50 protein-coding genes and 1 tRNA gene (1 of these 51 running past the window's edge) are annotated in these 57671 nt (G+C 54.7%); 20 read left to right on the top strand and 31 right to left on the bottom strand.

What is annotated here, in order from left to right:
* The 3 genes in view from ACR0AM_RS17265 to ACR0AM_RS17255 are tightly spaced (at most 12 nt apart) and all read left to right on the top strand, a layout consistent with a single transcriptional unit that may run on beyond the window.
* Positions 1-542: the 3' end of an ABC transporter ATP-binding protein gene (locus ACR0AM_RS17265; RefSeq protein WP_480605635.1), read on the top strand. It extends 571 nt beyond the left edge of the window; only the last 542 of its 1113 coding nucleotides appear in the window; its start codon lies off the left edge, out of view; the stop codon is at positions 540-542.
* 12 nt (positions 543-554) lie between these two features.
* Positions 555-1475, top strand: coding sequence for an ABC transporter permease (locus ACR0AM_RS17260; RefSeq protein WP_480554884.1), 921 nt, complete (start codon positions 555-557; stop codon positions 1473-1475).
* On the top strand, positions 1472-2740 hold the full coding sequence (locus ACR0AM_RS17255) for an ABC transporter permease (protein WP_480623575.1): 1269 nt from the start codon (positions 1472-1474) through the stop codon (positions 2738-2740). The genes ACR0AM_RS17260 and ACR0AM_RS17255 overlap by 4 nt, the downstream gene beginning before the upstream one ends.
* A gap of 43 nt (positions 2741-2783) precedes the next feature.
* On the opposite strand, the gene ACR0AM_RS17250 is transcribed toward ACR0AM_RS17255, so the two are convergent.
* From ACR0AM_RS17250 to ACR0AM_RS17205, 10 genes are all read right to left on the bottom strand, one after another.
* Positions 2784-4700, bottom strand: coding sequence for a beta-galactosidase (locus ACR0AM_RS17250; protein WP_480623574.1), 1917 nt, complete (start codon positions 4698-4700; stop codon positions 2784-2786).
* A complete protein-coding gene (locus ACR0AM_RS17245; protein ID WP_480623573.1) occupies positions 4697-5557 on the bottom strand; it encodes an SMP-30/gluconolactonase/LRE family protein in 861 nt (286 codons plus the stop codon). The genes ACR0AM_RS17250 and ACR0AM_RS17245 overlap by 4 nt, the downstream gene beginning before the upstream one ends.
* Positions 5554-6159: a 2-dehydro-3-deoxy-6-phosphogalactonate aldolase gene (locus ACR0AM_RS17240; RefSeq protein WP_209597322.1), complete on the bottom strand. Its 606-nt coding sequence runs from the start codon at positions 6157-6159 to the stop codon at positions 5554-5556. Before ACR0AM_RS17240 ends, ACR0AM_RS17245 begins: the two co-directional genes overlap by 4 nt.
* Complete coding sequence (locus tag ACR0AM_RS17235) at positions 6156-7049, bottom strand: 2-dehydro-3-deoxygalactonokinase (RefSeq protein ID WP_480623572.1); 894 nt, start codon at positions 7047-7049, stop codon at positions 6156-6158. The genes ACR0AM_RS17240 and ACR0AM_RS17235 overlap by 4 nt, the downstream gene beginning before the upstream one ends.
* Before the next feature lie 4 nt (positions 7050-7053).
* A complete protein-coding gene (locus ACR0AM_RS17230) occupies positions 7054-7818 on the bottom strand; it encodes an SDR family NAD(P)-dependent oxidoreductase (RefSeq protein WP_480623571.1) in 765 nt (254 codons plus the stop codon).
* The gene (locus ACR0AM_RS17225) at positions 7818-9524 is read right to left on the bottom strand and encodes an IlvD/Edd family dehydratase (protein ID WP_480623570.1); all 1707 of its coding nucleotides are present in this window, start codon (positions 9522-9524) and stop codon (positions 7818-7820) included. Before ACR0AM_RS17225 ends, ACR0AM_RS17230 begins: the two co-directional genes overlap by 1 nt.
* A 58-nt stretch (positions 9525-9582) precedes the next feature.
* Positions 9583-10923 (bottom strand): alpha-galactosidase, encoded by a 1341-nt coding sequence (melA, locus tag ACR0AM_RS17220; RefSeq protein ID WP_480623569.1) that lies wholly within the window; start codon positions 10921-10923, stop codon positions 9583-9585.
* Complete coding sequence (locus ACR0AM_RS17215) at positions 10920-11768, bottom strand: carbohydrate ABC transporter permease (RefSeq protein ID WP_480477108.1); 849 nt, start codon at positions 11766-11768, stop codon at positions 10920-10922. The genes melA and ACR0AM_RS17215 overlap by 4 nt, the downstream gene beginning before the upstream one ends.
* A 1-nt stretch (position 11769) precedes the next feature.
* Positions 11770-12696, bottom strand: coding sequence for a carbohydrate ABC transporter permease (locus ACR0AM_RS17210; RefSeq protein WP_480605659.1), 927 nt, complete (start codon positions 12694-12696; stop codon positions 11770-11772).
* Between the two features lie 91 nt (positions 12697-12787).
* Positions 12788-14047 (bottom strand): ABC transporter substrate-binding protein, encoded by a 1260-nt coding sequence (locus ACR0AM_RS17205; protein ID WP_480623568.1) that lies wholly within the window; start codon positions 14045-14047, stop codon positions 12788-12790.
* A gap of 140 nt (positions 14048-14187) precedes the next feature.
* On the opposite strand from ACR0AM_RS17205, the gene ACR0AM_RS17200 reads away from it, so the two are divergent.
* From ACR0AM_RS17200 to ACR0AM_RS17190, 3 genes are all read left to right on the top strand, one after another.
* Positions 14188-14994 (top strand): IclR family transcriptional regulator, encoded by an 807-nt coding sequence (locus ACR0AM_RS17200; RefSeq protein WP_480519836.1) that lies wholly within the window; start codon positions 14188-14190, stop codon positions 14992-14994.
* Positions 14991-16049, top strand: coding sequence for an ABC transporter ATP-binding protein (locus tag ACR0AM_RS17195; RefSeq protein WP_480605663.1), 1059 nt, complete (start codon positions 14991-14993; stop codon positions 16047-16049). The genes ACR0AM_RS17200 and ACR0AM_RS17195 overlap by 4 nt, the downstream gene beginning before the upstream one ends.
* 243 nt (positions 16050-16292) lie before the next feature.
* Complete coding sequence (locus tag ACR0AM_RS17190) at positions 16293-18506, top strand: NADP-dependent isocitrate dehydrogenase (RefSeq protein ID WP_480623567.1); 2214 nt, start codon at positions 16293-16295, stop codon at positions 18504-18506.
* Positions 18507-18848: 342 nt separating this feature from the next.
* Here ACR0AM_RS17190 and ACR0AM_RS17185 read toward each other — a convergent pair whose 3' ends face one another.
* From ACR0AM_RS17185 to ACR0AM_RS17125, 13 genes are all read right to left on the bottom strand, one after another.
* Positions 18849-19883, bottom strand: a complete 1035-nt coding sequence (locus tag ACR0AM_RS17185; protein ID WP_480623566.1) for a glycosyltransferase family 2 protein — start codon at positions 19881-19883, stop codon at positions 18849-18851.
* Positions 19884-20074: 191 nt separating this feature from the next.
* On the bottom strand, positions 20075-21181 hold the full coding sequence (locus ACR0AM_RS17180) for a peptidoglycan-binding protein LysM (protein WP_480494212.1): 1107 nt from the start codon (positions 21179-21181) through the stop codon (positions 20075-20077).
* A 43-nt stretch (positions 21182-21224) separates the two neighbouring features.
* Positions 21225-22487 (bottom strand): type 2 periplasmic-binding domain-containing protein, encoded by a 1263-nt coding sequence (locus ACR0AM_RS17175; protein WP_480623565.1) that lies wholly within the window; start codon positions 22485-22487, stop codon positions 21225-21227.
* A 21-nt stretch (positions 22488-22508) separates the two neighbouring features.
* Positions 22509-23291, bottom strand: coding sequence for a PP2C family protein-serine/threonine phosphatase (locus tag ACR0AM_RS17170; RefSeq protein ID WP_480477124.1), 783 nt, complete (start codon positions 23289-23291; stop codon positions 22509-22511).
* A 3-nt stretch (positions 23292-23294) separates the two neighbouring features.
* On the bottom strand, positions 23295-24311 hold the full coding sequence (locus tag ACR0AM_RS17165) for an FHA domain-containing protein (RefSeq protein WP_480623564.1): 1017 nt from the start codon (positions 24309-24311) through the stop codon (positions 23295-23297).
* A 201-nt stretch (positions 24312-24512) separates the two neighbouring features.
* Entirely contained in the window at positions 24513-26684 is a 2172-nt protein-coding gene (locus ACR0AM_RS17160; protein WP_480623563.1) for a serine/threonine-protein kinase, read from the bottom strand.
* A 331-nt stretch (positions 26685-27015) separates the two neighbouring features.
* A complete protein-coding gene (locus ACR0AM_RS17155; protein WP_480623562.1) occupies positions 27016-28302 on the bottom strand; it encodes a dynamin family protein in 1287 nt (428 codons plus the stop codon).
* Positions 28299-30341: a dynamin family protein gene (locus ACR0AM_RS17150; protein WP_480623561.1), complete on the bottom strand. Its 2043-nt coding sequence runs from the start codon at positions 30339-30341 to the stop codon at positions 28299-28301. Before ACR0AM_RS17150 ends, ACR0AM_RS17155 begins: the two co-directional genes overlap by 4 nt.
* A gap of 69 nt (positions 30342-30410) precedes the next feature.
* A complete protein-coding gene (locus ACR0AM_RS17145; RefSeq protein WP_480519854.1) occupies positions 30411-31277 on the bottom strand; it encodes a hypothetical protein in 867 nt (288 codons plus the stop codon).
* Between the two features lie 23 nt (positions 31278-31300).
* Entirely contained in the window at positions 31301-31702 is a 402-nt protein-coding gene (locus ACR0AM_RS17140; protein ID WP_480623560.1) for a hypothetical protein, read from the bottom strand.
* Between the two features lie 46 nt (positions 31703-31748).
* On the bottom strand, positions 31749-33491 hold the full coding sequence (locus ACR0AM_RS17135; protein WP_480623559.1) for a dynamin family protein: 1743 nt from the start codon (positions 33489-33491) through the stop codon (positions 31749-31751).
* Positions 33492-33499: 8 nt separating this feature from the next.
* Positions 33500-35512, bottom strand: coding sequence for a dynamin family protein (locus ACR0AM_RS17130; protein WP_480519860.1), 2013 nt, complete (start codon positions 35510-35512; stop codon positions 33500-33502).
* A 2-nt stretch (positions 35513-35514) separates the two neighbouring features.
* Complete coding sequence (locus ACR0AM_RS17125) at positions 35515-36006, bottom strand: hypothetical protein (RefSeq protein ID WP_480494206.1); 492 nt, start codon at positions 36004-36006, stop codon at positions 35515-35517.
* Between the two features lie 768 nt (positions 36007-36774).
* On the opposite strand from ACR0AM_RS17125, the gene ACR0AM_RS17120 reads away from it, so the two are divergent.
* The 3 genes from ACR0AM_RS17120 (at position 36775) to ACR0AM_RS17110 (ending at position 39246) form a co-directional block, all read left to right on the top strand.
* Positions 36775-36859: transfer RNA gene (locus ACR0AM_RS17120), tRNA-Leu, on the top strand.
* A gap of 53 nt (positions 36860-36912) precedes the next feature.
* Entirely contained in the window at positions 36913-38514 is a 1602-nt protein-coding gene (locus tag ACR0AM_RS17115) for a DUF6538 domain-containing protein (protein WP_480623558.1), read from the top strand.
* Positions 38515-38844: 330 nt separating this feature from the next.
* Entirely contained in the window at positions 38845-39246 is a 402-nt protein-coding gene (locus ACR0AM_RS17110) for a helix-turn-helix domain-containing protein (RefSeq protein ID WP_480623557.1), read from the top strand.
* A 930-nt stretch (positions 39247-40176) separates the two neighbouring features.
* Here the strand turns inward: ACR0AM_RS17110 and ACR0AM_RS17105 are convergent.
* Both ACR0AM_RS17105 and ACR0AM_RS17100 read right to left on the bottom strand, forming a co-directional pair.
* Positions 40177-41334 carry a hypothetical protein gene (locus ACR0AM_RS17105; protein WP_480623556.1) on the bottom strand — a complete coding sequence of 386 codons (1158 nt, stop codon included), beginning with the start codon at positions 41332-41334 and terminating at the stop codon, positions 40177-40179.
* A 449-nt stretch (positions 41335-41783) separates the two neighbouring features.
* On the bottom strand, positions 41784-42578 hold the full coding sequence (locus ACR0AM_RS17100) for an SDR family oxidoreductase (protein WP_480623555.1): 795 nt from the start codon (positions 42576-42578) through the stop codon (positions 41784-41786).
* A 228-nt stretch (positions 42579-42806) separates the two neighbouring features.
* Here ACR0AM_RS17100 and ACR0AM_RS17095 point away from each other — a divergent pair, with 228 nt between their 5' ends.
* Entirely contained in the window at positions 42807-43766 is a 960-nt protein-coding gene (locus ACR0AM_RS17095; RefSeq protein ID WP_480623554.1) for a TAXI family TRAP transporter solute-binding subunit, read from the top strand.
* Positions 43767-43838: 72 nt separating this feature from the next.
* Positions 43839-45632 (top strand): TRAP transporter permease, encoded by a 1794-nt coding sequence (locus ACR0AM_RS17090; protein WP_480623553.1) that lies wholly within the window; start codon positions 43839-43841, stop codon positions 45630-45632.
* 140 nt (positions 45633-45772) lie between these two features.
* On the opposite strand, the gene ACR0AM_RS17085 is transcribed toward ACR0AM_RS17090, so the two are convergent.
* The 5 genes from ACR0AM_RS17085 to ACR0AM_RS17065 form a co-directional block, all read right to left on the bottom strand.
* Entirely contained in the window at positions 45773-45970 is a 198-nt protein-coding gene (locus ACR0AM_RS17085) for a hypothetical protein (protein WP_480623552.1), read from the bottom strand.
* A gap of 173 nt (positions 45971-46143) precedes the next feature.
* Entirely contained in the window at positions 46144-46368 is a 225-nt protein-coding gene (locus tag ACR0AM_RS17080) for a hypothetical protein (RefSeq protein WP_480623551.1), read from the bottom strand.
* A 92-nt stretch (positions 46369-46460) separates the two neighbouring features.
* Positions 46461-46748 (bottom strand): thermonuclease family protein, encoded by a 288-nt coding sequence (locus ACR0AM_RS17075; protein ID WP_480623602.1) that lies wholly within the window; start codon positions 46746-46748, stop codon positions 46461-46463.
* 127 nt (positions 46749-46875) lie between these two features.
* Positions 46876-47655 (bottom strand): COG3904 family protein, encoded by a 780-nt coding sequence (locus ACR0AM_RS17070; RefSeq protein ID WP_480623550.1) that lies wholly within the window; start codon positions 47653-47655, stop codon positions 46876-46878.
* Entirely contained in the window at positions 47655-48935 is a 1281-nt protein-coding gene (locus tag ACR0AM_RS17065; protein ID WP_480623549.1) for a hypothetical protein, read from the bottom strand. The genes ACR0AM_RS17070 and ACR0AM_RS17065 overlap by 1 nt, the downstream gene beginning before the upstream one ends.
* 218 nt (positions 48936-49153) lie before the next feature.
* Here ACR0AM_RS17065 and ACR0AM_RS17060 point away from each other — a divergent pair, with 218 nt between their 5' ends.
* The 8 genes from ACR0AM_RS17060 (at position 49154) to ACR0AM_RS17025 (ending at position 55946) form a co-directional block, all read left to right on the top strand.
* Positions 49154-50023 carry a LysR family transcriptional regulator gene (locus tag ACR0AM_RS17060; RefSeq protein WP_480623601.1) on the top strand — a complete coding sequence of 290 codons (870 nt, stop codon included), beginning with the start codon at positions 49154-49156 and terminating at the stop codon, positions 50021-50023.
* Positions 50024-50130: 107 nt separating this feature from the next.
* Positions 50131-50754 (top strand): NAD(P)H:quinone oxidoreductase, encoded by a 624-nt coding sequence (gene wrbA, locus ACR0AM_RS17055; protein WP_480623548.1) that lies wholly within the window; start codon positions 50131-50133, stop codon positions 50752-50754.
* Positions 50754-51347 carry a DsbA family oxidoreductase gene (locus ACR0AM_RS17050; RefSeq protein WP_480623547.1) on the top strand — a complete coding sequence of 198 codons (594 nt, stop codon included), beginning with the start codon at positions 50754-50756 and terminating at the stop codon, positions 51345-51347. The genes wrbA and ACR0AM_RS17050 overlap by 1 nt, the downstream gene beginning before the upstream one ends.
* A gap of 220 nt (positions 51348-51567) precedes the next feature.
* On the top strand, positions 51568-52464 hold the full coding sequence (locus ACR0AM_RS17045; RefSeq protein ID WP_480623546.1) for an EamA family transporter: 897 nt from the start codon (positions 51568-51570) through the stop codon (positions 52462-52464).
* Positions 52465-53906: 1442 nt separating this feature from the next.
* Positions 53907-54113 carry a hypothetical protein gene (locus tag ACR0AM_RS17040; RefSeq protein ID WP_480623545.1) on the top strand — a complete coding sequence of 69 codons (207 nt, stop codon included), beginning with the start codon at positions 53907-53909 and terminating at the stop codon, positions 54111-54113.
* Positions 54110-54412 carry a hypothetical protein gene (locus ACR0AM_RS17035; RefSeq protein WP_480623544.1) on the top strand — a complete coding sequence of 101 codons (303 nt, stop codon included), beginning with the start codon at positions 54110-54112 and terminating at the stop codon, positions 54410-54412. The genes ACR0AM_RS17040 and ACR0AM_RS17035 overlap by 4 nt, the downstream gene beginning before the upstream one ends.
* A gap of 257 nt (positions 54413-54669) precedes the next feature.
* Positions 54670-55194 carry a hypothetical protein gene (locus tag ACR0AM_RS17030; protein WP_480623543.1) on the top strand — a complete coding sequence of 175 codons (525 nt, stop codon included), beginning with the start codon at positions 54670-54672 and terminating at the stop codon, positions 55192-55194.
* Positions 55170-55946, top strand: coding sequence for a hypothetical protein (locus tag ACR0AM_RS17025; RefSeq protein WP_480623542.1), 777 nt, complete (start codon positions 55170-55172; stop codon positions 55944-55946). The genes ACR0AM_RS17030 and ACR0AM_RS17025 overlap by 25 nt, the downstream gene beginning before the upstream one ends.
* A 127-nt stretch (positions 55947-56073) precedes the next feature.
* Here ACR0AM_RS17025 and ACR0AM_RS17020 read toward each other — a convergent pair whose 3' ends face one another.
* Positions 56074-56379 (bottom strand): hypothetical protein, encoded by a 306-nt coding sequence (locus ACR0AM_RS17020; protein WP_480623541.1) that lies wholly within the window; start codon positions 56377-56379, stop codon positions 56074-56076.
* Positions 56380-56517: 138 nt separating this feature from the next.
* On the opposite strand from ACR0AM_RS17020, the gene ACR0AM_RS17015 reads away from it, so the two are divergent.
* Complete coding sequence (locus ACR0AM_RS17015; protein ID WP_480623540.1) at positions 56518-56940, top strand: hypothetical protein; 423 nt, start codon at positions 56518-56520, stop codon at positions 56938-56940.
* Positions 56941-57671 lie beyond the last annotated feature (731 nt).

Below are 57671 nucleotides of genomic sequence, written 5' to 3'. Positions count from 1 at the left end.
TCTACATTACCCATGACCAGGGCGAGGCGCTGACCATGTCAGATAATATCGCCGTCATGCGTGCAGGTGTGATTGACCAAATTGCCGATGGGAAAACCATCTACAATGATCCCAACACGGCTTTCGCGGCCTCATTTGTCGGCGAAAACAATGTATTCCGTGGCAAGATCAAACAGGTCATGGGCAACGAGGCGCTGATCTCGACCAACCGCTCGGGCGATCTGGTTGCACGGATATCGACCGCCAATCAAGGCAAAATAAAAGAAGGCGATAGTGCAATGTTGTTCATTCGCCCCGAAGCCTTCGCCATTGCGCCCGAGGGGGCTTCGGGTGACCATTTTGTTACCGCGCGGGTCAACCACGAAGAATTTGAAGGCAACGTCTTCAACATCTTTACCGAAGGTGAAGGTGGAAAAGAGATCAAAGTGTCGATCCCGAACCATGGACAATCCTTCGAGGACCACACCGGACAGAACATCACGTTGGAATACAAGACGCATAACGCCGTCATCGTTCCTGCGGGTGAACTGGCTGCAGAATAAGGGGATTAACTCATGCCCCAGTTTCTAAAAGACTTCTTCAATCGCAACGGCACCGGCATGGGAGTAGCGATCCTGGGTCTGGTTCTGTTCTGGACCATCGGCCTGATCATCCTTCCGCAGCTGTCGATGTTGGACTTCTCGTTCCGTCCGAATCTGCCACCGCCAGAGATTGGCGGACCCAAAGACATATATACGCTCGAGAACTACAAATATCTGGTCTACGGCCCCGAAGGCGGCAGTCAGGACTACAACACTGTTGATCTGAGGGTGTTTTTCCGAACTCTTGTGGCCGCGGTTTTTGTGACGGTTTTCAACCTGATCATCTGCTATCCGATTGCCTATTACCTGGGTCAGGCCGAGGGCAGCCATATTCGTATCTTCGCGATCATGCTGATCATCCCTTACTGGATCAACGAGATCCTGCGCGCCTTTGCGCTGCGCATCATCTTTGGGGAAACAGGCGTGTTGAACACGTTGTTCACGGGGCTGGGCATCTGGGATACACCGTTCGACTTCATTCGCAATGACATCGCGCTCTATGCGGGTCTGGGATACGCCTATATCCTGCTGATGATTTTCCCGATGTATAACGTGATTGAAAGTCTGGACAAAAACCAGATCGAAGCAGCACGCGACCTTGGGGCGCCTTGGTGGCGGATACATTGGCGAGTGGTCATTCCTTATGCCAAGCCGGGGATCAGTTCGGGCTGTACTATGGTCTTCATGTTGTCCGCCGGTGCGTTGGCTGCGCCGCAAATTCTGGGCGGGCCGTCCAGTCTGTGGTTCACCCAACTGATCTATCAGCAGTTCAATGACAACAACGACTGGCCACAGGGCGCCGCCTACGCAATCGTTCTGCTGGTCACTTGTATTCTGTTCGTGCTGGCCATGATGCGCCTGTTCAAAGTGAACATGGGGGATATAGGGAAATGAACAATTCCTTCCTCCGCATAAGCATCTGGGTCTATCTGGCGATCTTCTTCCTGTATCTGCTGGGCCCGCTGGTGATCATGTCCGTCACCGCGTTCAACTCGTCCGGGTTCCCCCGAATGAGCCCATGGGAATGTCTGACATTCCAATGGTTTGGCGAGCTGTTTCAAGATCAGCGTATCCTGAACGGGATCAAGAACTCGCTGATCATCGGAATCGGCACAGTCATCCTGTCCGTGGCGATGGGTTTGGCAGGCGCGCTGATGCTGACCCAGATCTGGCCGAAGCTTCGCGCGACCTACTATACGGTCATTATCGCACCGATCCTGATCCCCGGTGTGGTTCTTGGTATCTCGACGCTGGTCTTCTGGGACCGGATCAACCGGATGCTGGGGCTGGGGGCCGACAGTTTCCTGTCAAACGGCATCTTCCTGACGGTGATCGGCCAGTCCACCTTTATTGCCAGTTACTGTATGCTGGTGCTGGTGGCGCGGTTGCAGCGTTATGATGTCGCCCTGACTGAGGCGGCACTGGACCTTGGGGCCAGCCACGCTCAGGCTTTCCGCAAAATCCTGCTGCCGTTCATGCGCCCGGCGATTGCCTCGGCGGCGGTTTTGGCATTCCTCGCTTCTTTCGAGAACTACAACACCACCACTTTCACTTTTGGCGAATACCCGACGCTGACGATTGAGCTGGCTCAGAAGGTTCGCTACGGCATCACGCCCGCGATCTCGGCGCTGGCGTTTATCATCGTTGCGCTGACGGTTTTCTTCGCTCTGCTGAACGAAGCCAAGCTGAAACGTCAGGAACTGGTAGCCGCGGCGCGTAAAAACGCAACGGTCGAGGAACTGGCTGGCAAGATCAAGCTGCCGAGTTTCTTTGCCGGTAATATGGCCGCCGTGTTGCTGGTCGCATTTGCGGTTGTAACGATCACCGTCATAGGCACAGCGGCGACCTACAGTCCGGCGCAGTGCATTGCCGACGTTCGCGAGCAAAAGCAGTTGGAAGCGGAACAACGCATTCAGGAACTGCGTCAGCAGCGTGAGGAGCGCCGCAAACAGCAAGAAGCGGAAAAAGCCGGGCAGGGTGATGCCCAAACCGCGCCAAAGCCGTCGAATAACAGCGGTTTTGGTAATGTCTTCGCTCCGAACTCGCTGGATGGCAGCGAGAATGAAAGCAACGAAGGTGCTTCCGAATCCGAGAGTGAGCCATCCAACAACAGCGGTTTCGGAGGGGTGTTTGACCCCAACAGTCTGAAAAGCGACTAATCGCTGTGCCAAGCGGCAACCAACGCATCTGCCCGGACAGGATTCAATTCTGTCCGGGCAGATTGCGCTTCAGGATTTTCACATCACAACCGCCGATGGTAGACCCGTTCCAGACCACCGGTTCAGCGTTATAGTTGATCAGGAACATGTGGTCGGCTGTCTCACGTAGTCGCAGTCCTCGCGGCATTGGCTTCAGGCTCAATCCAGTTTTTTCCGCAGCCAGGCCGATGACGCGATCCCATAATGTTTCGTTTGGGAAGCCTGCAAGATACCAGAACCCGTCCCCTGCCATAAGCGCAGGCGCTCCGTCATCAAACCTCAGAGTTTCTTCGGCTGATCCTGAAAGGCGATCAATCCAATGCTGTGCCGCGCCGCCGCCTCGGACCGTCCGGTTGACAGCGGGGGGCAGTGTTTCGACCAAATCCACGTTGCAATCCAACCCTTTCAGGCCAGGTCGACCAGCGGCGGGGATCTGGAATTCACGGGTAATTGCGCCGCTGCGCGGGCCGAGGATTGCCAGATCCGAGTTGTCCGTTAACCTACGCTCCAAATCCGGGTCAATCGTTGCCAATCCGGGGGCAAGGATCAGTGCATAATGCGCGGACAGGTCATTGGACGGAACGAAATCAATCGACAACCCCGCCCGGCGCAATGCACGATAAGCTGAGAAGACCAACCGGAAATAATCAAAGCCTGCTCCTTGCGGTAGCGATGTCCAGGCCCAGTCCGAGGGGTAATCAAACAGTATGGCAACTTTGGATTGCGCCTGATGCACCTCGCCCAATGTGGATAGCTCATCCGCTGTCTGACGGGCCTCGTGCAAGGCAGGGGCAGGGCGATTGTCCGGTGTTAGCAAACCCGCGTGCATCTGTTCCTGTGCAAAGGGGGCTTGGCGCCATCGAAAGTAGCTCACAACCTCAGCACCGTGGGCGACAGCCTCAAGCGACCACAACCGTACCATTCCGGGCAGGGGTGCCGGGTTATAGGGCGCCCAATTCACCGGACCGGGTTGTTGTTCCATCACCCACCATCGGCCACGGCCTACTGCCCGGTAAAGATCATGGTGAAACGCCTGCATGTCCGGATCGCCTTGCTGAAGAAAGGCGGTCTTGTGGGCTTCGTCATCTTCCAATCGGTCCGATAGAAATCCGATCGGATAACTGTCCCAAGTCGCAATATCCAGATCCGCGCCAACCTCGAAATGGTCGAAATCCAGAATACGGCCCATATAGTTATGCAACAGCGGCGCATCGGTCAAAGTTCGCAATACATCGACCTGAGCTTTGTTGAATGCCACAACCTGATCTGAACTGAACCGACGGAATGCCAATACATGAGCAGGGTTCGGTTCGGTCACAGTTTGATTGGGTAGGTCAATCTCATCGAAGTTGCGATACTCCATTGACCAGAACACGTTTCCCCAGGCCTTGTTCAGTTGTTCTATGGAACTGTATTGAACAGCCAGCCAGCGCCTGAATGCGTTCAGTGCCGGGGTGCTGTAGCTGACGGTTGTGTCGTGACACCCATACTCATTATCGATCTGCCATGCCGCCACGTACGGGTTATGACCATAGCGCTCTCCCAGGACCCGTGCGATGCGGACACATTCGTCGACATAGCCCTTGTGGCTAAAGCAGTAATGTCGCCGTGACCCGAATTTGCGCGTGTTTCCGTGTGCATCCACAGCCAGCATGTCCGGATGTTTGTCCAGCATCCAACGCGGTGGTGTTGCTGTTGGTGTACCAAGCACGACTTTCAATCCTGCCGCGCCAAGTGTTTCAACCGCGCGGTCCAACCATTCGAATTGCAGGGTTCCGGGGTGAGGTTCCAGCCGGCTCCACGCGAACTCTCCAATGCGTACCCACAAGATGCCGGTGTCTACCATGCGCGCGGCATCTTCCGCCCACATCGCCTCGGGCCAGTGTTCAGGGTAGTAACACACACCAAGTTCCGGCTTCATAATATGATCCTGTGTTCTGCCTGCCCTCGCCCCGCGTTTGGCATTGCAAAGGTCATGCCGTTGGTGGGTTGGGATTCAATATCCGCGTTGCTCAACCCCTGGCGCGCTGAGGTGCAGAACAGCGTGCCTAAGCTGTCGCCACCAAAGGCCGGGCAGGACGTATGTGACGCGTCGAAGGAAATGGCCTTCAGGAATTGACCTTCGGGCGTGTAGGCAGCGACACGTCCAATCCCCCATTGCGCGATCCAGATGTTGCCGTCGGCATCAACCACCGCACCGTCCGGGTTCAAGCCTTCTTTGTGAAGGTCCAAAAATACCGTGCTTTCCCCTTCGGGCCATCCGCTTTCTGCATTCAAGCTCCAGCGCCTGACCTGCCTCGTTTTCGTGTCACAGAAATAGGCCACGGATCGATCCGGGGCAAAACAGATTGCATTGGAAATCGTCACATCCGACACGAGACATCTGAGTGTACCTTTCCAGAACCGATAGATTGATCCGGCCCCGGCTTCAGCCTGTTTGCCCATCGTACCGATCCAGAAACCGCCCCAGGGATCAGCGCGACCGTCATTCGAGCGGGTGATTGGGTTGTCTGCCTCGAGCGGCGTGACCAGCGCTCGATGCCCGGACTTCAAGTTAAACTGCCAAAGACCCGTTTCCGACGCCAAAAGCAGTGTATCGCGATCCACCCAGCCTGCGGCGGAGACATGTTCATCGAAATCCCAGCTTATCTGATTTACGCCTTCGCGCGTCATCAGGCGTTTGTTGAGAATGTCGAACCAGAATAGCTGTTGCCGAGCGGGGTGCCATAGCGGACCTTCGCCCAACGCGCATGGGCGGTCGTCAAAGACCGTACTCATCCTGCCGCCTTGTCAAAGGCTGCCACGATCTGCCCCGCGCGTTCTGCGATTTCGACTGTGTCCATGCCGGGTTTGTACAGCGCTGATCCAATCCCGAATCCATCGGCACCAGCTTTGATCCATTGGTCGAAATTTTCAGGCCCGGCACCACCGACGGCAAAGACGCGTGTTTTCTTGGGCAAGACGGGTCGAAGTGCGGCCAATCCTGTAGGGCCTGCCATGACGCCAGGAAACAGCTTAAGTCCTGTGGCCCCGGCTTTGAGAGCGGCAAAAGCTTCGGTCGGCGTGTAAACACCCGGCCAGCTTTGCATCCCCAACGCCAAAGACCGTTTGATCACATCAGCATCATAGTTGGGTGACACGATCAGCCTGCCTCCGGCATTCCGGACGGCGTCCACCTGATCAACTGTTAGTACAGTACCTGCGCCTATCAGGGCGTGATCTTCGAAGGCGCGGGCCAGGATGGAAACGCTGTCGAGCGGATCAGGCGAATTGAGTGGAACTTCGATCCGGTCGATCCCTGCATCAATGATAACTCTACCAACGGCTTCAGCTTCTTGTGGTCGCAAGCCACGCAGAATGGCGATGATGGGGCGGCTCATGCGGTTTGCCTTGTCATGTTTCGCGCCAGCGCCAGTCCGGCCAGCGTTGCTTCGGTGGCGTTTGCAGTCTCAACAAAAGCGCCCTGTTGTTTCAACGCTGCCGCATAGACCCGCGATACGGCATCTGCACCAATGATAGCCAGTTGTTGACCCAGCCAATAGGGACGGGTTGCGGCCAATTCAGCACCAATAAGCAGTCCCGACAGCCGCGCACGCGCGATGCCTTTGTCCTGATTATGCAGCAGGTCCGCAGCCCGCAAGCCGAACAGGCGCGCAGCCAATTGTTCGGGTTTGGACAACGTATCCGCCACAGCGTCGGTAAAGGTATTTTCATCCCATCCTTCGCCTATCGAATGCCGCAGCACAGATTGCGCACTTAACAAATCAAAAAGCTCTCCAGTCATGAGCGTCCGAAAGCTCACGATTTCACCTGCGCTGACCTGAACCCATTTCGTATGGGTTCCTGGAAGGCAGAGGACACCATCCCAGTTCTGGCGAGTTCCCAAAAATCCCGCGATCTGAGTTTCTTCGCCCCGCATCACATCCGGCGGGGTCAATTGCTTTAATCCGGGTATGACGAAGGCTCGGATGCGCGGGTCTGTGCTAGGAACACGGACCGGTACTTGCGGCAAGGGCTGCGACGGAACGGTAGAATAAGGTGCTTCGACCCAGCCTTGGCGTGCACCGACCATACCGCAGGCGATCACATCGATGGGGCTATCCTTCAGCCAGTTTTCAACAAGGTCCAACAGGGTGGTCTGGAACCCGTCGGCTCCGATGCGCGCCATACCCTTGTCGGACTGCGCGCAGTCCAGAACCGTTGCCCCCTGCATGGCCCAGACCCGCAGGTGAGATGTGCCCCAATCAACGGCGATCCAGTCAGTATTCATTGTGTCACCCTGAAACCACGACGCCGCCATCAACCGCCATACACTGACCGGTCATCGCCCGGCTGGCGTTGGATGCCAGGAACAATGTCGGTGCAACCATGTCTTCGGGCGTCAAATGTTCTTTCAGGCATTGTCGATCCAAATGCGCGGCCAAATCTTCGGGCGTCGCCCACATATCCAGTTGTTTTTGCGTCAAGACCCAACCGGGAGCCAGCGCATTCACACGTATGTTCTTTGGTCCCAGTTCGCGGGCCAAAGACCGAGTCATCCCTGTAATGCCCGCATTTGACGTCGTATAGATCGGATAGCCTGCATTGCCCATCATGTAACTGATCGAACTGAAGTTGATGATAACGCCGCCTTCTTTCATTTGCCGGGCCGCTTCCTGACAGGCGAAATAATAGGCTTTCAAGTTTACCTCGATCATCCAGTCCCAGAACTCGGTCGTGGTTTCCTCAAGTGTATGGCGTTGGTCATTGGCCGCGTTGTTGACCAAAACGTTCAGGGGGCCGTGGGCTTCGGCGGCTTTGGCCATTGTTGTGTGAAGAAGCTGGGTGTCAGTCATATCGCCCTGCATGAACAGAGGTGTGCGGCCGTGTTTGTCGCGCATCTCTTCGACAAAACCGCTGGCATCCGATCTGCCGATAAAAGCCACATTGGCCCCCTGAGCCAGAAACCCATCCGTTAATGCCGCGCCCACGCCCGAGCCTCCGCCGGTGATATAGACGGATGAACCGTTCAAGTCATGAAATGTTGCTGGTTGGGTCATCAGTGGCTCTCTCTGGTCACAAGGCGGGTGTCTTTGCCGACAAGGAAATCCAGATCGGCACCTTGATCGGCCTGCAGCACATGATCGACATATAGTTTGGCATACCCGCGGGAATAATGCGGCTTGTCTGGTTTCCATTGGGCTCGGCGCGCGTCCAGTTCTTTTTCGTCCACCAACAGCTCAAGCTTTCCAGCGCTGGCAGATACGCGGATGCGGTCGCCGGTTTTCACCAGCGCCAGTGTGCCGCCCGCCTGTGCCTCGGGGCTGACATGTAGGATGACGGTGCCATAGGCAGTGCCGGACATACGGGCATCCGAGATACGGATCATGTCGCGAACACCTTCCTTAACCAATCTGGCCGGAATCGGCATGTTTCCTACCTCGGGCATCCCGGGATAACCCTTGGGTCCACATCCCTTGAGCACCAGAATGCTCTTGGATGTGACCGGCAGATCAACCCGGTCGATATTGGCTTTCAGGTCTTCGATATTTTCGAAAACGAACGCCTCACCCTCGGTTTCAAGAAGGGCATCTGTTGCGGCAGAAGGTTTGACGATGGCCCCGTTGGGCGCAAGATTGCCGCGTAAAACACGAAGGCCAGCAGCGGGCTTCACCGGATCGTTGAAAGGGCGAATGACGTCGCGGTTGAAACATTCAGCACCTTCGTAGTGGGCCGAGATGTCCTTGTTCAGAACCGTTCTGGCCGGGCGCAGGAAAGGTTTGAGTTCGCTCAGCACAGCCGGCACACCGCCCGCGTAACAGAAATCTTCCATCAGGTATTTGCCTGAGGGCATGCAGTTCACCAGAAGGGGAATCTCTGATCCGATTTCAAAGTCCTTGAGCGTCAGGTCAACGCCCACGCGACCTGCGAGCGCAAGTAGATGCACAACGGCATTGGTCGATCCACCAACGGCCGCATTGGCGAGGATTGCATTCTCGAAGGCTTCCTTAATCAAAATGTCCGATGGTTTCAGGTCTTCGTCGACCATTTCGACAATCCGCTTGCCGGTCAAATGGGCGAGGGCCATGCGGCGGGCGTCAACGGCGGGCAGGGCGGCATTGGTGGGCAGGCTCATGCCCATCGCTTCGACCAGAGACGCCATGGTGCTGGCGGTTCCCATGGTCATGCAGACCCCGGCACTGCGAGACATCCCGGATTCGGCGCTCATGAACTGTTGAAGGGTCATCTCTCCGGCGCGCACAGCTTCGGAAAACTTCCAAACATCGGTTCCTGAGCCAATATCCTGACCGCGATATTTTCCATTCAGCATAGGGCCGGAGCTGACAACGATCGACGGCAGATCGACCGATGCCGCGCCCATCAGCTGGCCTGGCGTGGTCTTGTCGCACCCGCCCAGCAGAACCACACCATCAATGCCATATGCGCGGATCGACTCTTCGACATCCATGGCCAGAAGATTGCGAAACAGCATGGCTGTGGGTTTCATCTGGGTCTCGCCCAACGACATGACCGGGAATTCGACGGGAAAGCCCCCGGCCTCCCACACACCACGCTTTACCCCTTCGGCCAGATCGCGCAGGCCGGAATTGCAAGGGGTTAGCTCCGACCATGTGTTGCAGATTCCGATGATCGGCCGCCCATCGAAGGCGTGATCAGGAAAACCCTGATTTTTCATCCAGGATCGATGGATGAACCCATCCTTGTCGAGTTTCCCGTACCAGTGCTGTGAGCGGCGTTTTGACATTGTTCTGTGATGCTTTTTTAGGTCTGGGTGGATTTGAGTATTTGTAAAAAGGTGAAATTCAAGCGGCGCGAGATGGGCGGCACCAATCTGGCAGCCAGTCGGCATGGGCAGACAGAAGGTCGTTCACCAGATTTCGAATTTGGCGCAGGTCCAGCTCGGCGGCGGTGTGCGGGTCCATCATGGCTGCATGAAAGACATGCTCGGGGTTCTGGTCGACCAATGCCCTGACTGTGAGTTCCTGAACGTTGATCTGGCTACGCATCAGGGCGATCAGCTGCGGTGGGATGTCTGCGATGACAGAAGGTTGAATGCCATTTGCATCAACCAGACACGGTGTTTCGACAGCAGCCCCCATCGGCAGCTGAGGTATCTGGCCGGTGTTTGGCAGATTGCCATATGCCACGTAGGGGGTGTCAGAGATGATTGCGTTCATTATGTCTGCCGCAAACTCATGGCTGCGAGTGACGGCAATGTCGCGCCCGTCGGTCAGGGTTTTGGCCTGCTCTTTCCAGTTGCTCATCTGTTCCACACAGCGGGTCGGGTATTCATCGAGTGGGATTGAGAACTTCTCGATCAGGTCCGCCCGCCCGTCTTTGATGAACCATGGCACGTATTCTGCCAAATGCTCAGAACTTTCGGTGCAGAAATAGCCAAGGTGGTCCATCACTTCGTAGCGCACCTTGTTGGGGCAACGCGGCATCAGCAGCGGGGCCTTGGGCATTCTGCCGCTGACATAACCTTGCCTAAGGGCGGGGTAAAGATCATGGCCCTGATGCTCAAGCCGCAGGAAGAAGGCGACGTGATTGACGCCCGCGACTTTGTAGCGAATGTCGTCTTTTGGCAGGTCCAGATCATGTGCCAGTTCCGCAACCGTGTTCTGAACCGAGTGACACAGACCGACCTGCTTCAATGATGGGTATTTCTCGGCCAGTGCCCAGGTGTTGATGGCCATTGGATTGACGTATTGTAGCAGTGTCGCATCAGGGCATAGCTGCATCATGTCATGCGCCACGCCCCACAAGACTGGCACAGTGCGCAGCCCACGCATGATGCCGCCGACGCCCAGCGTATCCGCGATGGTCTGGCGCAGCCCGTATTGCTTGGGGATTTCAAAATCTGTGACGGTACAGGGCTGGTACCCGCCAATCTGAAAGGCGGTAATAACGAAATCGGCACCATCGAGTGCGGCGCGTCGGTCTGTATGTGTGGATACTGTCGCGTTTGACCGGACCGAACGGATCATGGCGCGGGCTACAGCTTCGCTTTCTGTCAGGCGTACGGGGTCGATATCCATCAGCGCAAAGTGACTGTCCGCCAAAGCGGGGGTCAGCAGAGCATCCCCCACGATGTTCTTCATGAAAATTGTCGAACCTGCTCCGATGAAAGTTATCTTTGTCATTTTACAGCTCCGAGGGTCAGGCCCGCGATAAAGTGCTTTTGCATCAGGAAGAACATGGCAACCGGCGGCAGCGCTGCTACGATCGAGCCCGCGCTCATCAGTTGGTAGGCGGCGCGGAACTGGGCGTTGAAACTGGTTATGCCTGCTGTGACAGGCTGGCTTTCCGCGCCCTGAGTCAGGACGACCGCCCAGAAATAGTCGTTCCAGATGAAAGTGAAGATCAGCACGCTGAGTGCGGCAATTGCGGGTTTCATCAACGGCAAGACCACATACCAGAAGATGCGCCATTCGCTGATACCCTCGACCCGCGCGGCCTCGATTAATTCAAAGGGCAGGGCCCGGATAAAGTTGCGCATGAACAATGTGCAAAAGCCGGTCTGGAAGGCGATGTGGAACAAGACGAGGCCGGTTTTTGTGTTGTAGAGGCCCATATCAAGTGTCAGGTCGCGCACAGGCACCATCAGGATCTGGAATGGCACGAAGTTGCCGGCAACGAACATGAAGAAGATCCACAGGTTCGATTTGAATTTGTAGATGCCCAAAGCAAAGCCGGTCATGGAACTGAGAGCAACGGCACCGATCACCGTAGGAATGGTGATCATGAAAGAGTTCAGCAAGTATCGCGGCATGTCAGAGTTGAAGAATACCAGCCCGTAGTTGACGGCGCCCTCGAAACTGGAAGGCAGGCCCCAATAGTTGGCGTTGGTGAAATCCGCCGCTGGTTTGACCGAAAACAGAGCCACCGCGAGTAGGGGGCCCAGCCACAGCAACAAGGCAAGTGGCAGCATCGCCTGATAGGTGATCTGCGCGGCGCGAGATTGTTTTTCGATGGGTTTGGGAAACATCTCAGTGCCCCCGTTCTTCGCGATACATCGACCAGAGGAAATAAGCGATGAAGCCGAGCATGATCAGGAACAGTACCACAGCGATAGCCGCGCCATACCCCATGCGGAAACCGTACTCAGACAGTGCGACCTCGAACATGTAATAGGCCAGCACTCGGGATGATCCGAATGGCCCGCCCTGTGTCATGATCGAAATCAGGTCGAAACTGCGGAGCGCCCCGATGATTGTCACGACGAATGCTATGAAAGTGGCCGGGCGCAACTGTGGCAGAATGATGTGCCACAGCATTCTCAAGCCTTTGGCACCGTCCAGGCGTCCGGCTTCGATCTGTTCGGGGTCGACGGCATTCAGACCGGTGAGGTAGAGGATCATGCAATAGGCGGTTTGCGGCCAAAGGCCCGCGACGATGATGCCGTAGGTAACCAAACGCTCGTCGCCCAGCACGTTCAATGGACCCATTCCGAGAAAGCCGAGAAACTCATTCAGAAGACCAAATGTCGGGTCATAAAACCACGTGAATACAAGGCCAACAACAACCTGAGAGATGACAAATGGAAAGAAAAACAGCGATTTGTAAAGGCGGATACCCCAGACCGTCTGGTTCAGAAACAAAGCGATGAAAAGGCCCGCCGGAATGGCCAGAAGATACAGGATCAGCCAGATCAGGTTGTTCTTGAGCGAGATATAGAATGCGTCCCGGTCAACCCATTCCCAATACAAATCTTCATAGTTACGCATGCCGACATATTCGGCGGCACCCAACCCATCCCACTCGTACAGTGACAGGTTGAAGGACTGGAAGACCGGAATGATCACATAGACCATGAAGAACAGCAGGCCCGGAGCAAGGAATAGCCACGGGGCGATGCGTTGTTGGTTTCTGTGGAACCAGTTCTCCTGATCAGGGGCGTCAGCGGCAGTGGTCATGGGTGTCCTGGGTTTGTTTGGGTAAGGCGGGTTGAAACCACCTTACATTCTGTGGCGAGGTAGGCCGGGCCCGAGCCCGGCCCAAGCCTGATTAGTTGTCGTAGATACGCTCTCGCGCGCGTTCCAGCTTGGCCAGAATACGGTCAGCATTGTCTGGTTTAACCATGAATTCCTGGAAACCTTCCATTGACACTTTGGCCATTTCAGCCGGTGCGTCGCGGTCCCAGAACTGAGCCACTCCGCCGGGGCTGTTGGTCGAGAGCATCGAAAAGCCCTGCTGCAGGAATTTGTCATCGTCTACTGAGGATTGCGCGTTCACCGGCAACTGACCGAGGTTCGATCCGTTGTTGATCTCGGTCTGTTCATCCGACGAGACAACAAAGCGCAGGAACTCTCGTGCGGCTTCTTTGTTCGAGGCGTTCGCCGGGATGTGGAACGTATCGGTCGGCGCGTCTTCAGCCAATTCGACATCAGGGTTGATTGACACGAATTGGTAGAAATCCAGCTGATCATCTGTCAGCCCTGCTTCACGCAAAGGTGCGACTGCAAAATTTCCCATCAGATACGCTGCGGCTTCTCCATTGACCATGAACGGCAAAGCCTCCTGCCAGCTGTAGGTCTGATGGTTGTCAATGAAAGCCCCCATGTCGATCAACTGCTTCCAGTTTGCAAAGGTCTGCTTGACCCGGTCATCTTCCCAGCTGATTTCGCCGTTGGCCAGTTGATTGTGGAACTCGAACCCGTTGGTGCGCATGTTCAGGTAGTCAAACCAACCGCCAGCGGTCCAAAGAAATTTGGTGCCAATGGTATAGCAAGCACGGCCTGAATCGACGATCTTCTGGCAATTTGCCAGCTCTTCTTCCCAAGTGGTCGGTTCGCTGAGGCCTAATTCGTCAAAGATATCTTTACGATAGTAAACGCCCCACTGGTAGTAAGTGTAGGGGACGCCCCATTGTTTGCCATCGATGGTCATCGCGCCTTTGGTTGATGCCAGGTTTTCAGCAATTTCAGGTTCCGCCCAAAGATCCGAGACGTCTTCGAACAGACCGGCCTCAACATATGGTTTCATACGGTTGGCGGCGTACCAAGTGGCCACGTCAGGTGTGTCAGCCGTCAGAAAGTTGCGGATCTGGGTCTTATACGCTTCGCGGTCGATAACCGTGGTTTCGATCTCTAGGCCGGGGTGCTGCGCTGCAAACCGCTCGATCATCGCTTCCATCGTTGCGCGCGGGGCCGGGTTAGACGTGTCCAGGAATATCCGAAGCTCTCCATTTAGGTCAGCAGCCACCGGTGCCGCCATAGCAACGCCAAGTGCCAGCGCAGCGGTTGTGCGCTTGAAAGTGGAATACATGGTTTCCTCCCTGTTGTTTCCACAAAAGTTCCAAATAATGAAACAATGTTTTATATATTGAAAACTACACATCGACTCGGTTAGTCTTGTCAAGACCCTCGTGCGAACTGCGATGGGCAAGCGGAGGAGAACGGACGCCCGTGTCAGGTGACGGAACTATTGGCAAAGCATGTGACGTGCTGGATCAGGTCGCCGCATTTCAGCGCCCTGTGCGATTTTCGGAGTTGCTGGACGGCAGCGATTTTCCGAAAGCAACATTGTATCGGTTTTTGCAATCATTAACCAATCAGGGAATGCTATGTTACGACCCCGAGCGCCAAACCTACGCGCCGGGTATGCGTTTGGTACGGCTTGCGCATGCAGCCTGGACCCAAAGCTCACTGGCCCCTATCGCACGTCCGTTCCTCGATATTCTAAGCCAGGAAACTGGAGAGACTGTGCATTTGGCGCAGCTCGATGCTGGTCAGGTTCTATACGTAGACAAACGCAACGCAGCGCAACCGATTGAGATGTATTCTCAGGCGGGTAAGGTGGGCCCTGCCTACTGCACGGGTGTCGGCAAGGCGATGCTTGCCTTTCTGAATGAAAGTGACCTTAACCGGGCAATTTCGCAGCAGAGTTTTCATCGCTTTACCGACAAGACCCTGACGTCCGACAATGACCTGCGCACGGATCTTGATCGAATTCGCAGCAAGGGTTTTGCCGTTGATGACGAAGAACATGAACCCGGAATTATTTGCGTCGCCTGCCCTGTTCTTACAACAAACGGCCGTGTCCTGGGCGCAATCTCAGTAACCGGCTCGACCCAGCGAATGGATTTTGAACAACTCGAGGCATGGGTGCCTCGTGTGCGGCGGGTGGCTGAACAAATCAGCACCGAGGCGCAGGCATGGCGTTTCCCTGAAACGCGACCAGACCTCGGCAATGACAGGATGCAAGCGACATGACAGGTGTAACCCTGAACCAAGCAATAAAGCGGTACGGCCAGACGCAAGTCATTCACGGAATCGACTTGCAGATCGAAGATGGTGAGTTCTGTGTTTTCGTTGGCCCTTCGGGATGTGGCAAATCCACTTTGCTACGGATGATCGCAGGTTTGGAAGAAACGTCGGAAGGCAAGATCCACATTGGAGCGCGGGACGTTACCCATATGGACCCGGCCAAACGCGGTGTGGCGATGGTCTTCCAGACCTATGCGCTTTATCCGCATATGACCGTGGCGGAAAATATGGGCTTTGGGTTGCGCATGAACGGTGTCCCAAAGGCCGAGATCACCAGAAAAGTGCAGGAAGCCTCGAACATTCTGAAGCTAGACCAATATCTCAAACGCAAACCCAAGGCTCTGTCTGGTGGGCAACGGCAGCGGGTTGCGATTGGCCGTGCCATCGTTCGGGGCCCCGACGTTTTCCTGTTTGACGAACCCTTGTCCAATCTGGACGCCGAGTTGCGCGTGGAAATGCGTGTTGAGATCGCGCGCCTTCATCAGGAAATCGGCGCGACAATGATTTACGTGACCCATGATCAGGTCGAAGCCATGACCATGGCCGACAAGATCGTCGTGCTGCGAGATGGTCGTATTGAACAGGTCGGGGCTCCGATGGATTTGTACCGTGATCCCGACAACCGGTTTGTCGCAGGCTTCATCGGTTCGCCTGCAATGAACTTTCTGGAATGTGATTATGGGGATGGCCATGTCTCCCATCCCGCGCTAGGCAAGCCGTTGCCCGTTTCTGCGACTATCCCCTCCGGTCGGACCAAGGTGACATTGGGCATGCGGCCCGAACATATTCAGATTGACCGTTCGGCCGATGCCTGCACCGTGGACCTGACCGAAGCCTTGGGTGGTGTTTCCTATTCCTATTTACGGACACCAAATGATGACAAACTTATTGTTGAGGAACGGGACGATCAGAGAAGCAGAACCGGAGATCGGATCGGCATCGCCATACAGCCAGAGCGTGTGATGTTTTTTGATCCAGAGACCGGGCAACGGTATCGTTAATCAAGGCTTTCCAGCCCATGGACAGTCTTCCCCGCCCCAAGAGTTACACGACACTTTATCTGACCCGTGGCAAAACGCGCGGGCAGATGCGATTGATTCCAAGTCAAACGTGATTTAAGGGAAGCCCTGTCAAAACAGAGTCACCCAGGGGCTGTATCGTGGTTTAGCCCCTCTCACGCCACGCAATTGTGGTTGCAACTCTTGGATCGCACGCCCCGAAAGGCTTAAAAAAGGTAAAAGAATATGGCAGATAAATCGAACTTCGACATATTGTATACCATTGTAGACGAAGCGCCAGAGCTGGCCAGCGCCTCGTTCCTGCCCATCATCCGCAAGTTCGCATCTGCTGCGGGCGTCCGCGTTGGCACCAAAGATATTTCTCTGGCGGGACGTATTCTGGCAGCATTCCCCGAAAACCTTACCGACGATCAGCGTGTAAGCGACGATCTGGCTGATTTGGGCGAGCTGGTGAAGACACCTGATGCCAATGTCATCAAGCTGCCGAATATCTCTGCCTCGGTTCCACAGTTGGTTGCGGCCGTCGAAGAACTGCAATCGCAGGGTTACGACATTCCGACCTACCCCGCAGAACCTGCAACGGATGAGGAAAAGGCGATCCGCGCCCGTTATGACGCGATCAAAGGTTCTGCTGTTAACCCGGTTCTGCGCGAAGGGAACAGCGACCGCCGTGCGGCGCGTGCGGTGAAAAACTATGCTCAGAACAACCCGCATTCGATGGGCGAATGGGCGTCGGACAGCAAGACCAAAGTGTCGTCAATGTCGGCCAATGATTTCTATGCAAACGAGATTTCGGCCACCATTACCGCAGCACAAGCAGGCGATGCTAAAATTGAATTTGTGGGCAAGGATGGTGACGTCACCGTTCTGAAAGACGGCTGGTCGCTGGAAGAAGGAACCATAGCCGACGCGACTTTCATGTCGGTCAAGGCACTGTCTACGTTCCTTGCAGATGCCATTGAGGACACCAAGAAAGACGGGACCATGTTCTCGCTGCATATGAAAGCCACGATGATGAAGGTTTCAGACCCGATCATCTTTGGATATGCGGTCAAAGCCTGGCTGGCCCCCGTGTTCGAAAAGTTTGGCGCGGAACTGGATGCGTTGGGTGTGAACCCAAATTCAGGTCTGGGCGCTCTGCTGGAGCGCGTACAGGGTCACGCCGACATCATGACGGCCATCGACGCGCTCAAGGCGGACCGCCCGTCCATGTATATGGTGGATTCGGACCGCGGAATCACGAACCTGCATGTCCCATCGGATGTGATCATTGATGCCTCAATGCCTGCAGTGATCCGCGCCGGGGGTAAGGGCTGGGATGAGACGGGTGCCAAAGGTGACACCAACTGTGTGATCCCTGATCGCTGCTACGCGACTGTCTATGATGAGGCCATTAAGTTCTTCAAAGCCAATGGCGCGTTGAACCCGTCCACTGCCGGAGCCGTGGCGAACGTGGGCCTGATGGCTCAGAAAGCCGAGGAATACGGTTCGCACCCGACAACTTTCGAGGCACCGGCGGATGGTACAATCCGCATCGTTCTGCCCAATGGTGAAACGTTGCACAGCCACGGTGTCGAGGCCGGCGATATCTGGCGCGCCTGCACCGTCAAAAAGGCGCCAATTGAGAACTGGATTCAGTTGGCCATGGACCGTCAGCGTCTGACCGGTTCCGAGGCGATTTTCTGGTTGGACGCAAACCGGGCCCATGACGCAGAGCTTATCAAATATGTCAAACCGGCGCTTGAGGCCGCTGGTGTGGCCGACAAGTTCCTGATCATGGCCCCACGCGAAGCGACCCGTCAGTCGTTGGAGACGATCACAGCAGGTAATGACTCGATTGCCATCACCGGCAACGTGCTGCGGGATTATCTGACTGACCTGTTTCCAATCCTGGAACTGGGTACCTCGGCCAAGATGCTCTCCATCGTCAAACTGATGAACGGTGGCGGTTTGTTCGAAACTGGAGCTGGTGGTTCGGCGCCCAAACACGTGCAGCAGTTGGTCGAGGAAAACCATCTGCGCTGGGATTCGATGGGTGAGTTCTGTGCGTTGGGTGAATCTCTGAACTTCCTTGCCGATAGCAAAGGCAACGAAAAAGCGGGCATTCTGGGTGCAGCGGCCGAAGCGGCGACGCAGGGTATTCTGGACAACAACCGCTCACCCAGCCGCAAAGTTGGTCAGCCGGACAATCGCGACAGCCACTATTGGTTTGCACGCTACTGGGCTGAGGCTTTGGCCGCCCAGTCCGAAGATACGGAACTGGCTGCCGAGTTTGCATCGCTGGCCAAGGATCTGGCCGTCAACGAAGGGCAAATCCTGTCGGAGTTGGCCGCAGCGCAAGGTCAAGCTGCGGATTTGGGCGGTTACTATCACACCGATCCGGCCAAAACGGCAGCGGTTATGCGGCCCAGCACAACGTTGAACACAATCATTGGCTAATCGCTAACGGCAAAACAGGTGATCCTTTTTTGTATTGTCGACACTGTCACGGAAAGTGGGTTGAGAAAAGTATTATGCATTTACAATGCTTTATAATGAATTTGTTTGTACTTACGGGATTCCCCTAATAGCACGGCAGCGCAGACTGCTTTAAACCTTGGATAACACAGAATTTCACTGGTGATGCCTCAGGGCCTTATCACTCACTCAGAGAATGACCAGCATTTGGGGTGCTGGTCATTTCATTTTGGTTCTCAGAATTTGCTGGGCAGCCAAGCAGTTCAACCATGGTTGAACACGAACACTATATCGAGTGCTCACAAAAATACTGGAGACTGGGTCTTAGCCAACGCGCCGGGGTTCTGGGTTGGCAATCGGCGTCTGTGTTCTTTTCGTTACGTACGCTGCAACACCTTTGTGTCGCAGATAAGACAGGCGACGCGCCTCACGCCGGGCAAGTGCCAGAGATTCCAGGATCAGCGCGCACACGATTGACAGCATGGTTCCGACAAAACCGGATACCGCGACAACCAAGGACGGAATTCGGTCAACCAAGCCAGTTTCCAAAAACTCGCGGAAAACCGATACGAATACGGACAGCGAAGGTAAGAATATCAACAATGCCAAAGACAGGAAGAACGCGATTGGCTTTTCGTCTTTGATCAAAAGGCCAATCATTTTGAGAATTCGCCACCCATCTGAATATGTGGCCAGTTTGGAGTTCGAATCCGGAAGCCGTGAGACATATTTTGTCTCTACTTCTCCAATCGGCATACGCATCTGCATCGCGTGCACTGTAAGTTCAGTTTCAATTTCGAAACCGTTGGAAACCGCTGGAAAGCTTTTGACAAAGCGTCTGCTGAAAACACGATAACCGGACAGCAGGTCGTTGATTTTGCTGTTAAAGAAGAATTTTACCAGTCCGCTGAACAAGGCGTTTCCAAACTTATGACCCCTACGATAGGCTTGAATGTCCTCGTTAACACGCGCGCCATTAACCATATCAAGGTTCTGCGAGACCAGCAGATTAATCATGTCAGGTGCTGCCATACTGTCGTAGGTCGCATCCCCGTCTGCCATAACGTAGACATCCGCATCTACGTCAGCAAACATCCTACGGACAACGTTGCCTTTACCCTGATATGTTTCAGAATAGACCAGCGCGCCAGCGTCTTGCGCCATTCTGGCTGAGCCGTCCGTGGAATTGTTGTCGAATACGTAGATTACCGCCTCCGGCAGGGCGGCGCGGAACTGCTTGACAGTTTCACCAATGGCAATCGCCTCATTGTAACACGGTAAGATAACAGCAACCTCCAGCCCCGGCCATGACGCCCGTGTCAGAGATCCGTTTCTTAATTTCAAGGCAGCCTGTATCATACGTAACTCAAGCTCGCTCGGGTGTGTCATTTGAAGGAAAATTGCACTTCATTCCCAAGATGCTGCGCGCATGAGGCATTTCTGAAGCAGATAAATGGCCGAATTTTGGCATCCGATTGAAACGCCCTGATAATTCAAAAAAAATGGGCCGGTTCAAGTACCGGCCCCAAAGTTTCAGCTGAACCGAGGGATCAGTTCGAAGCTGCGTTCAACTTTGCGTTTTGCTCACGCAGCGTATCCGAGATGATCGCGTACCATTCACCGGATTGACGCATTTCGATCAGACCCTTGTTCATCATCGCGATGTATTCGCGCGCGAACGGGTTGGTGCGATGCGCAAGGAAGCTCATCGACGACAGTGTAGACACATAGGGGTTCTCAACGATGTCAGCCGAAGTCAAACCCATGTCTTTCATTGTCGATGCGAACAGATCAACTTCGAATGCCGCAACATCTGCGGTTCCGGTCAATACAGCGTCAAGGCAATCACGGGCCGAGCTCGGCTGAACCACAGTCGTGTTCTCGCGGTTCAGTCCCTGTTCTTCCAGAACAACCATGCTCCAGCCTGCCATACGGCAAATAGTCGAACCTTCTAGGTCCTTGAAGCTGGTCGCGCTTGCGTATTCGCTTTCCGGCAGTGTGAAGAAGCCACCGACGATATCGTAAACCGGGACGGAAGCTACGAATTGAGTGCAGCGAGCTTCGGTTTCCGGGGACCATTCGTATGTACGATTGGTACAATCCGGAACGGTCCATGCAATTGAAATATCAAAGGCACCAAGCGGCAACAGTGTATCCAGATGCGAACTCCAGTCGTCGACAAAGCTGACTGAATACTCACGGCTGTTTCCGGCCCGCTGAAGGCTGGTCGTTGCCAGGCGGGTCATGATTCCCCCGCCGTTCAGAGATTCGGTTGTGAACGGTTCCCATCCGTTACCCGCCACCATCTTGATCGGCGGCGCATAGACATTCGAGCGCTTGACGCTGGCTGCGCGCTTTTCTTCAGCAGCGATGATTTCCTGCGCGCTTTGGCCGTTCGGCAGGCTGCCGTCTTCACAGGGTAGGGCCAGCACCAGCCCAGGATTAAGAGACCCCGGGTTTGTGATAGCGTTCCTGTTCGCGTTGAAGATCGGCTGGTAGTTCGAGGTGCCATAGGCGGCGATGGCGATGGTTGCCAACGTGTCGCCGTCTTGCACTGTATAGTTTGTACACGCTTCCTGTGCAGCGGCCGCACCCGCGCTCAGAGCTGTGATGGCGGTTGCCGACAGCACTAGTTTCTTAATCTTCTCGTTAAACATTTCCACTTCCTCCAGACTTTTGTTTGTCAGGCCAAACATGGCCTTATCCATTTTCCATTTGATGGCGCAGGGCGGTCGAAACGATGTCGCGCCATTCGCCAGACTGCTGCATGATTGCCAGACCCTGATTCAGCGTCTCCAAGATCGCTTCCCCATCAGGATTATCTTTATGGGTCATGACATTAAGCGACTTGATCGCCGCCAGGTTGGGGTTTTCGATAATCCGGTGTTTATAGCCAAGCCGCGCGATGGCTTCCTCGGCCAGATGCGCCTCGATTGCCACGATATCGGCGGTTCCGTTCATCACTGCGTGAAAGCAGTCGTCGGGCGAGGTGGGCCGCAGCAACTTGATGACGGGTTCGTAAAGGCTCACCGCATCCATATGAGACAGCGACCAGCCTTCCGGGCGGCAGATCGTTGTTCCGGCAAAGTCGGCATATGTCAGCGTTTGTTCGTATCCCGATCCGTCGCGAGCAAAGAATGTATCCACGACCTCGTAGAACGGGTTCGAGAAATTGTAGGTCTCACACCGATTGCGGTCGCTTTCGGACAGCGCTTCTGCATCTTCGCAATTTGGGCGCGACCAGGGGAAAGTGCCATCAAAAGCAAGTGTTGGCATCAACAGATCCAGATGCGACGACCAATCGTTCACGAACTGAATTTTATACGCTTGTTCTGGCGCGGCCCGCAGCATCGCTGTCTCAACCAGTTGCGTATAAAGCCCCCGGTTGGGCAGCGCTTCGTCTGTAAACGGAGCGTAATTGCCGCCGGTGATCAACAGCAACTGACGATCACGAATTTCAGGGCGCGTTTCAGCGTTAGCATTTCTGATCAGTGCGGCGGCTTCCGAGCGGGCTGCCTCAATCTCTTCTTTTGCTGCGGCACGTGCAGCCACGACCGCATCTTCACTCGCCTTCTTTGCTTCAGCTTCTGCCGCTGCAACGCGGGCTTCCGCTTCGGCCACGGCTTTTTCCGCGCGTTCTTCGGCAGCTTTTACCAGTTCCGAGGCCATTTCCGCTGCCAGGCGTCCTGCTTCCGTGTCGGGCAGCTCAGGTGCGCGCCCGATATCTTCCAGACATGGCAGATTTAAAACGTCACCAATACGAATGATATTGGGGTTTGTGCCGATAACATCCCGGTTCGCATCGTAGATTGGCCGAAAATCTTCGGTCGCGTAAACTCGGATTGCCAATTCCCGCAGGCTGTCGCCGCGCTGAATCTCGTAGCTTGAACATGCCTCTTGCGCTGACGCCGCGCCGGTGGCGGCGGCAAGGGCAAGGCTTGATATGATAAGGTGTTTTCTCATGGGTCCTGTTGCTTTGCCTGGTTATTTTCTGGTAAGTTTCGCGACTGCGATCGACAGATTGTCTTGATCGGGATCGTCCTTGGCCTGCACAGCCAGTTGCAAGGCTTCGGCGATTTCCTGTGCCAGATCTTGCTGGTGTTCACGCAGAATTTCCTGAATCTCAGCGTCGCTGAGATACTGAAGCCCGTCACTGCCAAGGATCAGAATATCAGCGGGTGACACGATCAGCGGGTCTTCTGGGCAATCCACTTTTGGAATGGCACCCCCCATGATCACCGACGTCAGTTGGTTTCTGTCCAATCCCCGTGCTTCAGCTTCCGAAAGCTCACCCGCGGCCAGTTTTGCGTCGATCACGGGGGCCATCGAGTGGTCTTCGTTCACCTGTGTCAACCTGCCTTCGCGGAACAGGTAAAGGGGGCTGTCTCCGATCGATATCCTGAACACACGCTGACCCAGAAAGAGGACACCCAACAAGGTGGAGCCCATGTTGAAACCCTGGCCCTGTGCCTCGTTATGGTCGGATATCGCTGCATTGGCTTGCATGGCTGCCAACGGCAGCGCGTCAATTGCGGCTCCTTCGTTTAAGGTATCGGCTTCTAGCTCGCTATCCAGCGCGTTCCGCCAGGCGGTAATCACCATTTCTGAAGCCACTTCGCCCGCCTCGTGGCCACCCATACCGTCAGCGATCGCAATATAGCCCGCGTCCGATGCATCGAACATGCGCGCAGCAATCGCGTCTTCCTGCGTTTCCCGCTGACCCTGGTTCAGGATCAGCGCAACATCATATGCCGGAGTCGCCAGCATCTATCAGGAATCCCGCCAATCAAAACCTTCATCGCAGAAGGCCATAAATCGGATTGAGGTTTCACTGATGCGGATCAGATCACCGCTGGAGAGCGCGATTGTGCTCAGAACGGGTTTACCATTCAGGCGAACAAGGTTGGCTTTTCCGCCATGCCCCAGATAGCATTTTCGATCTTCGGGGTCATAAGCAATAACGGCGTGGTTCGAACGTGAAATACCTGTGTCGCCGAAATCCAGTTGGATCGCCTGGTCATCGTTTCGACCGATTTGCATCAGGCCTTCGGTCAGGGTGACGCTGGCGCCCCGTCCGGGACCTGCCGTCACCACCAGCCAACCAACCGGGAATGTTTCCTGAGCGGCTTCGGTTTTTGAGACGGGTTCTGATGTTTCAATCAATTCCTGAACGTGCGTGTCCGCACGCTCAAACCCAAGGAACGTTGTTTTGACCCGCGAGCGACGGTCTTCGGCCGGGGCGGCAGGCGTGGGTTGAGTCTGTACGACAACCTCTTCTACCAATGCCGGTTCTTGCACGGATGGGGCTGCAACCTCAGCTTCCACCGCTTCCGGCGCGCTCATTTCCGCTACACCCAAAGTCAGTGTATCTTCATCCGGTGTTTCGGCAGGTTCGTCGGCTACATGCAAAGTGATGATATGATCGTCCGAGATTTCGTCATCGTCGGGGTCGGCCATCAAGGTCTTGGTATCTTGGTCGTCCTCGTCAATTGCATCTTCAACGAAGATGGACACTTCAACCGGTTCTTCCGCGTTTTCAGCCGCAACTTCGTCGAATTCCGGCATCTTCTCTTCAGGGATAAGCTCGTCTGTTTCTTCGTAAGAGTCAGACGTCATGTTTCCACCGGCCAGTGCGGCGCGCAGCGCGTTGAAGTCCGCGATAGGCTCCTGCTTTACCGTTTCAGGCACAGCGCTGTCTTCTGCATGAGCATTTTCAGCTACATCATCTTCTTTGGATTTGCCGGCACCTTCGAGAAGCCGGCTCAGAGGGCTTTTGTATTTGAACATGGTGTCGACACCTTCGAATTGTTGGCACGGACCTTTTGTGCCATGGGGCTGCTACCTAACCCTGCGTGGAACAACGCAGAGACACTCAATTGAAAACATGGAAACTGGTACTCTCTGCGGCGGGCCGGTTCCCGCCGGGCGGCAAACTGAACGCCGCCCTCAGTAAACACACACTGGCAGGTCAAAAATGAACCGGTCAGATTACTCCTGCGCTAGCTGCATGGTCGCAGCTACTTCAGCACCGTTGCGCAACACGGTCAGCTTTGCCTCTGGCTGACTGTCGGAAACCAGCGCAGCCAGCATGCCATCAATGCTTTCGGACTCATCCAATGTCATGCCGGTCTGGCTTTCGCTCAACAGAACATCGCCTTTTCGCAGGCTACCCGTCGCCTCGGCCGGAACCGAGCTCACTTTTGTTTGCCACCCTTCACTTCCTGAGCTGCTGATTGTGAATGAGTAACCGTTCTCCAATCCTACCGAGCGCAGCACAGGCAATGCCAGCAGGCCATTCTGCGCGCGGGTCTTTCCAAGCGGCCGGTAGCGGGCTGCAACCCGTGTAAAGCCATCTGGATCGACGCTCAGCTTGTCCAGGACTTGCGCTGCGAAAGAGATGTCCTGACGAACCGGGTTGCCGTTCAGAGTAAAGATCACAACTCCGGTTTCCACCCATTCGCCGATAACGCTCATGTCCTGATTGGCGTCCACACCGGTAACCGCAATAGTTGCACCTGTTGCGGTGCTGCGGCGGGACGTCTGGAAGGGGATTTCAACATCCCAATGGTGAAAAGATACCTGTTGTTCGGCTGGAGTGCCGGAAGCAATGTCAGCATCTGGTTCGGCAACAGCCGCCGCAATCTCTTGTTCTGCAGGCTGCTCCTGAACACCGGCCGTCTCGGTAGATTCGGACGCTATTTCTGTGGCGGTTGGTTCCGCAGGTTCAACTTGCGCCTGCTCGACAGGCACTTCTGGTTCAGGTTGTTGCTCTGAAGCGACCGCGACTTCGGGTTCAGGTGTTTCCGCCACGGGTTCTTCCACCGCGGACGGTTCTGCTTCGGCAGTTTGTGTGGTTGCTTCAGGTAGCGTCGCCGTAACCTCAACTTGTTCTTCACCTTTGTCGCCGGACATCACAAAGAAACCGCCTGCGGCCAACGCTGCCACAAGCACTGCTGCACCAGCGATCATCTTGCCGCTGCCACCGGATCCGCTCTGAACCACGGTATCAACTGCGACCGGTGTTTCCGCTTTTGCAGAAATCTTTGCCATCTCGGGTTCATTCTTTTTTTTGTTTTCGCGAACAATGTCCGAGTTCCCGGCGAGCAGAGCCGTCACAACCGCTTCGGCATTTTCGCTTTCGGCCCTGATCCGCGCCTTTTCTTCTTCCTTGTCCATGCGATCCATGCCGACAATCACAGAAACCGGGCGATAGGCGAATGTATCGAACATCACGCCAGGTCCGCGGAACATGCGCAGCCAATCCAAGGCTGTCTGCAAACGGTCCGTTGCGTGCACTTCCATTGCCTTGTCGATTGCTTCGAGGAATCCATCGGGGTATCCGTCAAAGCGGCCCGCCAAGGGTGCATAAGGGTCGTCCTGCCCGTTGTTGAACGCATTCAGGCGGCTCTGACCGTCGACCGGGCGTTCGCCACTGATCGCATGGTAAAGGGTTGCAGCCAAAACATAGAGGTCACTGCTGGGCCCTTGTTCAGCACCACGGACGTAAAACTCGTGCGGCGAATACCCGTCTTTTATGACGCGTAGGGTCAACAATGCGGCCGACTTGTTTGCGGCTTGCTCACGCGCGGCACCGAAATCGATCAGAACCGGGTTTCCGTTCTCGTCAATCAGGATGTTGTCGGGAGAAATGTCTCGGTGCAGCATCCCGCTTTGGTGGATGAACGACACCGCGGACAGCATCTTTTCCGTTACCTGCACTATAAAGTCAGGGCCGCCGACGTTTTCCGGATTTTCAACATAGTCCAGCAGGTCGCAACCGCGGATCAGATCCATCGCGATATAGGCGGTATCGTTGTCTTCGAACACTTGATGCACGTCGACAATATTCGGGTGCACCAGACGTGCATGATTGCGGGCTTCCTGAATAAACAGGTCGATAATGGCGCGCAGATCATCTTTGTAAGACGGGTCGTTCGGCTCAACCTGGTCCCCGTTGCGACGGCACAATGCACCGGGGAAGCATTCCTTGATCACGACATCGCGCTCAAGGCTGTCGCGCGCAAGATAGGTGATCCCAAATCCGCCATTGCTGAGATACCGGATAATCTCGTACTGACCGCGCAACAGCTTTGCGCCCGGTTGCAGTCCTTCAATCTTTGGTTCGTCGTGCGTTGCACCGACAGCCTGGTTGTGGCTCATTTCAATCCGCCCGTTCTACTCATTTTGCGGCTTTATTTAACAGGGCCGGCAGCCCACGAACTCACAACCAAAAAACAACCGCAGGACACTTAAGAACGGTTAGACGTTTCAAATTTGACTTTAATGGGGCCGCCTGATGGCTTCACTAAGGATCGTTTTTTTGAATATGGCATATATAGTATGACTTCTACATGCAAATACTACATATTGACTAAAGGGGTGGGGAAAACGAAAACTGATGACCCCAAACAGGTCTGTTGGTCTACGAATTCGAAACAATAAAGGGCCGATTCTTCGGCCCTTCGAATCGCTTCAATCCTGATGGAAAGTGCTAGGTCCCGGTTTTGGATTGTGCTGCGGCAACGGTACTGCCAGCCCAGGCAAGGTTATCACCAAGCTGCACAAGTATGTTGATTGCGTCTTTCAAAGGCGCATCGCCGCTTTCAAACTGAAGCAACAATAACAAGTCAGTCGCTTTTTCAAACTCGGCCGGAATCCAGTCAGCATCCGGATCGATTTCGCCACCTTGGTCCAACCGTTCCGCGAAATCTTCGACGATTTCCTGGCAGCTTTGCAAAAAGGCCGCGGGTTCGATGGCAGCGGTGTCACGCAGATCTTCATAAATGCTGGCAATAGCTGCCAGCCAGTCTTCAAGAATGGGGTTGTTCAGTGGCGGAAGGGCAGACCCCAGCGTTGACTGCATTGACGCAGCATCGTTGACGGCCGGTTCCGGCTCTGGCCCTTTCAATGTTTCCAAGAATGGCAGAAACTCGTGCTTCAGATCCTTCCGGGCAGCGTCAAGGTCACTGCGCCGCCGGTCAGACGCCGCATCAAGGACCTTTTCCGCGAGTTCCTGGCCACCACAGTTTTCCCAAAGATCGAAATCAGGCTCCGGCTCTTGAGCCATGGCGCGCACCGCGACGGGCGTGCCAATTGGGATCACAGCGCGAAACAGTCCCTCTTTCTCTTTGTTCAATCGGGCCAGTACCCGATCCAGAGCGGCCTGCACCGGGGGCAGATCAGCATGTGTGACCGCCAGCAGGCTGTTGGCTCTTAGCTCGGGCGGCACCTGCGCCCACAAATGCCGTTCGGTTTCGCGCCATGCGCTTGTGCCATTGGTGCACCAGATGGCACAGTCGACGAATTTCAGCAGGTCCAGTGTCTGTTTGTATGTATCATCCAATGCGCCAGAGCCGGGAAGATCGAACAGCGATATCTCTTTGAGAGCAGGTGTGTTCAATCCAACCGAAATAAAATCCGGCTCATCCGCAGCGGCCTTTTCCAGCGCGATGCCAGAGTATGTCTTGGGTTCCCTGTTCCACCAGCCGACAGTCGTCTCTGGCGTATCCGCGTAGGCAACGATGACAAGCGGCAGCTTCAGATGCTGCGGCCCGGTTGGAAGGATGTCCGCCCCTGCCAGCATATTCGCAAGGCTTGACTTGCCCGCTCCGAACTCCCCGGCGAAACCGATGTTGACCGCGTTGGACAGGCGTTCTGCGTGGGCGAGGGCCCGCGTGCGCATATCCTCCAATTTCGGGTCCGGCAACAATTTTTCTGTCGCTGTCAGAAAGCGCTCCAGCTGCCGCACTTCCTGTTCGGTTCCGGGAAACTCAATCATTCCGCAGCCTCTGCCTGTCGTTCGTCCACGTTGTTTGTTCCAAAGACACTTTCCAACTCGTCGGTAATACGGCGCGCCCGCTCGAACGCAGCTTGTGCTTTCGCCTGAGCATTCAACTCACCCGCCCCGGAACGGTGCTCAAGATGGCCTGCCAAAAGAGCCAAGTAATGATCCAGAACGGTTTTCAACCGGTCCAGCAGGTTTTCGCGTGTTGTGTCGATCAGGTCATCGCCAATCAACTCGAATTCCTGCACGATCATGCGCTCGGCCCGCGTCACAACGCTGTTGCGCGATATCAGACGCGACAACCAGTTTACACGCAGCTCAACCGTAATGCCACGGGTTAGCGCAGTGGTGTCCGGGCGGAACCAACGTACCGCACTTGTGTTCATGCGATTGTCGACCGGTTCCTGCCAACCCGGCAGTGCCCGCAAAGCGGCGTTGCATTGCATGTCGATCGCGTAAAGTTCGCTTAGCATGCGTTGGCGAACCACTTGCGAGGCGCCTTGCACCAGCTCGCGCATGTGTTCGCGCAGTGGTGAGAAATTCAACTCGGTCGCGCCACCTTTGGCAAGCAATGGGGATTGTCCTTCAGGCCCGCGCACCACAACAAAGACAGACTCGGACACCGTGTCATCCATAACCCCACGCAGGTTTGACAGAACGTCGTCCATGTCCCTGACAATGTCCTGCGTTTTGTCCGCAATCAGTTTGCGCAGATTGCCCAGCGTCTTGTCGCTGTCCTCAGCGCTGTGCGCACCCGCGCTGCCTTCATCTTGCAGAGCACGAAGATGTACCTGGGATCGCTCCAGTTCGCCACGCGCGAAGCTGTCGAGATGCTGCCACGCCATCCGCAACTGTTCGTTTATCGGCCCCTCCGTCAACGCCTGAGTGACATGGCGTCGTAAGTCGGGCAAGCCTGACGCGATCATAGCGGCAAACCGCAAGACAGCCTCACGGCTGATGGGCCCCGGCCCTTGTTTGATCTCTGCCACACCGTTCAGGTATTGTTGCATCTGTTCCGGGTGCGCCCGCAACCACGCCAGAATATGATCGTGATTCACACCGTTTTCATCGCCGGTCAGCGCATAATGCGCCCATTGTGCGCTGCCCATCAGGACATCGATATTCGAAGTACCCAAAGCTTTTTCCAGCCCGTCTACAACATCCAGACGCACCTTTGCCGCATCTTCGGCCCCGCCGCCCAATTCATCGACACGGTTGATGAAGACAACGATCTGTCCAAGTTCCAGTGCCTGCATCAGCCGGAACAGTTTCAGGTCCGCACGCGACAACGCCTGATGCGCTGACAGAACCACCACAAAGAAATCGGATTCTTTGAGATACTGGCGGGAAATCTCCTCACGGATAAGCAGGGGGTCATTTACTCCGGGCGTATCGGTGACGGTCAGAGGGAATGGGAAATGTCCGATGTCAAAATAGACCTCGGCCTTGCGCGTGATGTCGCTGTAAAGTCCGCGATCACTGCCGGGGTCAACTGTCCCATCTTCTGCGGGGTCGTCCCCAGCGCACACGTAACGCGCCAGATCATCGGATGTCAGTTGATCCAGATCGTGATGTTGACCCAACAGCTGTTCATAACTGTCCCCCAGTCGCCGACGCGCCCGGGTCTTCATGGCTTCGACCTGCTCTTCGATCATCTCGCGCTTGTAGCTGTCCTCGTCATCCGGGAACATGTTGCGCAACTCTTCGCCTTCGGCGATCAGTGATTGCCACTGATAGTTGTCGAAGAAATGGAACTCGGCTCCTTCGGTTCGACCGTTCGGGTGCCCGAAATGCATGTCGGTGATCACGGTCGTCCAGGGGTTCACGTCCGACGGCAGGTATTCTGCCTGACCGGTGAAGCCGTTGATCAAGCGCGACTTTCCTGCTTTGATTTGTCCTACAAAGGCAACTGACGGTTTCAGTTTCCCCAGATCACCAATGATGCGCGATATGAACTGACGTGTTTCGTCATTGCTCGTCCCGTTCATGTCTTCTGCGATGCGAATAAGCTCGCGACGATGTGTTTCACTCATTACTCTTTACCCTGACTACAAAAAAACAACGCATTGAATTAGTCGAAAATTTGAATGCTTTGGGGGTAGTCATTCCTCAACCTCCCCCAAAGATGTCCACAGATTAATGACCGCACCAAGTTTGCGGGCATCGTGGATGGCCACAGCAATCTGCTCGTTATCGCTCAGAACTGCCATGCCCGCACCCTTACCACCCGATGGCCGTATGACGATCAGATGTGGGCCTTCGAATTCGTCCCGGGTGTCGTTGTTCCAACCAGCAAGATCCGAAACAAAACGTGTCAAAATCTCTTGATTGGGGTGCATTCCCTCGGAAGGTTTGCAGGTTCCTTCGAAAGCCAGCGCAGTGTTTTCCATACTATCCACAAGGACACGACCTGTGGCAAAGCGTGCAGCCCCGTCAAAAAACTGTTGTGCCAAGGAGTTGCCCGACTCTGCTACCGGGGCAGGGCTGTTGTCTGAAGATTTTTCAACATCGGGAACGACAGACACGATGGGCTCAGAGGAAAGCTCAATTCCGGCGCAGGCATTCTCGATCTCACTCAAGGTGATACCAACATCATCAGCCTCCAGCGACGAGGCGGGCTTTCCAGACATCAGTTCCAGCGGGGCAGGGGCGGCTGAAATGTCAGAAACCAGTTGGGCCAGTTTATCGACTAGCGCGGTACGTGTTTCTGATTCGAAATCAGGAATCTGCCCTGACGGTACTTGAAACACATCCGTGATCCGGGAGCTGTTCACTTCGATCTTCAGGCAGCTTCCGTTTGCCGCGGTCAGCTCCAGTCGCCGGGGTAATATTGTTCCGCGAATGAAACGCAGTACAGCCGCGCGACGGGCTGTTGCAGTTTCACCGGGGACAATCACCGTCGGAGACAGGCGCGCAACCGAAGACCGCCCGATATCTTCGAGCATGTCGAGAATGTCTGTGTCCATCATACCGTGACCCCCTCTGGTCCCGTTCAGACTGCGGCCGCAACCGGCTTGAGGCTGAGATGCGATTTCGTGAGTGCCAGTCCCACATTCGCGCTGTTGCGGCAGATATAGCAGACCACATGATCAGGATATTCCTGGGTCCGCAAAAAGATGTTCAATCGGTCTTTTGAAAACACCGCGATTTCCCCGAACCCGGCGTTTTCCTCATCAGTGTTTCCGGCCTCGTGCAAGAGCGCTTCAAATGCAGCGACACCACGCCCCTGAAACAGATTGGCCACTGCGATTGCCAAAGTGTCCAGCGATTTAGCACAATCGGAATCAGAGACACTGCTGCCCAAAAGCATGCCGGTCTCCATGTCGATATACCCGGCTGCGATGCAGTCGGGTATTGTTTCAATCGCGGTGTTCAATGCATCCTGAATGGACATTTAACTCTTTATCGTCCTTTTTCTCAGCGCCTTGATTAAGGCATCCTTACAAAACATGCCACTCTGCACTGCTGTTTTCTTTTGACTTTGGAATGGCTTGCAGGGCGTGTTTGGAATGTTTCGCACTATATTCAACTGCGATCTGGTCAAATTCGGCAAGAAAGGCCTTGAATACGTTCTGAAGCCCGTCTGCGTCCTTTGGCAGCTCTTCGTTGTTTGTGATTTCCCGCCACATATCCGACGCGCTAAGGGGCGACTCGATTGCGGATTCCGGAAGATTAATGCGCGGTTCGTGACTGATATTGCGGGCTTCTTCCTCGACTGAGGCCACGACTTCTATTAAACCGTTTGTCTCAGGCTCAGGTTCGTAATCCTCGGCGTTGTTCTCTGGCTGAGCCGCCATCAGCGCCGCAATGGAGGATACCGAGACTTCGATACCCCGATCATCACGCGATTCAACTTCCGGCGTGAAAACTTCAACTTCATCCGCTTCGACCGAGGCTTCCCGCAACGTCGTGTTTAAGGAGGTCAGCACGTCATCAACGGACTTGTCGCCCGTTTCAGCATCTGGAGCTTCATCCAGCAGATCGTCCGCATCATCAGCATCGTCGAATTCACCGGACAGGTCGAACTCATCCACGTCTTCTTCCAGACCGGCGACATTCTTCAATTCAAGCGGATCGTTCGCAGTATCCTTGAAGAAGGCACGCAACTCGTCGCTGGTATCGGTTTCATCGAGCATCTGCTCGGGGTCTGATACCATTTCAGCCCGCAGCCGTTCAGCGTCTTCCGGGTTGATCCGAACCCGTTCGCCTTCGTCAAGGCGTCGCTCTACACGGGCTGGCCGGATGGGGAAACTTGTTACGACATTATGATCGTCGGCTCCAGGTCGCTGTTCGTTTTCCAAAGGATTGACCAGCCGCAGAGGAGTAGCTTCGGTGACGTCCGCCAGTGCCTCTCGGTCGTCTGGTTTGCGGGCAGGGCGCAACGGTTGAACCCTGAATGCGCCGGACTGGCTTTTGTCGATCTGATACCGTGCCAGCTGATCGGCGCGATTGTCCATGATCTGTTCTGTGATTTCCAGAAAACTGTCGATCATCTTGCCGCCACCACTGCGCGACCACATTTCGGCGTCGCCCGTCTTGTCACGGGCATTGATCGCATCGCGGGCGGAAAACAGAATGGACCGGTTGAAGAGGTGTCCGGCTTCGCGATTGACGCGGCGCAGAACCTTTTGACGATCCTTAAGGTTTAGTGCGTCGGCCCGCGTCACCAACAGCAGCGAGTTGTGTTGCAAGCGGTCCGGCAGCGAAACCCATGTCGCGCGTTCGGTTTCGCGCCAGGCTTGGGTCGCGTGGGTGCACCAAATGACCCCGTTTGCCTGTCCAACTGCCCGCTGCCAGACATCTGTCGAGATCTTGGGGTCCGAAATTCCGGGGGTGTCAATCAGATCGACGGCTTCCAGAATATCCGCCTCAAGGAAGATACGAACGAACTGCGCGTCGTTGACGCCAACAGTCTCAAGCTGATCCAGTTCGATGGGTTCGATGCTTCCGTCATGCCGCTTGATGTATGGTGTTTCACTGCCCCAGCTAAACCAGACCGGTGGTAACTGGGTCGCGGTAACCTGCGTCGGCAAGGTTTGCGTTCGCAGTAAAAAGTTCATCAGTGTGGACTTGCCAGCGCTGAATTCACCCATCAAAGCGAAAACCGGTTTGCGACGGGACCACTGCTCGATACGTTCCCATGCTTTCGGTGAAACAAAGCGTGTTTGTGAATCTTTTGCCATTTTTCTACTTATGCCGCTTCGTTGCTTAGGTCTTTCAGGATGTCACCCAGAATTTCGTCTCGCGATTTCTGAGGTTGCAGGCCCGCCATCGCTGCCGAGGCCTGGCCGGAGTTTTTGTCCGCTGATGATGAGATGCTCAGCAGCGTTTCCTTCTGTTCCCGCATGAAGTCCGCCAGAATAGCGCGGACGTTTTCCAACACTGCCGCTATCTGGTTTTCCTCGATATCCTTGGTGATCGAATTTGCCTCGGACGCGATCAGGCGTGTGTAATCGGCAGCGTATGCCTCAAAGCCTTTGCGCTTTTGCCACCAGCGTCGCCACCAGGTACTTTGCAAGTCCAGGGCAATCGTCCGGCCAATCCCCAATGGTGGTGGAACACGCGGCACGATAGGTGCTTCGATGCTGAACTCGCCCAGATGGTTGCCAAGAATTTTGTGATACAGCGCTTCGACATCTGCAGCCGCAGTTGAGTAGAGCGCCCCGGCATCCTTACGCATTGCGCGGGCAAAACTGAAATAGGCAGCTTTTTGCAGCGTCCTCAAGCCAGCCGGGTCGTATTGCCAGGTGCCTTGCTCGCCATTCATCTCAAGATGCGCGATCAGGGAATCTGTTGCGCGCTTCACAAAACTTGCCTCGGCCGAGTTCAGGCGCTCCAGTACTTTGTCGCGTAATGCGTTGGTCAGTTCGGCCGCTTTCTTTTCATATTCCGCAGAAACCTTCGCAATCGCATCTTCCGGCGAAACACCATCAAGATCACGCGCGACGCCTTCACCCTCTGACAGAGTCTTTGCCACGGCGGTGGCACGAATCTGGCTGGCAATGTTGCGGGCGCGATGGCGAACCCGGTCTATCAGTCGCGCTCCGGCACCTTCTGCAATACGCTCGTTTATCGCCAGCAGCAGGTCAGGCAATCCGGACAATGCCCAGATTTTGTCAAGCGAGGGTGCCTGATCACCGAATCCAGCAGCGAGATAAAAAGTATTGAGTGCTTCGCGGGATTCCTCGTTCAGAATCTCGGGGTTCCCGGTCAGCGCTGCCTCAGCCCACAAGGCACTGCCGAACACGACACTAGTCTTTGCGTCGATGTTGTTCTGTTTCAGAGTGTCCAGAATCCGGTCGCGGATTTCGGGGACCTGGTTAACCGGGTCTGACAACTCGTCAATCCGGTTCACAAACAGGACGATCTGACGGTTCTCAAATTGGGCGATGATCCGCATCAAGGCCATGTCCATGGTGGTCAGGGCTTGGCTAGCGGCAAGCACCACAACACAGACCTCGGACCCGCGCAGGCTGCGCAGGGTAATCTGTTCACGCACCATGAAGGTATCGTTGACACCCGGCGTATCACAGAGTTTCAGCGCAATCGGGTACTGAGGGATATCCATGTACAACTCGGCAGACTTGGTCACATCTGCAAACCGGCCGGTTTTTGGATTGATATCCGGGTCGTCCTCATCGCCCAGGCACACATATCTTTGGATCAGTTCTTCATCGAAGTGGTCGTATTGGTGGCTTTGGCCAAGTATCAGGTCAAAGTGCTTTCCAAGACGCTCTTCGGACTTTGCTTTCATCTCGCCAATCTGACGGCGAATGTCCTCCATCTCGTCATCTGCACCGGCACGGTTGGCCAACTCGCCCAACCGGCCACCCCCGACCATCAGGTTGTCCCATTCTTCCTGCTCAAAGAAGGTGAACTTGGCCTTGGTATCGCCCGGCGGGCGCGTGTTGATGTTCAGGGTTGTGACGACCGACGTCCACGGGTTCACATCCGACGGAAGCAAAGATGGGCGCCCTGCGAGAATGTTTACAATCGATGATTTGCCCGCTTTTACCTGACCGACCATGGTGATGCTGGCGGTGAAGTTTTCCATCCGGGTCTTGAGTGTTGCCAGACGTGCCGAGGAGCGCGCATCAGCCACCTCAGTCAATTGATCAATCTGCGCCGTCAGTGATGACATTGCCGAAGTCATCGGCGCCAGAGCTTCGTTGCCTACAGACAACAGGTGATCATTGCGCGCCATGCTTAACCTCCGGTTCCCGTAGCAGCGATGCGGGGTTCAAGCGAAGGACGGCCCGTTGGAATTCCTGTCAGGGTGTCGATACGTGCGATCAGGTCCAAAGCGTTGCCCAAAATGTCAGCCTCGGCGCGCGGGCTGATGGTTTCGTAAGCCTTGGCATCAGCCAGCACCTCGATCGAGCTGAAGCGATCGCCGTTTTCAAGGCACGCAACGCGGCGTCCGGTCGGGAAACCTTCGGATTTGACCGCGGGCAATGGCATACGCGCATTGGCCAGCAGGTAGTGGTCGCCGGAATGGGTTCGGAGCGAAATCCCAAAGCCCGTGTTCGGATGGTCCCGGTTCAGGATCTTGAGTTCGCCAAGAAAGCTTTCACGAGCAAAGAAGACAGCCTCTTGCTCGGCAGTAGCGGAGGAATTCAGATCGGTCACAGCAGTAAACCTTGTACTGGAGTTGAGCAGGAAACTCGTACCGGCGCCAAAGTGGCAAAAAAGACTCATTAACTCCTGCTAAACAACAAGACCCTTCAAGGCGGTCTTATTTTGACGTGAATAAGATTTTTTGGCGTTTGAAATGTGGCAGCTTTGTGGTGGAGCGCTCTTGAGAATGCCTCAACCTGCGCGGGAATGCCTATGACGCAAGCGCCACTCGGCACCTACAGTGTGAAACCGAGCGGGGACCGGCGGAACACAATTGCTTGCACTTGACGGTACAGGTCATTCGATAATCTGTGTGGCCGTGAAGGGCACCACAGCCGAGTAAGCCATTCTTGTTATTTCAGAAACCTGAAGTCTCTCTCTGAGTTGGAAAGGGTCGCAGATGCGTTTCCTGGGGTGTTGGGGTGGGTAATCCCGCGCTTCGTCCCAAGGATTCAACCATGAGCATGTGAGGGCAGTGAAGGATGATTTCTATATTCGCTATTGGTGATCTGGCAACAGGCTGTCAGCTTGTCTTTTTGGCCTTTGGTCAACGTAAACGAGATATTTCGCAGGCTAACTTGGCCGAAATCTAAACTTCGGCAGGAATGAACAGCTCTTCCAAAATTGCGTGGTCTTTGTCCCTCAGGAAATCGGGTTTCACGGCCACTGATGTTCCCATCAGTTTTCCACTGACAAGTCTCTTAGGGCTATACATTTTCATGAGGTACCGTGGTTGCTCAATATCTCATCAGAGGATCTACAAACTTGGCGATACGTGTATTTTACCTCTCGCGCTCGGAAGCAAGCTTTGTTATTGACCGCTTCATTCCAGCGCTGCGGCGCTGAGTTGCGGGTGTGGCGAAATTGGTAGACGCACCAGATTTAGGTTCTGGCGCCGCAAGGCGTGGGGGTTCAAGTCCCTCCACCCGCACCATACTATCCCTTTGAAATCAAAGAAAAGCCTTGCAAACAAGGCCGCGTGACCGTTTGAAGGTCACAACTTTGGTTACAAAAGGTGTTCCGATGGCGGGAAAGATTCGTCACTTGGTTAATCGCTCAGGGCGTTATCATGCTCGGCTCGTGGTTCCAAAGGATCTGCGTAGAATCGTTGGGAAGACCGAGCTGCGCACACCGCTGGGAGGTGACTACCGGCAGGCGCTCAAGATGTTGCCAGGCGCGGTGGCTCACCTTCAACACCAGATCGCCCAGGCCGAACTGCAAGCCGGGTTGGGGCAGGGGCACGCTGCACCGACCCGCTACCCGCTGTCTCCGGAACAGATTGCGTATAGCCACTACATGCAACGTCTGGCTTTTGATGATGAGCTTCGCAACGATCCGCGCTATGCGGAAGTGGGCATTGATGATCTTCTTGTCAGCCGCTATCGCGAGGCCGTTGCGGGAAGGACCAACGACGCGGAGCTTGATGCCTTAGTGGGTGCTCCGATCGAGCGCTTCCGGGCTGCAGGCAACCTTGATGCGGAATTAGGAAGCCCAAAGTGGCGCGAGATTGCCCGCGCAATTTGCCATGCTGAGCTAGAGGCCCTAGCGCGGGTTGTGGAGCGCGATGAAGGAGACTTTAGCGGGACACCTAGCGCTCCGGTCATCAAGGACGCCCAACCCCCGGAGAAATCTCCAGACCCGGTTAGCCTCAAGCGTCTTTGGGCCGACTATGTTAACAGTCGCGTTCAGGCCGGGTTCATGCGCGATAAGGGCAAGCGGCTGCGCCCTGTAGCCGACAATTTGCGCAAGTTCCTCAAGCACGATGATGCAAGGCGCGTTACCAAGAAGGATTTGCTGGCATGGCGCGATCATCTGATGCAGGAACTTTCTGCCAAGACTGTGAATGATATATACCTGTCAGGTGTCAGGTCTCTTTTTGCGTGGGCCGTGGAAAACGACCGGGTGCCCGAGAACGTGGCAATGAACGTGAAGCAGCCGAAGCCCAAAAAGGTGTATGGAAGAGAGCGCGGCTATACCGACGAAGAGGCTGTGAGAGTTTTGAAGGCTTCCCGGACCTACCAACCGAAGTCCGATGAATTCGGTTATGTGCGTGAATCCGAGAAAACGGCGAACATGAAGCGCTGGGTGCCGATCATTTGCGCCTTCACTGGTGCGCGCGTTTCTGAGATCACCCAGCTAAGGAAAGAGGATATTCGCAAGGTGGACGGGCATTGGGTGGCGCGGATCACACCAGATGCCGGAACTGTAAAGGCTGGGGGATATCGCGATGTGCCGCTGCATCCGCAAATTATCAACGAAGGCTTTGCGCAGTTCGTAAAGGATGCAGAACCAGGCCCCTTATTCCATAACGCCACGGAGCCGGAGAAGTTTCGTCGCGCGGCGGTCATCGTGTCGAACAAGCTGTCGGACTGGTTGCGCCTTAGCAAGCTTACGCCGGCAGGATTGCAGCCCAATCATGCATGGCGGCACCGGCTCAAAACGCAGTGTCGTGAACTCGGCGTATCGGATCGCGTAGTCGATGCCATTCAAGGCCATGCCGGTAAAACAGCAGGTGACCACTACGGTGATGTAACGCTTAAAACCAAGATCGAAGCTATAAATAGACTACCACATTGCGCGTTGAAGTAGCTCTTGCCGCACATTTGGTTGCTGTTTGCTCAATCCCAAGGCGTTCTTGATCGCGTTGCACTACTACTCGGATTGACAGGATTATCACCTTGGGTCCGGCCTCTCTTAGACTTGGGGGGATGTCATTTCGCGTTGATTGAGGTGCTGGGAAAGTGCCCAATGTTAACTAATGAACGGCCATCTAGCTAATGGTCCCCACCGCTCAAAGTGTTGGATTGCAGCGCTCAAAGATTTCGAAGCTAAAGACTAATCCCGCCACACAACCCCAATAGTGACGTCGCTATAGAGAAGACATGCAGCAAGCGCTGCGTTACTTCAGGAAGGAAAGCGATGCGCAAGAAACCGTATGATAGCTCGCGTCTGGCAAAGTTCGTTGAACGCCGGGTGCTTGAACTCAAACCGACCATGAGCCAGGCCGATATTGCATCACAGGCAGGATATACCAACGCCAACATGATCACTATGATCAAACAGGGCAGTTCAAAGGTTGCGCTTGATCGCGTGCCTGCTCTCGCCAAGGCTTTGGAGTGCGATCCCGCCTACTTGATGCGTCTTTCATTGGAGCAGGCAATCGGAGAAACCGCCGCTGCGTCTGTGGTCGAGATCTTCGGAGATCCGGTGACCGAGAACGAACGTTCCTGGCTGAAAGCGATCCGTGAGGCCTCCGACAATTCTGATCCCCGGCTGACCAGCAGGTCACAGGCCGCGATCAAGTCGATCTTTGGAAAATGAAAGACGAGAGCATACTCAACGAAGCATTGACGTCCAACGAGCAGGCTTGGTTACGCTTCCTGCGTGAGTTGAGCAATCACGGCGACCCGGAACTCACTTTGCATCGGGTCCAGCTGTTGAGACGCGTCTGTTCTCGTAGACCGAGATAAAGCCGTGAGCGCTAGGGCGGTTCAAGCCATCATTGTCTGGGCTGCCTCCTCAATCCGGCTTGGAAACCCCGGCCGGGTTGCGCAAGGTTGACAAAGGTTTACATGGCTCCTGCCCGACGGTTGTGGATGTAAACCTTTTCTTGCTTCCGAAGCCGGATTTTTCGCCAAAAGGTTTACATTAAGTTTACCCTAAGTTGACAGATTTTCCCGTGAATCCGCTTTTTTCGCCGAAAATGTAAACCTCGACACCGAAACCTAGCGCAGAAGGTTCGACCTCGCTGCGAATGACTTTGGATTGGTGCAGTTGTTCGTTCTTCTGATGTGCGGTCGCGGAGCTCAGAGTCATTGGCAAGACGGTTTCCCGCACTCCGTCGCATCCAATGGCATGTTGTATTGCTTAGTCATGCGGTGGATGTTTAGCTCGGCACAAACCGCGCCTAGTCGAGTATCGAACGATGTAGCGGAGGCTTGGTTGGCGAAGAGCGAATGAAGCGATGAGCGCTAGAACTGCTCAAACTTCCTCAACGTTCGATTTCCGTCGCCACATTAGCATTTGGCAGCGGTTTGAACGGCGTCCGTGGAGCAAGCGTCACCGGCGACAGGCGCTTGCTGCGATAGAGACGCTCGTATTCGAGCTACAACAAATGCGAAATGCCCCCTGCTGTCCTTGTGTCACGGTGTAGAAACCGATGAAAACAGGCCAACCGTTCTTTCCTTGAGTGAAGAACCCAATATCAGGACATAGACGTCCATCGTGAAACCTGAAAAATCAGAAGAACTATCAAACAAACCCGTAGCTCCTGAGTAAAGTGAAGAGGAAGGCCGGATCTGGGTCACAAATCTGTCTCGAGACGAGCGCGCCGTCAGGATGCGCTTGAATGGGGGCAGCCCTTTCGGTGTCGAAGTAATTGAGAGCGATCTCTGTGGGCCATGGAAAGTTCTGGTCAAAAGGCACTTCCGCATATGGATTGAAATAGACCTGAAGCCCGTCCAGATGAGTTTCGCGATGAAGCGACGAGTGCTGGATATGAACATCCGCGCCCGTGATCTGATCTGCCCAATCTTCGCGCCACCTGAGTAAGTAGTCCAGCCCAGAAAATTGAAGCCGTTGCGTCCCGATTTTCCAGTTTTGCAAGTTGGGCCCAATTTCATTCTTGTTGATTACTCGATAGCGGGTCGAGCGGACAAATCGATCAATCTTACTCTCAGCGACAGCCTTTCCGAAAGTTCCGGTCGTAGAGAAGAATACAGCGCTTATCTCTTTGTGCGAATCGTTCGTAAAGATTCCCATTTCAACGTGCGCCCCAGAAGGCTTGAGGATCGACGCTACCTTGTCTTGCCTTCCTCGCTCAGGCCCTTCCAGAACAGGTGGCGCCAAGCCAAAAAGGACCATATTGATGAGCTCATTGTTCTGTGTCAGTGAGAGCTCGTTGTCGAAGGGCGCAATTGCAATTACGAACGGGCGATCACGCACATGGCTCATTGAGAAGTATGGGTATTTCTTTCCATTAGCTCCTCGGTAAAGCTGTAGCTTGTCCCTGATTTTTCCAGCGAGTTTGAGCGCGCCACGGGTTCTGAATGCCGTATGATTGAATGGTTCCTTCTGCTTTTCCCGCCTTGGATCGTCAGATACTACAGCTTCCACGTTGAACTCGTAGTTTCCGGGCCCTTGGACGAAGAAATCCGGTGAGGCCTTCGTAAAGTCGACGCTGCACCCCATTTCGAGAAACGCTCTGTTAAGATAGAGTTCCCACATCGCCGAATTGAATGTGGTCTGAAATTCTTTCAGGAACTTATTACTCTCTCCCCGGCGGTCCAGCAGTCCAGATCCCCAATTTTGTATGATAGGTTTGACCTTTGCGTAGGCAGGATCGGAAGAGATGAGGTGAAAGCTTGGGTGGAGCTTGTTTTCAGAAACCTGTGGAACAAATAGATCCAAAATTCTTCAACCTTTTTTTGCGCCAGGCTATCAATGCTGTTCCGACTGATTGCTGTGGAGCCTTTCTCGACAATGCCATTCCGAGATGCGACAGGCAACAAGGGGTCGGCACACAGCACACTGTTGGCCTTGCTCGATTGGCTGGTGAGCATACACTTGTCGGCTACGTCCAAAAACGGCGAGGGACCACTTTGAGTTTGAAAACGGTTATCCCGCGCGCTGCCCTTGGAGGTCCGGTGTGGGCCGAGTGCAGACCTAGATTGCAATCAACGAACGACGGTTCTGTCTGCAGCTTCGCCGTTGACGCAATTCTTCCCACGTTCGGTTGTAGGTAGAAGCCGCCGCTGAAAATGTGGTTATTTTTGGGTCTCGTGTCTAGTTGTCGGACAGCGATTTGGCCGATACGTTCGCTCTTGGTTAGGTCGCTAATCATCCTAGTTGGTATTGAGCTAGCTTCCCGGGGTCGCTGCGGAACCTGCAAGTATGCCTCCGTCAATCGATAGTTCGGCACCGGTGATGTAAGTAGCTTCGTCGGAGGCGAGAAGCACAGCCAGAGCCGCGACTTCTTCGACCGTTCCAAACCGTCGCAATGGAGTGTCCGCGACCATCGCAGTTTCACGCTCAGCTCTGTCTGGTCCTTCACCCAGCATCGGCTCCCACATCGGTGTCATGATCGCAGCGGGATGGATGGAATTGCATCGGATCGCAAGGCCTTGGCTTGCGCAATACAAGGCAACGGACTTTGTATGATTGCGAACAGCAGCCTTAGAAGCCGCATAGGCCGCCGCCATCGGAATTCCGACAAGGCCGGATCGGGAGGAGATATTGATGATCGATCCGCAACCATTCCTTCGCATTGCCTTGATCCCATAACGGCAGCCTAAGAAAGTCCCGTCATTGTTCACGGCATGAACGGCTCGCCAGTCAGCCAAGCTGGAGTGCTCAGGATCGTGTGCAGGAGGGGTGCCGGTAGCGGAAGATTCAAAGCCCGTTACGCCAGCGTTGTTCACCAACACATCCAACACCGGAAACTCAGTCTCAACTCTTTGCCAATCCGCCTCCGACGAAACGTCGAGCTGGCGGAAAATTGCGCCGATTTCATCTGCGTAACTTTGGCCGTTTTTGGCGTCGACATCTGTCAGAATGACGCCAGCGCCTTCTTCGCGAAACGCTTTGGCGATGGCCAGACCTATTCCTCGGGCTCCTCCGGTAATGAGAGCGGTTTTCTTTTCCAACCTCGACATTACGCGCTCCTGAGACAAATAAACGAATGCTCAACGCATCAGTTGGATGCTGTTTGCCAGCTGACTTCTTCATGTAGTCTAATTGCAAAGACAACACCAGTCTGTCGGACCGTAATCACACCCTTCCTGGCTGGTGCACCAGCGACGCTCCACGCCTCCGAGATCCCGGGCCATTGACCCCGGATCAGTCTGAGTGCTTTATCGCTGCTATCAAAGGGAGACTCTCAAATGTTCGACAATTTCAAGTGCATGGTTGCCGCCGTGGCCGCCACGGTGGTCGTGTCATCTCCGGTTTGGGCGGAAACGCGCGTGACCTACAAATCCGCCAAGGCAGGGACGTCTTACTACCAAATGGGTGTTCAGATCGCCGAAGCCATGAAGGCCGGATCGGACGGGAACATCATTGTAACCGTAGAAGAAGGTCAGGGTTCGGTTCAGAACGTTATGGAAGTTCGCGCGCGCGGTGCCGACTATGTGTTCACTACACCACCGGCCTTGGTTGGACTGGCTCAGGGCGGAAAAGCGATGTTCGAGGGCAAAAGCGATCCGTCCTTTGACGAGATCCGCGCCCTGTTCCCGATCCCTTCCTTGACCATGCATTTTGTTGTTTCCGCGGACAGCGGGATCGACAGCTTTGAAGACATGGAAGGCAAAACCATCCTCTTGGGAAAAGGCAGTTTTGGCGCGCGCGAAGGCGAGAAATACCTGAATTTGTTTGGACTTGAAGGCAAAGTCAACATTGCCGATGCAGAGCTCTCCAACGCTGTCGCCGCTCTGAAAAACGGCCAGATCGACGGCTTTGTTACTGCCGGTTCTTGGCCCGCCCCGAATGTGGTGGAAGCTGCCGCCTCGGCTGGTGTGAAAGTGCTGTCCCTAAGTGACGACCAAGTCGCGCAGACCAAGCGCGCCCGTCTGGTGGTTCCGGCCGGCACCTATGCCGGTCAGGATGAGGATATAGTGACAACTTCTTTGCCAGTTGTTGCATATACCACCACCAAGATGGACGACGAAACCGCCTATCAGCTGACCAAAACCTTCTGGGAAAGCAAGAATGCGATGGCTGATACTGCGGCTTGGTGGGCCGGTGTTGATACCGACCTGATGGAAAACATCACGGGCAAGATCCATCCCGGAGCAATCCGCTACTACAAGGAAGCGGGCATTGCGCTGACTGACGACCAAATGTAACTCGACCCTCGGACAGGTTGAGCAGAGGCCGGGCCGGATCAGGCCCGGTTTTTCTGTCGGGAAGGAGACAACATGAGCGGATCGGTTGATCTTCCGCAAAAGTGGAGCCTGCGAGCCTTGTGGATTGCCTTGGCATTGGCTCTGGTCGCTTTCCACATCGGGTTGGTCTTTCTAGGCCTTGTTCCCAACCTGGTCAGTCGACCATTGCACCTGGCGCTCATTCTGCCTTGGGTGTTCTTGTTCGGCGTGGCCGATCGCGCCCGTTTGGCTTCAGGTGCGGTGCTTTGCGCAATCGGTATAGCCTCGGCCGTTTGGGTGGCATGGAACCACGAAATGCTGGGGGACCAATATGGTTTTCTGGAAAGCCGTTTTCAGGTCGCAATAGGATTTGCGCTTTTGGCGGTGGTAATTGAAGCCGCAAGGCGCGCCATCGGCTGGCCGCTTCCCACTGTGGCAGCTCTCGCGCTTTTCTATGCATTTTTCGGTCAGCACATTCCTGGAGAGTTCGGTCATTCGGGAATGCCTCTGCGATCCTTCCTTGGGTCGATGACCATTGCGGAAGGTGGCATCTGGGGCAGCCTCACGGCCGTCTCCGTCGGCGTTGTATCGATTTTCGTGATCTTCGGCGCCGTCTTGAACGCCGGTGAGGCGGGACAGGGCTTCATGAATGTGGCAGCCGCTGCCGCTGGCCGACTCAAAGGCGGAGCGGCCAAGGTTTCCGTTTTGTCGTCTGCGCTGTTTGGCTCCATATCCGGTTCGGCCAGCGCGAATGTTGCCTCGACCGGAGCCATTACGCTTCCAGCCATGATGCGGTTGGGATACCCCAAGCGGCTGGCGGCGGGTGTCGAAGCCGTTGCAAGCTCGGGCGGACAGATCATGCCGCCCCTGATGGGAGCAGGCGCGTTTGTCATGGTCGAGCTGACGGGCGTTCCCTATACCCAGATCATGGGAGCCGCGCTTCTGCCCGCCATTCTCTATTTCCTGGCGGTCTGGGTGGGGATCAACGCCTACGCGACACGGTTTGAGCTCAAGGGATTGGACCCTTCACAACGCCCGCGAACGCGCGATGTGGTCGTAACGTCCATGTTCTTCCTCGTGCCCTTCAGCGTGTTGATGGTCGGAATGTTCGCAGCCGGCTACACGCCTCAATACGCAGCATGCCTTGCCATTTTCGCAGGGGCATTCCTGTTGCTGATCGATGGCAAGCTGACGTTCGACGTGAACAGGACCGCAGACCGCATAACCCAAGCGCTGATCACCGCATCCCGGCAAGTGTCCATGATCGCGGCTATCATCTTCTGCGCCTCGATCATTATCGGTGTCTTGGGGGCAACCGGGCTGGGCGTAAAGATCACTTCCGTGATCCTCGAAGGGTCGGGGGGCGTGTTGTGGGCATCCTTGTTGTTGACTGCAATTGCCTGCCTGATCCTGGGCATGGAAGTGCCGACAACAGCGGCTTACGTGATCTGCGTATCGGTGGCCGGCCCGGCCTTGATGCAGCTTGGCCTTGAGCCACTCCAGGCACATTTGTTCGTTTTCTGGTTCGCGCTGTTATCCACGATTACGCCACCCGTTTGTGGGGCGGTTTTCATCGCTGCTGGGATGGCGGGAGAAAACTGGATCAAGGTGGCGCTGACAGCGATGGCTTTAGGTGTCGGCCTCTATTTGATCCCGGTCGGGATGATCGCTTGGCCGGATCTGATCCAACTTCCGTCGGAGCCAGCTGCTGCTATTACGGCATTTGTTGCCTTGGCCCTTGGGCTGTCAGCGCTGTCTTTCGCGCTGATTGGGCGAGCAAATATTTTGGTGAGAACAGCCTTGGGCCTCGCGAGCGTTGCGATCCTTTTGGGGCCGGTGATTGTGTGAGTTGGATCGCGATCTGCGGTATTGGCCTACGCATCATTTTTGGGGAGGCGCGGCCTGTTGCTACAATCCGGACTTATCGCCTTCGATCAGTGCAAAGCGACTATGGATTTCGCCGAGGTCCTTAGGCAACGAGAAAGCCATCAAGACAGCAGTTTCATTGATCCCTTGAGACGCTTTTCCGCATCGCTCGCAATGGCACGCAGACGCTCTCGACGAGCTGCATTTTCGTCGGACCCCTCTTGGTTTGGTGACAAACCGGTTTGTCCGCACCCTTTGTTTTCATCCTGAGCCGGACGCTTTTGGGTGTCTTGTTTTTTGCTTTCGTCGATCTTTGCCATTCCGTTTCTCCGTCTAGCCCTGAATCGTAGGGAATGGTTCCACCCATGGCAATCACCAAAGAAACCGTTTGCCTTTGAATAGCCGATGGGTTGGACCACAACCCTCTTTGCTCCGGGTCCGGGAATGGCTGAAGATTCAACTTGTGGGATCCGTAGCCCTTATAAACGAAGTCCTAGAATTCTCTCAAAATGCGGAAGGGGATGCGTTCCGGTTTGGCGCAGCTCAGAGAGCCAAAGCTCCCATAACCGTCCGTAACAGCATAAGAGGTTGTGTCACCTGACAGATCGAACCCAAGCCCGGTATCGATATCCGCATCGGCATAGTCGAGGTAGGCACCTGCCGTTGCACCGCCGCTGAATTGATAGGTCAGGGGCGAGCCCAGATCTAGAAAACTCATATCGCCTGAGACGTCGTCCGGATCGATATGGGTCAGACCGTAGTTGTCGCTCTCAGGACGTTGCCGGTGCTAGTTACTTGTCAGGATCAAACTCAACAATACGGAGCTCTTCGCAACCTCGATCGCGCGGCTGAAGTCTCTAAACTCCGATAGCGACCGCCACTATATCGCGCACAGTCAAGAGCATAGCCAGCTGCAATCACAGCTGCTCCAATGTCTCTGCCATCGGCATAGCAAACGCCGACATAGCGATCATAGGTTCGCTCTCCTGTGAGCTTGCACTCAATAGATTTGCCACGCAGGTAGTTGACCATCCATCGGCGTGCATCTCGCCCAGCAGAGGTTCCCAATTCCGGTGCATCTACACCCTGCAATCTCACCGGTGTTCCATTTACAACAATCGTATCAGCATCTCGCACCTGCACGCCACCGGCCCATGCGGTGCTTGCAGCAAAAATCAACGTGGCAACTAGTCTCTTCAAAACAAATACAATCCTAGGTCTTTCGTCATTCGAGAATCTGAGTGGCAAGCCTTGTTTGGATTAGCTCATCTGCAACCAAGGCGTAAATCTGATCCGGAGGTGTATTCAGCGAATAGAGCATGAGTGCTGGGTCGATGCCCATTTCGATGAGGTGCTGCATCGTTTCGCCTTGTCCCTTCTGAATGCCTTCTACGGCAAACACCACCGGGATCATACGCGGCTGTTCATAGTAATGCTGGTGCATTCCAACGACCCCTTTTTGAGACACAAGACGATCAATCCCACCCGCGAGAATATACGGGCATGACGACATGCAAACAGAACCTGCAAGAACTCCGGTATTTACCCCGGCTTCCCTCAAATGCTGTCCGATAGTCAGTGCCTCTAAGACACGACCTCCGGGGCTGTGTAGCGCTACCAAGCCGGGTTTCTCGTTCATGTCTGAAAGGTATGAAATGAGCCGATCAGCGTCCCCAGTCTCTATCTGACCGCTTAACAGAAGCACCTGCCCAAACTCGTCGAGCTCACTGACAGAAAAATCCAAACGCGCGGAAAAATTCGCCGGAACCGGCAAATCCTGCGGTTCATCGTTCAAAAATAGCGTCGGGTCAGTCCGATCGGTTCGATATTCACGCCGCTGGTCACCAGGTGATACCGGTCCAGACGGCAGTTCAACCCGATTTTTGAACGGATTTGAGAACTCTTCTGCGACATCGCTAAAGATAAGAACCGCTGCGATGACAAGCTGTAGGATCAGCACATATCTAAGACCGGAACGCGGATCGAAGCGCGATAGGTATTTCATCACGCGTCGTCTTTTTTCTGGGTCGCCCGCTCAATTACGGCAGCGTCTGCGACACCAAGCGTGGCCTCAACATCCTTCATCGCATTCATCGCCGCTCTCAGGTCGGACAGCGTTAGAGTGTCCTCGATACTCATGCCGTCTTTTCCACTACGAATTGCGGCTTGAGTTATTGCCAGCACGAAGACCAGCACCGCAGGCAACAAGTCGATGGCAATTGCCCCCGCCCACGAGGGCACAAAGTTGCCCGCATAGATAATCACCGCGTCAGCGCTGGAGATTGGATTGTAAGCTGTCTCAATCGGCGGCTCCATGTCCAAAACCTCGTCAGCGGCGTTCTTAAGCGTCTTGCTGCGTTGATCGAGTGCGTTCAACACAGAGTTGATAGTTGAAGACTGCGCACTGCGGACATCAGAGCTACGTCCATCCAGCTCTGGGAGAACGACTGAAGAAGGCAGGTCTTCCGCCGCGCGCGCCACAAGAGGTGCTACGCTGTATTGGTTCAGGCGAGAGATTACTCCAGCCAGCTTTACGCTCTCTTCAGAAAACTGCACTGAGCGGCGCTCAACTGGCCCGGGCGCAACGGTTAGTTCGCGCATCTTTGCGAGGATTTCATTTCCCTGCTGGAAAGCTTCTTCGATCGGTTGCTGCTGGGCGGCGATTTGCTCTTCCAAGTTTCGGAGTTCTTCAGCCTTCTGTGTCAGCACTCGAAAGACAGCACCCCGTCCGGCTGTTCCGGAAAGATCGCCGGACTGCTCCAATTCCGCCAGTTCCTCAAAACTTTGGCGCGCACGCTCCACTTCACGACCCAGAGCTTGGCCGCTCAAAGCAATATCATTGGCTTGTTCTAATGCCGCCTGATAATCCCGAACCGTGTTCTCTAAGTGTTGTTCAACCGCGGCAGAACCGGCTAGTGCCGCCGCATTCAACCAACTGGACATCGCAATAATTGCGATTGACCCAACTATCGTAGAAATGGTCAATCCGATGAAGCCACTTGCTGTGCGCATCGACGGAAGCAACCTCAGCATATAGCTCCAGAACACGAAGATGCCGACAGATACCGCAACGGAGTAAGCCACAGCAGCAAAAAAAGAGACGGCTCCGTTTTCTTCAAGCAGCGATGAGACACCAAGATAAGTGTAAATCCCGGAAGCGATTGCCAGGACCCCGAGAGCTGCTGGGGTGAACGTGTCAAGCCAGGCCAGGTGACTTTCAAGTTCCTTTGCAGTTCGAAGACCTTTTGCTTCTTCTGCCGTCAAACGCCCATTCCGTTCCGTCATGTTGACTCGCTACCCACTATCGAATTTGCACTCATCGAATAGTTAATCATCCGCTTTCGGGATTCAAACCGCAGATACCTCAATGGTTGAGCAGCTATCTGCGTCAAGCCTTCCCGCCATCGCACAAGGCCAGAACGCGTGCTATCAGTAGATCTAGTCGTCTGTAAGATCCATCAATTCGGTAAGAAGGATGCCCGACTTTGGACAAATTGGCGGTCATGCATGCCTTTAGGCGCATTGTGGAACGTGGCAGTTTTGCGCGCGCGTCCGAGGACTTAGGCGTGTCACCAGCGTTGCTGAGTCGAGAAGTCAGACTCTTGGAAGAAAGCTTGGGCACGCTTCTTCTGACCCGGACCACTCGGTCCATGTCACTCACCGATGCGGGCCGACTGTATTACGAGGAGGCGCAGAACATTCTCGCTGCGGTAGGCGACGTTGAGAACCGCATCCGGGAGGGGGCCGGAGCGGTCCGCGGACACCTGCGAGTCAATGCATCCAATTCGTTTGGCCAAGAAGTGATTGCGCCGATGCTGCCGGGTTTCATGGCGAGCTTCCCTGATTTGCGGGTCACGCTGTCGATGGATGATCGCGTCGTCGACATGGTTGAAGGCGGTTTTGACGTGTCGATCCGCATTCGTGCAGCGATGCCAGACTCGGCGTTGGTTGCCCGAAAGATCGGAGCGGTGCGGCAAAGAGTGTATACCTCACCAGCTTATGTTGCGTCGGCCGGAATGCCGGAAAAACCCGAGGACGTAGCCCGGCACAAAGTGATCGGATTTCTTCTTGCCGATCACCTCACCACATGGACGCTTACTGGTCCGGATGGGACAACCACAGTTGAGCTCGACCCAATGATCCGCGTGGGGAACAGTCTTGTTCTGCGAGACTTGCTGGTTTCTGGTCAAGGTATAGGGACATTGCCCGATTTCGTTTCGCGCCGCGCCGAAGCGCGGGGAGATCTGGTCCGCGTTCTTCCTGACTACGAGCTCCCGGCGCCTGAAATCTTTGCTGTAACGACATCAAGACTGGGTGCGGATGCAAAGGTATCGGCCTTTGTCGATCAATTGCGATCAGCCTTGCGCGACTGAGATTATTCAACCTGCGTAAAGAATGAAGTCAAACCCGACCGCTTACTGCGTGGTCGGGTATTTCCCATTCTCTTTGGCAAGCAAACGTCACGCCTGAGAGGTTCAAAATGACACGCATTCTCGTTCTCTACTATTCCAGCTACGGTCACGTCCGCGCCCTTGCAGAGGCTGAGGCGGAAGGCGCGCGCAGCGTCGCCGGCACATATGTCGATCTGCGTCGCGTTCCGGAAACCGTCCCTGAAGAAATTCGCCAAAAAGCAGGGTTCGCTGACGACGGAACCCCTGTGGCAAGCCCTGCCGACCTGGAGCACTACGACGCCATCATCTTTGGCACACCAACCCTGTTCGGCATGATGGCGGGCCAGATGAAATCCTTTCTCGATCAAGCCGGCAGCCTTTGGGCGCGCAACGCATTGGTTGGCAAGGTCGCGGCGGTTTTTGCCTCCACCGGCTCGCAGCATGGCGGGCACGAAGCGACGCTGCTGACCACGCAAGTTCCGCTCCAGCACTTTGGAATGCTGATCGTTGGCATGCCTTATACCTATGTTGGCCAAACCACGGCTGACGAAATCGTCGGCGGTGCACCCTATGGGGCCGGCACCATCGCTGGCGCGGATGGCTCGCGCAGTCCGACGGAAAAGGATCTCGCCGGCGCGCGGTTTCAGGGCAAACATGTTGCGCGGATCGCAGCACGGCTGGCCGGGGCGAACCTTCATGAGGAGGCCGCGTGATGGCGACCCTCACTGTAGAGTTCTACCACGATGTCGTGTGCTGCTGGTGTTTCAACATTTCCTCGCGGCTGCGCGAACTTGCCACCGAGTTCGATCTGAAGGTCGTGCATAGAACTTTTGTCCTGCAGGCAAGTCGCGCAGAAATGGGAGCCCGGTGGGGCACACCGGATCAGGCCCGTGAGACCATTCTGGGCCATTGGTCGGTTTGCCGACTGGTCAGCGACCGGCCCGAATTGGTCGATATAGATGCGATGCGCACGGCCAAATTCGACTATCCGCATGGATTGACCGCAGCCATCGGCTGCAAGTCAGCGGAACGCCTGAGCGGACAGCCTGCCCATTGGGATATGTTCGACCGCCTCCAATTGGCCCATCTCAGCGAGGCGCGCGACGTCGCGGACACTGAGGTTGTGTTGAGCGTCGCAGACGAACTGAGTTTGGACGCGCGCTTGTTCGCCGAAGTGTTTCGGGATCCGGCAACAGTTCGGGCGGTCAAGCAAGACCGACACCGCGCGCGCTCTGCAAGTTCACTCTGTTCCGACCCTCATCATACGAGAAACCGGCACTCGTCTGGTCAATGGGCCAACCGATGACCTTGCCGCGCAGTTGCGAACTGCCATGCGGCTGGTCGCCTGAAAGGGGAATGCCATGAAACGCATCATTCGACGGGTTTTCAAATCCATCCAACCGCCACGCCATGTGCGTTGCGATCTGCCACCTGAACTGCGTCGCGACATGGGGCTTCCGCCGTGTCCGCAACGTCCCCGCTTGAAGATCCACACTCTGTGGTGATTGAGAATCTGGAGCTCTGCCATGTCCCGCTCAACCGACATCTTTCTGACCGCTCTGGCACCCGCCGTCTGGGGCAGCACCTACCTGGTTACGACCGAGGCTTTGCCGGACGGCTACCCGATCACCTTGGCAGCTTTGCGCGCGCTACCGGCCGGGCTGCTTCTTCTGGCGCTGACACGCTGTCTGCCTCATCGCGCCTGGCTGGGTAGGGTCTTTCTGCTGGGCGCCTTCAATTTTGCAGTGTTTTGGGTGCTGCTGTTCATTGCAGCCTATCGCCTTCCGGGCGGCGTTGCGGCGACCTTGGGTGCTCTTCAGGCAATGATGGTTATCTTCATGGCGCATGGTTGGCTCGGCACTCCCATCCGGATCGGGGCAGTTGCGGCAGCGGCGACTGGTGTTCTGGGAGTGGCCCTGTTGCTTGTCACACCGGAGGCCGCGTTGGACCCTGTCGGTGTTGCCGCCGGTCTTGGCGGAGCCGCGTCGATGGCGGCGGGAACTGTTCTCAGCCGGAAATGGCAACCACCAGTCTCAGCTCTGAGCTTCACTGCCTGGCAATTGACAGCAGGTGGTTTGATACTGGTGCCCATGGCTTTGATTTTTGAACCGCACCTACCTGCGCTCAGCGCGACAAATACCGCTGGCCTTTTGTGGCTTGGACTTGTTGGTGCCGCAGCTACGTATGCTCTTTGGTTCCGTGGTATAGCGCGTCTGGAGCCCAGTGCGGTTTCGATGCTTGGAATGATGAGTCCATTGACAGCTGTCGTGCTCGGTTGGGTATACTTGGGACAAACGCTTAGCCTCACGCAGTCGATAGGAGCCGTCATAGTTATTGGCGCTGTTGTGGTCGGCCAGAGCGTGAGTCGAAAGGACAATTCAGGTTTGAAAAACAGGAGACCAGCAACAGCTGGATCTGTCTGATGAGCGTTGAGTCGAAATCAATGGGCTAAATCACGCAAGCGGGCGAGGAATGATTCAGCGCCTCGCTCAAGCGCGTTCGTCCGATCCCGAGAAAATCGAAGTCCTAGGTCTCCGTGCGCAACATGAGGGGTATGGGGTCTAGTGCTGCAGTATCCGGGTGTTCCAAACTTCCTGTAGCAGTGGTCACGTTGTGGCCGAACCCGCTAAGTGCTGCGGGCGCTCAGAGCGCGCGTTATAACGACAGTGCTGTATTGCGTCGAAAACTGCGTTGGACGCAGCCAGTGAGCGTCTCAGCCGACCTGGTGATGTGCATAGGCGACTACGGCATTGCGCGCGTGTTCTATACATAGCTGCAGGCCCCATTTACCAAACGCAAAACCCTCGCGCTCAAGGCAAAAGTGCATCTCGCCCCGGAAATCGCCTTGTAGGCGAAGCTGAGTTTTGGTATTTTTAAGAAGCCGTAATGGCAGCACAAAGCAGTCAGCCAAGAACAACGCGCTTCGATGCCTATGTTCTTTGACAACTCATACCAGACCAACAAGAAACGCCGGCGCCGGGAAAAAGACCGGGCAGCGAGTCACCTATCTGGAAGGTGCAGGAAAGATCACTTTGGATCGCTCCCCGATGGAAAGCATCGGACGCCCCAAGTGGTTGCCGCCAGTCGTATGACGAAATGGCACAGAAAGACGGTTGCAATGTGCGTCGGGCTTAGACCCGGGTCACAACAACCGATCACGTCTAGGTTGGAGGAAAGCCGGACGTGTTGCTCAGTCGAAAGACTGTAACCGCTTGGCTGCAAAGCCGGGATCGGAGCGCTGCTAGGTCAATGGAAGCCACCTAGTGTCAGAAGCTCTTCACCACCTGTTATATGCAGATTATTCCCCCAAGAACATCACAGAAAAGGTTTGTGTTGTCCTGGGGGGAAAGTCCTATTTCTGCAGGGATTGTTGGTAGTCTTTCATTTCGTGCATTTCATGTTCTTCCTACAGAAGAAACAGACTGGGTGGGCGCGAAGCGCCCGAAAACGAGCGTTAGCTAGCGCGCACGACTTGCGGTAGAGATGATCTCCGCCTGAAGCAACTACAAGCTCGTGGCTTATACTAGTCCGGTGCGACGATAAACAAAAAGACCTGAAAACATTTCCGCCAGAGCTGCACGCGCTCGCTGCAAAATACCGGGACCAAAACAAATTTCTTCAAAATTGGACATAAAGAATTCTTGTAATTCAATGGATAAGGGGTGGCTTCCAACTACCCTCTCTCCGAGCCCGGCACTCGATCATCAATGCGATGAAAGCCAATCGGCGCAGGGTTCATTCTTTCAGCGACAAATAGGCACTTACATACAATAAAAACAATGACTTAAGCAATTTTTCCTCTTGCGCCCCAAATTACACTCATGCGAGTCTGCACGCACCAAATCATCTTTAAAGGGAATATTTCGTGCAGACCGTCACCAATACCCAAGAAGTCTATCTGCCGGATCACGTTTACCAGGCACTGACAGCCAAGCTGGAAAAGCTGGTATCTGAGCCGTTCGAAGAATGCGGCACTGACCCTGAAACCGAGATCGTCACGGCTCTGGGTGAAATCGGGAACATCTGGCCGGTGTCGGTGCTGGATAATACTCAAGTTGCGGAGGCTGCGTGATCGCGATGAAGCGCATAGGATTTATCGCAATCGCAAGCCTGTCAGCGTGCACCTTCAACCCTGAAAGCATGTTTTATGAGGTGTCGCAGAGCAACACCAACGGAGTGATTATTCAGGCCAATATCGGCAATATGGATCGGCAGTCGGCAGAGGTGGCCCAGATGGCGGCTCACATGGATGGTATGGCAGCCCTTGAGTGCGAGGGCTTGGGTAAGAACAGCGCAGATGTCACCAATCAGCGCACGTATACCTCCGGTCCTTATTATTCCTGGCTGGAGCGCACCTATCGCTGTCAGTGAGGCAGGTCGTTCGAGACTAGACGGACATCTAACCCGCCGGTGCAAGCTGGCGGGTTTCTTCATAGAGCGACGCAAACATCTATGTGCACTTATTTCACTCAGAAAAATCAATAAACCTTGACTGTTGGCAGAGATCTAGAGTTCAGGTTGAAAAAATATTGATGTGAGACGAGTTACGTATCACGAACACCGAATCTAGACATTGAAGAATCGTTGCGACTTGGTTCAATTGAGAGGAACAAAACTGAGAATTTTCATTGCCGAACGATCCTAGCTTCAAACAGATCGAAGAACTGATGTTATCGGACAAGACGGCCGTGGATTTATCTACTTGGCGTGCTGGTAGTCGTGCCGGAACCCTAGAAATTAGAACATCCATTATGGCCGGAGCGAGCACAGTGACCGGCGTGGACCTATATCTGAAATGTCATCGTGACCGGCCAGACGAAATGGTTTCAATAGGGATATGCATGGAAACCAGTATCGGCCCTAAGAATATCGCACGATACGATTGGCGAGGCTCAAATCATCCGAACGTCAATCCTCTCTGTGGAGATTTTCGTTTTGTCGATGCTGGATGCACTCACTATCATAACCCGTTGCTGCACGATGGCTTTGAAAACCCGATGGATTTCATAAAGATGAACTTGCCAATCGCAGTAAACTCGCACCCTCCACCGAACGATTTTGGTGCTTTGCTAGAATGTTGTGCTAGACTTATGAACGTAACAAATTTGGAAGAGGCTCCGTCACCACCATGGCAACTCAGCGCACATCTGTAAATCTCCAAGGGGTCGGGACAATACCCGGTTCACTGGATGATGTTGTGCGCGAGATGTGCACTTCTCACCTAATCAATGGTCGACACATCATTCAAATGCCCGTGGTGACCATTTATGGTTCTTTGATCAACGTCTCAGTGTGGCCTGAAGGCGGGGAGACCTTTCTCGTCACGGACGATGGTATGGCATACCACGAAGTCAGCACCGCAGCTGCAAATGAGCGAACGTTTACGAGTGTCGCGAAGGCAAAGTGCGAACGCTATGGGGCTGAGTTCGACGGTTGTTCAATGTTATTTCTAAGAGTGGCACGCGACCGGCTTAAAGGTGCCATCATTGCGATGGCGTCTCTCACAAAGGAAGTCATCGACGAAACTCTAGAACGTTCGTTTTCAGTTTCGGTTGATAGAGCACACGAGCGCTTTGTTCGCCGTGTCGGTGAGGCGTTTAAGGACTACACACGTATTGAACACGCAAAAATTATCGGTCGATCCACAACCCAGCATGATGTTGATATATTAGTAGAATTAAACGGTCGCTCGCTCGCATTCGATTACTTTTCCAAGTCAGGAAACGCCGTAAACTCAGCCTATGTTAAACTATCTGATATTAGCAGGTTAGACGAAGGGCCAATGCCAATCGGTGTGACTCCAAGCCTCAAGGCAATCGGACCAAAGCTCACACTGATCTCAAGTGTTGCTCGTGTAGTCCAGGCGGACGCGACGAGCGAAGACTACTACAAGCTAGCCGCTTAGTGCGCCCCCATAGCAAGTAGCTATTGTTGTTCTGCTGCACGCTGGAAAGTGCGCGCTGGTTACCAGACACTCCGGAACGATGAACCCGCTGGTGCAAGCTGGCGGGTTCATTATCTCGGCTTTCTGATTAACAACGCACCGCCGCGAAGGTTGTCCCTGATTGAACGTTGCGGATGGTTTCGCGCAACACCGGGCATCCCGTGACCTTTTCCATCGCCGCAACATTGGCGGCTGGCAGCGTCATGTCGGAGCTGAGCAGGACCTCATCAAGTCCCGGCTCGTTCGGCCCCGCCAGAAAAACGCCCGGCCCATTGCGAGGCTGTGCGGCCACGAAAAACTCCCGCCCGTCGATCTCTACGGTTTGCGCATCAGGGTAGTAGTCGGTCATTTCGGTGCAGCCTGCCAGCATTGCAATAGCGAGAAGTTTCTTCACGATGATCAATCCTAAATTGTTTTCACTTTTTTGACCCGTTAATCAATCACGCACAACCGGAATCGAAAACAGTTGTGTTAATCACTGAACTGTTTGTTTCAGAAACCGACGAGATAACAGTAGTCAAAGATAACGCTGATGGACCGGAAACCCATAGACACATTCGAGCTGAAGATTGAGCGCGTGAACATAACTATTGAAGGTGACTACACTTGGTCGCCGGAGATCGTCAAAACAATGAATGATGCAGGATTTTCAATGAAAGGTGGTTTTTACGTTCTACTGGATGCCACCCGTAACAACGATGACTACTTCCACCTATCCAGTTACGTGCCTGTCGCCAAAAGATACATACCACGAGAAAGGGAACCGAACTCCTACGCAGAGGCTTTGCAACCTGAGTTCATGGAATACTGTTGCTTCCTGAATGGCCAAGGTGAGTTCACCGAGTGGGGCGCGAGCATGGTTAATTCAATCATCGCTACCAACGAAGGGCAGATACCTGACGAATGGCTTGCGGCTGGTATGGCAGAGCTGGAAACGCCAGAAACCTCACACTAAAGGCAGCGCTGCATTCGCCTTACGCCACGTCATCCGGCCCCTTTTAAGGCCGGTTACACGGTTACAAAGACACACGTAAGTCATTGTTTTTAAAAGATGCAGTGGGGGTTCAAGTCCCTCCACCCGCACCATTTTGATCAACTAAAGTTTTGAAAATATAAGTATTTATTAACTCTACTAGGCTTTAACCTCCAGTTGGCCCCCATGTTTAATCGCTGCTGGGTTCCCTGTCTTCGATCCAATCGCGCACCTCTGGCGCCCTCAAAGGTGTGGATATTTTCCAGTGGTGAATCGGGCTTTCCTTATCGGTCAATATGTCCAGAAGAGGTTAAGAATATCGCAGGGATCAAGACTGGAAGATACGAGTTGCTGCTGCCGCATATTATGGATGTAGATTGCGACAGAGCTAAGCACATCCAGCAGACGAAGCGTTGCGGATATTGTTGCGGTCGATCTGCTAAAAAAGGCGCCCTCGGGCGCCTTGTTTTACTGGTCGGAGTGAGAGGATTCGAACATCCGGCCCCTGCCTCCCGAAGATCGGTGCAGGTGGCCAAGTTATTGATTTTTGGTCAAAGGAGCCCTGTTTTTTCAGGCTGCTTTGCCAAGCAAACCAACTAAGACACGGTTCGACAGGTTCATTGTGTCCGTCCGTTGAACCCGACCTAACGGGAGGGGTAGAGGCGGTCTAAGTGTCCACCATCAATAGTGGACACTATGAGGCACTCTATGAG

This window comes from Ruegeria sp. AD9, assembly GCF_056542305.1.
Note: the sequence above shows the minus strand (reverse complement) of the source record. Positions and strands in the feature narration are given on the sequence as shown.

Excerpts from the sequence above, each read along its gene's own strand:
- ACR0AM_RS17080 (WP_480623551.1), bottom strand. The coding sequence starts at position 46,368 with ATGAGTTTTCTAGATCTGGGCTCGCCCCTGACCTATCAATTCAGCGGC.
- ACR0AM_RS17085 (WP_480623552.1), bottom strand. The coding sequence starts at position 45,970 with ATGGCAAAGATCGACGAAAGCAAAAAACAAGACACCCAAAAGCGTCCG.
- ACR0AM_RS17060 (WP_480623601.1), top strand. The coding sequence starts at position 49,154 with ATGCATGCCTTTAGGCGCATTGTGGAACGTGGCAGTTTTGCGCGCGCG.
- ACR0AM_RS17175 (WP_480623565.1), bottom strand. The coding sequence starts at position 22,487 with ATGAGAAAACACCTTATCATATCAAGCCTTGCCCTTGCCGCCGCCACC.
- ACR0AM_RS17195 (WP_480605663.1), top strand. The coding sequence starts at position 14,991 with ATGACAGGTGTAACCCTGAACCAAGCAATAAAGCGGTACGGCCAGACG.
- ACR0AM_RS17045 (WP_480623546.1), top strand. The coding sequence starts at position 51,568 with ATGTCCCGCTCAACCGACATCTTTCTGACCGCTCTGGCACCCGCCGTC.
- ACR0AM_RS17095 (WP_480623554.1), top strand. The coding sequence starts at position 42,807 with ATGTTCGACAATTTCAAGTGCATGGTTGCCGCCGTGGCCGCCACGGTG.
- ACR0AM_RS17245 (WP_480623573.1), bottom strand. The coding sequence starts at position 5,557 with ATGAGTACGGTCTTTGACGACCGCCCATGCGCGTTGGGCGAAGGTCCG.
- ACR0AM_RS17050 (WP_480623547.1), top strand. The coding sequence starts at position 50,754 with ATGGCGACCCTCACTGTAGAGTTCTACCACGATGTCGTGTGCTGCTGG.
- ACR0AM_RS17125 (WP_480494206.1), bottom strand. The coding sequence starts at position 36,006 with ATGAGTCTTTTTTGCCACTTTGGCGCCGGTACGAGTTTCCTGCTCAAC.
- ACR0AM_RS17025 (WP_480623542.1), top strand. The coding sequence starts at position 55,170 with ATGGCAACTCAGCGCACATCTGTAAATCTCCAAGGGGTCGGGACAATA.
- ACR0AM_RS17180 (WP_480494212.1), bottom strand. The coding sequence starts at position 21,181 with ATGTTTAACGAGAAGATTAAGAAACTAGTGCTGTCGGCAACCGCCATC.
- ACR0AM_RS17185 (WP_480623566.1), bottom strand. The coding sequence starts at position 19,883 with ATGATACAGGCTGCCTTGAAATTAAGAAACGGATCTCTGACACGGGCG.
- ACR0AM_RS17015 (WP_480623540.1), top strand. The coding sequence starts at position 56,518 with ATGGACCGGAAACCCATAGACACATTCGAGCTGAAGATTGAGCGCGTG.
- ACR0AM_RS17215 (WP_480477108.1), bottom strand. The coding sequence starts at position 11,768 with ATGTTTCCCAAACCCATCGAAAAACAATCTCGCGCCGCGCAGATCACC.
- ACR0AM_RS17130 (WP_480519860.1), bottom strand. The coding sequence starts at position 35,512 with ATGGCGCGCAATGATCACCTGTTGTCTGTAGGCAACGAAGCTCTGGCG.
- ACR0AM_RS17155 (WP_480623562.1), bottom strand. The coding sequence starts at position 28,302 with ATGATTGAGTTTCCCGGAACCGAACAGGAAGTGCGGCAGCTGGAGCGC.
- ACR0AM_RS17235 (WP_480623572.1), bottom strand. The coding sequence starts at position 7,049 with ATGAATACTGACTGGATCGCCGTTGATTGGGGCACATCTCACCTGCGG.
- ACR0AM_RS17140 (WP_480623560.1), bottom strand. The coding sequence starts at position 31,702 with ATGTCCATTCAGGATGCATTGAACACCGCGATTGAAACAATACCCGAC.
- ACR0AM_RS17205 (WP_480623568.1), bottom strand. The coding sequence starts at position 14,047 with ATGTATTCCACTTTCAAGCGCACAACCGCTGCGCTGGCACTTGGCGTT.
- ACR0AM_RS17145 (WP_480519854.1), bottom strand. The coding sequence starts at position 31,277 with ATGATGGACACAGACATTCTCGACATGCTCGAAGATATCGGGCGGTCT.
- ACR0AM_RS17240 (WP_209597322.1), bottom strand. The coding sequence starts at position 6,159 with ATGAGCCGCCCCATCATCGCCATTCTGCGTGGCTTGCGACCACAAGAA.
- ACR0AM_RS17150 (WP_480623561.1), bottom strand. The coding sequence starts at position 30,341 with ATGAGTGAAACACATCGTCGCGAGCTTATTCGCATCGCAGAAGACATG.
- ACR0AM_RS17135 (WP_480623559.1), bottom strand. The coding sequence starts at position 33,491 with ATGGCAAAAGATTCACAAACACGCTTTGTTTCACCGAAAGCATGGGAA.
- ACR0AM_RS17110 (WP_480623557.1), top strand. The coding sequence starts at position 38,845 with ATGCGCAAGAAACCGTATGATAGCTCGCGTCTGGCAAAGTTCGTTGAA.
- ACR0AM_RS17090 (WP_480623553.1), top strand. The coding sequence starts at position 43,839 with ATGAGCGGATCGGTTGATCTTCCGCAAAAGTGGAGCCTGCGAGCCTTG.
- ACR0AM_RS17165 (WP_480623564.1), bottom strand. The coding sequence starts at position 24,311 with ATGTTCAAATACAAAAGCCCTCTGAGCCGGCTTCTCGAAGGTGCCGGC.
- melA (WP_480623569.1), bottom strand. The coding sequence starts at position 10,923 with ATGACAAAGATAACTTTCATCGGAGCAGGTTCGACAATTTTCATGAAG.
- ACR0AM_RS17250 (WP_480623574.1), bottom strand. The coding sequence starts at position 4,700 with ATGAAGCCGGAACTTGGTGTGTGTTACTACCCTGAACACTGGCCCGAG.
- ACR0AM_RS17225 (WP_480623570.1), bottom strand. The coding sequence starts at position 9,524 with ATGTCAAAACGCCGCTCACAGCACTGGTACGGGAAACTCGACAAGGAT.
- ACR0AM_RS17255 (WP_480623575.1), top strand. The coding sequence starts at position 1,472 with ATGAACAATTCCTTCCTCCGCATAAGCATCTGGGTCTATCTGGCGATC.
- ACR0AM_RS17230 (WP_480623571.1), bottom strand. The coding sequence starts at position 7,818 with ATGACCCAACCAGCAACATTTCATGACTTGAACGGTTCATCCGTCTAT.
- ACR0AM_RS17170 (WP_480477124.1), bottom strand. The coding sequence starts at position 23,291 with ATGCTGGCGACTCCGGCATATGATGTTGCGCTGATCCTGAACCAGGGT.
- ACR0AM_RS17100 (WP_480623555.1), bottom strand. The coding sequence starts at position 42,578 with ATGTCGAGGTTGGAAAAGAAAACCGCTCTCATTACCGGAGGAGCCCGA.
- wrbA (WP_480623548.1), top strand. The coding sequence starts at position 50,131 with ATGACACGCATTCTCGTTCTCTACTATTCCAGCTACGGTCACGTCCGC.
- ACR0AM_RS17160 (WP_480623563.1), bottom strand. The coding sequence starts at position 26,684 with ATGAGCCACAACCAGGCTGTCGGTGCAACGCACGACGAACCAAAGATT.
- ACR0AM_RS17190 (WP_480623567.1), top strand. The coding sequence starts at position 16,293 with ATGGCAGATAAATCGAACTTCGACATATTGTATACCATTGTAGACGAA.
- ACR0AM_RS17210 (WP_480605659.1), bottom strand. The coding sequence starts at position 12,696 with ATGACCACTGCCGCTGACGCCCCTGATCAGGAGAACTGGTTCCACAGA.
- ACR0AM_RS17065 (WP_480623549.1), bottom strand. The coding sequence starts at position 48,935 with ATGACGGAACGGAATGGGCGTTTGACGGCAGAAGAAGCAAAAGGTCTT.
- ACR0AM_RS17260 (WP_480554884.1), top strand. The coding sequence starts at position 555 with ATGCCCCAGTTTCTAAAAGACTTCTTCAATCGCAACGGCACCGGCATG.
- ACR0AM_RS17070 (WP_480623550.1), bottom strand. The coding sequence starts at position 47,655 with ATGAAATACCTATCGCGCTTCGATCCGCGTTCCGGTCTTAGATATGTG.